The sequence below is a fragment of the Enterococcus sp. C74 genome (assembly GCF_040887125.1).
Lineage (GTDB): Bacteria > Bacillota > Bacilli > Lactobacillales > Enterococcaceae > Enterococcus_B > Enterococcus_B hirae.
Window position 1 is genome coordinate 403,701 of the sequence record NZ_JBFOFA010000001.1, and the last position, 57,671, is coordinate 461,371.

At 37.0% G+C, this 57,671-nt stretch carries 57 protein-coding genes, 1 tRNA gene and 1 other annotated feature (1 of these 59 only partly in view); of the genes, 46 read left to right on the forward strand and 12 right to left on the reverse strand.

The genetic code is table 11. The annotated features are described in order from the left end of the window. Window positions 1-47: 47 nt before the first annotated feature. From AB3H93_RS02000 to AB3H93_RS02010, 3 genes are all read right to left on the reverse strand, one after another. A complete protein-coding gene (locus AB3H93_RS02000; RefSeq protein ID WP_010738287.1) occupies window positions 48-305 on the reverse strand; it encodes a hypothetical protein in 258 nt (85 codons plus the stop codon). Between the two features lie 442 nt (window positions 306-747). Then, window positions 748-852, reverse strand: coding sequence for a putative holin-like toxin (locus AB3H93_RS02005; RefSeq protein ID WP_014834224.1), 105 nt, complete (start codon window positions 850-852; stop codon window positions 748-750). 307 nt (window positions 853-1,159) lie between these two features. Continuing rightward, entirely contained in the window at window positions 1,160-1,264 is a 105-nt protein-coding gene (locus AB3H93_RS02010; RefSeq protein WP_014834224.1) for a putative holin-like toxin, read from the reverse strand. A gap of 369 nt (window positions 1,265-1,633) precedes the next feature. Here AB3H93_RS02010 and AB3H93_RS02015 point away from each other — a divergent pair, with 369 nt between their 5' ends. Beyond that, the gene (locus AB3H93_RS02015) at window positions 1,634-2,266 is read left to right on the forward strand and encodes a MarR family winged helix-turn-helix transcriptional regulator (RefSeq protein WP_207433064.1); all 633 of its coding nucleotides are present in this window, start codon (window positions 1,634-1,636) and stop codon (window positions 2,264-2,266) included. Next, window positions 2,266-4,062: an ABC transporter ATP-binding protein gene (locus AB3H93_RS02020; RefSeq protein ID WP_368020045.1), complete on the forward strand. Its 1,797-nt coding sequence runs from the start codon at window positions 2,266-2,268 to the stop codon at window positions 4,060-4,062. Before AB3H93_RS02015 ends, AB3H93_RS02020 begins: the two co-directional genes overlap by 1 nt. Window positions 4,063-4,437: 375 nt before the next feature. Here the strand turns inward: AB3H93_RS02020 and AB3H93_RS02025 are convergent, their stop codons facing one another. Next, window positions 4,438-5,754 carry a sensor histidine kinase gene (locus tag AB3H93_RS02025; protein WP_368020046.1) on the reverse strand — a complete coding sequence of 439 codons (1,317 nt, stop codon included), beginning with the start codon at window positions 5,752-5,754 and terminating at the stop codon, window positions 4,438-4,440. A gap of 4 nt (window positions 5,755-5,758) precedes the next feature. Beyond that, window positions 5,759-6,433: a response regulator transcription factor gene (locus tag AB3H93_RS02030; protein ID WP_368020047.1), complete on the reverse strand. Its 675-nt coding sequence runs from the start codon at window positions 6,431-6,433 to the stop codon at window positions 5,759-5,761. Window positions 6,434-6,574: 141 nt separating this feature from the next. Between AB3H93_RS02030 and AB3H93_RS02035 the strand changes: the two genes are divergently transcribed. The 3 genes from AB3H93_RS02035 to AB3H93_RS02045 all read left to right on the forward strand — a co-directional run bounded on the left by AB3H93_RS02035 (window position 6,575) and on the right by AB3H93_RS02045 (window position 9,667). After that, window positions 6,575-8,077 carry an ABC transporter permease gene (locus AB3H93_RS02035; RefSeq protein ID WP_368020048.1) on the forward strand — a complete coding sequence of 501 codons (1,503 nt, stop codon included), beginning with the start codon at window positions 6,575-6,577 and terminating at the stop codon, window positions 8,075-8,077. An 18-nt stretch (window positions 8,078-8,095) separates the two neighbouring features. Further along, complete coding sequence (locus AB3H93_RS02040; RefSeq protein WP_010738281.1) at window positions 8,096-8,755, forward strand: ABC transporter ATP-binding protein; 660 nt, start codon at window positions 8,096-8,098, stop codon at window positions 8,753-8,755. A 189-nt stretch (window positions 8,756-8,944) separates the two neighbouring features. Continuing rightward, a complete protein-coding gene (locus AB3H93_RS02045; protein WP_368020049.1) occupies window positions 8,945-9,667 on the forward strand; it encodes a hypothetical protein in 723 nt (240 codons plus the stop codon). Between the two features lie 118 nt (window positions 9,668-9,785). Here AB3H93_RS02045 and AB3H93_RS02050 read toward each other — a convergent pair whose 3' ends face one another. Continuing rightward, a complete protein-coding gene (locus AB3H93_RS02050; RefSeq protein ID WP_368020050.1) occupies window positions 9,786-11,723 on the reverse strand; it encodes an ABC-F family ATP-binding cassette domain-containing protein in 1,938 nt (645 codons plus the stop codon). 222 nt (window positions 11,724-11,945) lie between these two features. Here AB3H93_RS02050 and AB3H93_RS02055 point away from each other — a divergent pair, with 222 nt between their 5' ends. Next, entirely contained in the window at window positions 11,946-12,602 is a 657-nt protein-coding gene (locus AB3H93_RS02055; RefSeq protein WP_010719828.1) for a redox-sensing transcriptional repressor Rex, read from the forward strand. A 195-nt stretch (window positions 12,603-12,797) separates the two neighbouring features. Next, entirely contained in the window at window positions 12,798-13,904 is a 1,107-nt protein-coding gene (gene dinB, locus AB3H93_RS02060; protein WP_010719827.1) for a DNA polymerase IV, read from the forward strand. Between the two features lie 73 nt (window positions 13,905-13,977). Here the strand turns inward: dinB and nrdG are convergent, their stop codons facing one another. Both nrdG and nrdD read right to left on the reverse strand, forming a co-directional pair. Continuing rightward, window positions 13,978-14,580 carry an anaerobic ribonucleoside-triphosphate reductase activating protein gene (gene nrdG, locus AB3H93_RS02065; RefSeq protein WP_010719826.1) on the reverse strand — a complete coding sequence of 201 codons (603 nt, stop codon included), beginning with the start codon at window positions 14,578-14,580 and terminating at the stop codon, window positions 13,978-13,980. A gap of 246 nt (window positions 14,581-14,826) precedes the next feature. Then, the gene (nrdD, locus tag AB3H93_RS02070; protein WP_010719825.1) at window positions 14,827-17,016 is read right to left on the reverse strand and encodes an anaerobic ribonucleoside-triphosphate reductase; all 2,190 of its coding nucleotides are present in this window, start codon (window positions 17,014-17,016) and stop codon (window positions 14,827-14,829) included. Window positions 17,017-17,386: 370 nt separating this feature from the next. Between nrdD and AB3H93_RS02075 the strand changes: the two genes are divergently transcribed. From AB3H93_RS02075 to AB3H93_RS02125, 11 genes are all read left to right on the forward strand, one after another. After that, on the forward strand, window positions 17,387-18,154 hold the full coding sequence (locus AB3H93_RS02075; RefSeq protein ID WP_368020051.1) for an ABC transporter ATP-binding protein: 768 nt from the start codon (window positions 17,387-17,389) through the stop codon (window positions 18,152-18,154). Beyond that, window positions 18,144-20,207, forward strand: a complete 2,064-nt coding sequence (locus AB3H93_RS02080) for an FtsX-like permease family protein (RefSeq protein ID WP_368020052.1) — start codon at window positions 18,144-18,146, stop codon at window positions 20,205-20,207. Before AB3H93_RS02075 ends, AB3H93_RS02080 begins: the two co-directional genes overlap by 11 nt. Window positions 20,208-20,497: 290 nt before the next feature. Continuing rightward, a complete protein-coding gene (locus AB3H93_RS02085; RefSeq protein ID WP_014834217.1) occupies window positions 20,498-20,647 on the forward strand; it encodes a teichoic acid D-Ala incorporation-associated protein DltX in 150 nt (49 codons plus the stop codon). Window positions 20,648-20,657: 10 nt separating this feature from the next. Beyond that, window positions 20,658-22,175 carry a D-alanine--poly(phosphoribitol) ligase subunit DltA gene (gene dltA, locus AB3H93_RS02090; RefSeq protein ID WP_368020053.1) on the forward strand — a complete coding sequence of 506 codons (1,518 nt, stop codon included), beginning with the start codon at window positions 20,658-20,660 and terminating at the stop codon, window positions 22,173-22,175. Continuing rightward, a complete protein-coding gene (gene dltB / locus AB3H93_RS02095; RefSeq protein WP_010719821.1) occupies window positions 22,172-23,377 on the forward strand; it encodes a D-alanyl-lipoteichoic acid biosynthesis protein DltB in 1,206 nt (401 codons plus the stop codon). The genes dltA and dltB overlap by 4 nt, the downstream gene beginning before the upstream one ends. A 69-nt stretch (window positions 23,378-23,446) precedes the next feature. Continuing rightward, window positions 23,447-23,680: a D-alanine--poly(phosphoribitol) ligase subunit DltC gene (gene dltC / locus AB3H93_RS02100; RefSeq protein ID WP_010719820.1), complete on the forward strand. Its 234-nt coding sequence runs from the start codon at window positions 23,447-23,449 to the stop codon at window positions 23,678-23,680. Window positions 23,681-23,682: 2 nt separating this feature from the next. Beyond that, the gene (gene dltD / locus AB3H93_RS02105) at window positions 23,683-24,954 is read left to right on the forward strand and encodes a D-alanyl-lipoteichoic acid biosynthesis protein DltD (protein ID WP_368020054.1); all 1,272 of its coding nucleotides are present in this window, start codon (window positions 23,683-23,685) and stop codon (window positions 24,952-24,954) included. A gap of 238 nt (window positions 24,955-25,192) precedes the next feature. Continuing rightward, window positions 25,193-26,275 (forward strand): M42 family metallopeptidase, encoded by a 1,083-nt coding sequence (locus AB3H93_RS02110; protein ID WP_010719818.1) that lies wholly within the window; start codon window positions 25,193-25,195, stop codon window positions 26,273-26,275. Next, window positions 26,275-27,072 carry a DUF975 family protein gene (locus AB3H93_RS02115; protein WP_010719817.1) on the forward strand — a complete coding sequence of 266 codons (798 nt, stop codon included), beginning with the start codon at window positions 26,275-26,277 and terminating at the stop codon, window positions 27,070-27,072. The genes AB3H93_RS02110 and AB3H93_RS02115 overlap by 1 nt, the downstream gene beginning before the upstream one ends. A 65-nt stretch (window positions 27,073-27,137) precedes the next feature. Next, a complete protein-coding gene (locus tag AB3H93_RS02120) occupies window positions 27,138-27,878 on the forward strand; it encodes an MBL fold metallo-hydrolase (protein WP_010719816.1) in 741 nt (246 codons plus the stop codon). Window positions 27,879-27,888: 10 nt separating this feature from the next. Next, the gene (locus AB3H93_RS02125; protein ID WP_010719815.1) at window positions 27,889-28,893 is read left to right on the forward strand and encodes a lipoate--protein ligase; all 1,005 of its coding nucleotides are present in this window, start codon (window positions 27,889-27,891) and stop codon (window positions 28,891-28,893) included. Between the two features lie 145 nt (window positions 28,894-29,038). Here the strand turns inward: AB3H93_RS02125 and AB3H93_RS02130 are convergent, their stop codons facing one another. Beyond that, the gene (locus AB3H93_RS02130) at window positions 29,039-30,889 is read right to left on the reverse strand and encodes a GHKL domain-containing protein (protein WP_368020055.1); all 1,851 of its coding nucleotides are present in this window, start codon (window positions 30,887-30,889) and stop codon (window positions 29,039-29,041) included. 217 nt (window positions 30,890-31,106) lie between these two features. On the opposite strand from AB3H93_RS02130, the gene AB3H93_RS02135 reads away from it, so the two are divergent. From AB3H93_RS02135 to AB3H93_RS02155, 5 genes are all read left to right on the forward strand, one after another. Beyond that, entirely contained in the window at window positions 31,107-31,646 is a 540-nt protein-coding gene (locus tag AB3H93_RS02135; RefSeq protein ID WP_010719813.1) for a signal peptidase I, read from the forward strand. A gap of 70 nt (window positions 31,647-31,716) precedes the next feature. After that, window positions 31,717-32,403: an O-methyltransferase gene (locus AB3H93_RS02140; RefSeq protein WP_034698785.1), complete on the forward strand. Its 687-nt coding sequence runs from the start codon at window positions 31,717-31,719 to the stop codon at window positions 32,401-32,403. Between the two features lie 159 nt (window positions 32,404-32,562). Continuing rightward, window positions 32,563-32,636: transfer RNA gene (locus AB3H93_RS02145), tRNA-Arg, on the forward strand. A 400-nt stretch (window positions 32,637-33,036) separates the two neighbouring features. Next, entirely contained in the window at window positions 33,037-33,396 is a 360-nt protein-coding gene (locus AB3H93_RS02150) for a DUF1304 domain-containing protein (protein WP_368020056.1), read from the forward strand. 132 nt (window positions 33,397-33,528) lie between these two features. Beyond that, entirely contained in the window at window positions 33,529-35,148 is a 1,620-nt protein-coding gene (locus tag AB3H93_RS02155; protein ID WP_034698791.1) for a SulP family inorganic anion transporter, read from the forward strand. Between the two features lie 145 nt (window positions 35,149-35,293). Here AB3H93_RS02155 and AB3H93_RS02160 read toward each other — a convergent pair whose 3' ends face one another. Then, window positions 35,294-35,947 carry a uracil-DNA glycosylase gene (locus tag AB3H93_RS02160; protein ID WP_368020057.1) on the reverse strand — a complete coding sequence of 218 codons (654 nt, stop codon included), beginning with the start codon at window positions 35,945-35,947 and terminating at the stop codon, window positions 35,294-35,296. A 141-nt stretch (window positions 35,948-36,088) separates the two neighbouring features. Then, window positions 36,089-36,164, forward strand: a sequence feature (ribosomal protein L21 leader region). Window positions 36,165-36,183: 19 nt separating this feature from the next. Here AB3H93_RS02160 and rplU point away from each other — a divergent pair. From rplU to recN, 21 genes are all read left to right on the forward strand, one after another. Beyond that, complete coding sequence (rplU, locus tag AB3H93_RS02165; protein WP_010719808.1) at window positions 36,184-36,492, forward strand: 50S ribosomal protein L21; 309 nt, start codon at window positions 36,184-36,186, stop codon at window positions 36,490-36,492. A gap of 28 nt (window positions 36,493-36,520) precedes the next feature. After that, window positions 36,521-36,865, forward strand: coding sequence for a ribosomal-processing cysteine protease Prp (locus tag AB3H93_RS02170; protein ID WP_010719807.1), 345 nt, complete (start codon window positions 36,521-36,523; stop codon window positions 36,863-36,865). Window positions 36,866-36,877: 12 nt separating this feature from the next. Next, window positions 36,878-37,171, forward strand: a complete 294-nt coding sequence (gene rpmA / locus AB3H93_RS02175) for a 50S ribosomal protein L27 (RefSeq protein WP_010719806.1) — start codon at window positions 36,878-36,880, stop codon at window positions 37,169-37,171. 306 nt (window positions 37,172-37,477) lie between these two features. Continuing rightward, window positions 37,478-38,587, forward strand: coding sequence for an acyltransferase family protein (locus tag AB3H93_RS02180; protein ID WP_063626741.1), 1,110 nt, complete (start codon window positions 37,478-37,480; stop codon window positions 38,585-38,587). Between the two features lie 441 nt (window positions 38,588-39,028). Beyond that, window positions 39,029-41,854: a sigma 54-interacting transcriptional regulator gene (locus AB3H93_RS02185; protein WP_053766119.1), complete on the forward strand. Its 2,826-nt coding sequence runs from the start codon at window positions 39,029-39,031 to the stop codon at window positions 41,852-41,854. 195 nt (window positions 41,855-42,049) lie between these two features. Continuing rightward, entirely contained in the window at window positions 42,050-42,541 is a 492-nt protein-coding gene (locus AB3H93_RS02190) for a mannose/fructose/sorbose PTS transporter subunit IIB (protein ID WP_010719803.1), read from the forward strand. Between the two features lie 98 nt (window positions 42,542-42,639). Next, the gene (locus AB3H93_RS02195; RefSeq protein WP_010719802.1) at window positions 42,640-43,629 is read left to right on the forward strand and encodes a mannose/fructose/sorbose PTS transporter subunit IIA; all 990 of its coding nucleotides are present in this window, start codon (window positions 42,640-42,642) and stop codon (window positions 43,627-43,629) included. A gap of 32 nt (window positions 43,630-43,661) precedes the next feature. Then, window positions 43,662-44,465 carry a PTS mannose/fructose/sorbose transporter subunit IIC gene (locus AB3H93_RS02200; RefSeq protein ID WP_010719801.1) on the forward strand — a complete coding sequence of 268 codons (804 nt, stop codon included), beginning with the start codon at window positions 43,662-43,664 and terminating at the stop codon, window positions 44,463-44,465. 21 nt (window positions 44,466-44,486) lie between these two features. Then, a complete protein-coding gene (locus AB3H93_RS02205) occupies window positions 44,487-45,401 on the forward strand; it encodes a PTS system mannose/fructose/sorbose family transporter subunit IID (protein ID WP_010738207.1) in 915 nt (304 codons plus the stop codon). A 116-nt stretch (window positions 45,402-45,517) separates the two neighbouring features. Continuing rightward, entirely contained in the window at window positions 45,518-45,892 is a 375-nt protein-coding gene (locus tag AB3H93_RS02210) for a DUF956 family protein (protein ID WP_010719799.1), read from the forward strand. A 172-nt stretch (window positions 45,893-46,064) separates the two neighbouring features. Further along, window positions 46,065-46,310 (forward strand): GlsB/YeaQ/YmgE family stress response membrane protein, encoded by a 246-nt coding sequence (locus AB3H93_RS02215; RefSeq protein ID WP_010719798.1) that lies wholly within the window; start codon window positions 46,065-46,067, stop codon window positions 46,308-46,310. A 189-nt stretch (window positions 46,311-46,499) separates the two neighbouring features. Continuing rightward, the gene (locus AB3H93_RS02220; RefSeq protein WP_126344473.1) at window positions 46,500-47,564 is read left to right on the forward strand and encodes a Xaa-Pro peptidase family protein; all 1,065 of its coding nucleotides are present in this window, start codon (window positions 46,500-46,502) and stop codon (window positions 47,562-47,564) included. A gap of 235 nt (window positions 47,565-47,799) precedes the next feature. Beyond that, entirely contained in the window at window positions 47,800-48,225 is a 426-nt protein-coding gene (locus AB3H93_RS02225; RefSeq protein WP_010719796.1) for an Asp23/Gls24 family envelope stress response protein, read from the forward strand. Next, window positions 48,218-48,667, forward strand: coding sequence for a transcription antitermination factor NusB (gene nusB / locus AB3H93_RS02230; protein ID WP_010719795.1), 450 nt, complete (start codon window positions 48,218-48,220; stop codon window positions 48,665-48,667). Before AB3H93_RS02225 ends, nusB begins: the two co-directional genes overlap by 8 nt. A 93-nt stretch (window positions 48,668-48,760) precedes the next feature. Beyond that, window positions 48,761-49,606, forward strand: a complete 846-nt coding sequence (locus tag AB3H93_RS02235) for a bifunctional methylenetetrahydrofolate dehydrogenase/methenyltetrahydrofolate cyclohydrolase (RefSeq protein ID WP_063626747.1) — start codon at window positions 48,761-48,763, stop codon at window positions 49,604-49,606. After that, the gene (xseA, locus tag AB3H93_RS02240; protein WP_368020058.1) at window positions 49,607-50,947 is read left to right on the forward strand and encodes an exodeoxyribonuclease VII large subunit; all 1,341 of its coding nucleotides are present in this window, start codon (window positions 49,607-49,609) and stop codon (window positions 50,945-50,947) included. Window positions 50,948-50,952: 5 nt separating this feature from the next. Continuing rightward, complete coding sequence (locus tag AB3H93_RS02245) at window positions 50,953-51,177, forward strand: exodeoxyribonuclease VII small subunit (RefSeq protein ID WP_010719792.1); 225 nt, start codon at window positions 50,953-50,955, stop codon at window positions 51,175-51,177. Then, entirely contained in the window at window positions 51,177-52,061 is an 885-nt protein-coding gene (locus AB3H93_RS02250; protein ID WP_010719791.1) for a polyprenyl synthetase family protein, read from the forward strand. Before AB3H93_RS02245 ends, AB3H93_RS02250 begins: the two co-directional genes overlap by 1 nt. A gap of 14 nt (window positions 52,062-52,075) precedes the next feature. Next, a complete protein-coding gene (locus tag AB3H93_RS02255) occupies window positions 52,076-52,894 on the forward strand; it encodes a TlyA family RNA methyltransferase (RefSeq protein WP_010738204.1) in 819 nt (272 codons plus the stop codon). A 99-nt stretch (window positions 52,895-52,993) separates the two neighbouring features. Continuing rightward, on the forward strand, window positions 52,994-53,443 hold the full coding sequence (gene argR, locus AB3H93_RS02260) for an arginine repressor (protein WP_010719789.1): 450 nt from the start codon (window positions 52,994-52,996) through the stop codon (window positions 53,441-53,443). Between the two features lie 17 nt (window positions 53,444-53,460). Beyond that, the gene (gene recN / locus AB3H93_RS02265) at window positions 53,461-55,140 is read left to right on the forward strand and encodes a DNA repair protein RecN (protein WP_368020059.1); all 1,680 of its coding nucleotides are present in this window, start codon (window positions 53,461-53,463) and stop codon (window positions 55,138-55,140) included. Window positions 55,141-55,362: 222 nt separating this feature from the next. Here recN and AB3H93_RS02270 read toward each other — a convergent pair whose 3' ends face one another. After that, window positions 55,363-55,479: a DUF4044 domain-containing protein gene (locus AB3H93_RS02270; protein ID WP_010719787.1), complete on the reverse strand. Its 117-nt coding sequence runs from the start codon at window positions 55,477-55,479 to the stop codon at window positions 55,363-55,365. Between the two features lie 69 nt (window positions 55,480-55,548). After that, on the reverse strand, window positions 55,549-56,505 hold the full coding sequence (locus AB3H93_RS02275; RefSeq protein WP_010719786.1) for a magnesium transporter CorA family protein: 957 nt from the start codon (window positions 56,503-56,505) through the stop codon (window positions 55,549-55,551). Window positions 56,506-56,760: 255 nt separating this feature from the next. Between AB3H93_RS02275 and AB3H93_RS02280 the strand changes: the two genes are divergently transcribed. After that, the gene (locus AB3H93_RS02280; protein WP_010719785.1) at window positions 56,761-57,129 is read left to right on the forward strand and encodes a DUF3397 domain-containing protein; all 369 of its coding nucleotides are present in this window, start codon (window positions 56,761-56,763) and stop codon (window positions 57,127-57,129) included. A 171-nt stretch (window positions 57,130-57,300) separates the two neighbouring features. Further along, window positions 57,301-57,671 carry the 5' portion of a division/cell wall cluster transcriptional repressor MraZ gene (mraZ, locus tag AB3H93_RS02285; protein WP_014834189.1) on the forward strand. It continues 61 nt past the right edge of the window, so 371 of the gene's 432 nt are visible here — the first part of the coding sequence; the start codon lies at window positions 57,301-57,303; its stop codon lies beyond the right edge, outside the window.

The window sequence follows — 57,671 nt, forward strand, 5'->3', positions numbered from 1 at the left end:
GCTTTATTATAAATAAAAAACGACTCAAAATGAGTCGTATAAATCAATTATTGTAATAAATCATTAATTTCTTTAAATTCTTTATCAAGTTCTTTTTCATCATATTTCTCATATTTACCAGCTTCATGAAGGATTTTTTTAATTTCATGAATCGCTTTTCGTTCAACTAACCATTTTTTTAGGTTATGTTTTTTTTCTGGATTTTCAGATAACGTATCAAGTTCGTCTAATTCTTTATCCAGTTTATTAACCGTAGCAATAATTTTGTCTAAAGTTTTTTCTTCTTTATGTTCTAAATTTGACATTTATCTTCACGTCCTTTTTATTTGATAATTCAAGTATAAAATGTCAATATATTTTTTTCAAATAAAACTCTTTAGCTATGTTTTATTGCATAAGTAAGTAGAACTAGTTCCCTCTATCACACTATACAATAAATCAATTTAGTTAAAAATATCCTCTTTGACTATCGTACTACTGTGATCAGTTAGGGTTTGCTAGTAAGCTATTTACTTAAAAATGCCTTGATATCAGAATTTTTGGTGTTTATATGAATTGATAGAAGTCAATTTTAATCTTTAATCAAGATGCTAGAAATTAACATTGAACAGAAGAATAGAGGCATGCTATAATAATCGTGCAAAAGGAACTGCGTCAACAGTTCCCTTTTGACAGCACCGCTAAAGACGGTGGCGAATTTAATGGTATTTCAAAAAGAAATAGCCAGTCGTCTCGCTAAAGTGACGGCTATTTCTTTTTGTCATGTTTAAGCATAGATACAACCAAGCCAATCAAAGAAATGGTAAACATACCAAACCCAAGAATGGTTTGAATTGTCTCGTATGCGGACAAAAAGGCATCTCCTTTCTCTAAAGTGTGAGATTATGTGCATAAGCACCACCTCGCTTTCAGAATGGAAAGCCACCGTTGTTAAACTATATTGTCACAAAGGATCGAAGCCTATAGACTTAGTGATCATTGCTTTAAAAAAATAACCGTTCTTTTGTTTTTTATTGAATAGAAGAATAGAGGTATGCTATAATAAACATGAAAAAAGGAACTGCGTCAACAGTTCCCTTTTGACAGCACCGCTAAAGACGGTGGCAATTAAACTAAATATTTCAAAAAGAAATAGCCAGTCTGCTCGCTAAAGTGACGGCTATTTCTTTTTGTCATGTTTAAGCATAGATACAACCAAGCCAATCAAAGAAATGGTAAACATACCAAACCCAAGAATGGTTTGAATTGTCTCGTATGCGGACAAAAAGGCATCTCCTTTCTCTAAAGTGTGAGATTATGTGCATAAGCACCACCTCGCTTTCAGAATGGAAAGCCACCGTCATTAAACTTTACTGTCACAAATGATTATAGCATATAGACTTAGTTATTTTCTTGAAAATTCAAGTAGAACTGAGTCTATTTTTTTGTTTGAAAATAAAAAAATAGAAGGGATAATGTGTATTGAAAAAAACAAACCAACTCACTTATCTAGTGTTAGTCAATTTTAGATTTTTTTGGCTAACTATTTTTTTAACTATTTAATTAGTTTATTTGTTGACAAACAAAATAAATAGTTTATCATTTACTTTGTTGATATCGATATAAACTAAGTAAATATTTTGGAGGTCATCTTATGAATCATCATGAAATCTTAGAAAATCTGTTAGAAATTGCGCACCAACCGTTTTTGATTTTTGCCTATCAAGTGGAAGAAAAGACAGACAATGCTTTTGAAACATTAAAAATATTAGTGGCTGAGGACGATGTGACGGCAGGACGGTTAGCTGAAGTGCTAGATATTAAACCGTCTAGTGTGACACAAATCATCAAAAAATTAGAAGAGGCTGGGACGGTCATGCGGGAAAAATCAGCAACGGATTCCCGAGTGACTTTGGTTAAGATTACTGATAAAGGTCGAGAAAGTCTGCAAGAGCGTGGTTCAATCAGTACAACGTTAAAAGATGTCTTATTTAAAGGTTTTGCAGAAGAAGAGTTAGCACAATTGAATACCTACCTTGAACGAATGAATGAAAATATCAATCGTCCTGAATTTCAAGAAAAATTAGCTGAAGTTTTCGGCGATGATCAACGCTGGGAACGATTCAATAAGATGAGTGCGCATTTTGGCAGAGCACGTGAACAGATGATGGATCGCAGTGGGTTCGGTGGTTTTGGTCGAGGTGGCTTTGATCGAGATGCCTTCGATGGACGATTTGATAGACATTACGGTGGCTTTGAAGGATGGAAGAAAGGACGTAGAAAATAATGGCACAAGGTGGAGGCGGAAGACCCGTTAGTATCTCGATGAAACAAATGAACACAAGATTTTCTTTGAAAGAATTTCTTAGTTTAATCAAACAAACAAAACCGCGCTATCCCTTACTGGCGATGGGCATGATCTTATTAGCAGGTTCATCAGCTGTGCAAGTTTATGTTCCTAAATTGGCGGCTAATTTAGTTAATCATTTTCAAGAGGGGATCGATTATGCTTTATTAGGAAGAGTCGTGGGGATGTTCGTTTTTTCAGCTGTAATTTCAGCGATTGGTGGGACGGTTTTAGGAATTTTTGGCGAAAACGTCATTCAAAATATGCGAAAACGTTTATGGAATAAATTAACGATACTGAAAGTCACCTATTTTGATTCGGTGAAGGCGGGTGAGATGTCCAGCCGAGTAACGAATGATACGACCCAGGTAAAACAACTGTTGGCTGTGACGTTTCCACAAACGATTGCGAGCATCATTACCGTAATCGGGACTGTTTATATGATGATCCGAATGGACTGGCATATGTCGCTAGCCATGGTTATTGCTGTTCCCGTCGTTATCCTATTGATGATTCCTGTGATGACCTTTGGTTCAAAGATCAGTCATATCCGTCAAGATGCTATGAGTCATTTCAATGGAATCGCAACAGAAACGTTGTCTGAAATTCGTTTAGTAAAAACGTCGAATGCCGAACAACAAGCACAAGAACGGGCAGCAAATGAAGTCGATCGTTTGTTTCGCGTTGGTAAAAAAGAAGCAGTCTTTGATGCTGCAATGCAACCAATCATGATGATGGTTTTTATGAGTATGGTCTTTGGTTTGCTAGCTTATGGAATGCATCGTATTGCGATTGGTGCGATGACGATCGGGGTATTGATGAGTTTTCTCATGTATCTCTTCAATCTGATCGGCGCGATGCCAACGATTGCCACGTTGTTTTCTGAAATGGCAAAAGCTGCTGGTTCGACACGCCGTGTACAAGAATTATTGAATGAAGTACCTGAAGATTTTGAATCTGGTGAAGAAGTGGATTTATCGAACAAAACATTGTGTGTTTCTAACGTGGACTTTGCTTATAGTGATGCACCTGAGGAACCGATTTTAACGAATGTGTCTTTTGAAGCTAAACCTAACGAGATCATTGCTTTTGCGGGTCCTTCTGGTGGAGGGAAATCGACTACATTCAGTTTATTAGAACGTTTTTATGAGCCAACAGCAGGTACGATCAAATTTGGCACAACGGAGATCCAAAAGATCAAGTTGTCCAATTATCGTAGTCAAATTGGCTATGTTTCCCAAGATTCTGCTATTATGGCAGGAACGATCCGTTATAATTTAACTTATGGATTAGCGGATACTTACACAGATGAGCAGCTTTGGGAAGTGTTAGAATTAGCCTATGCACGTCAATTTGTGGAAGAGATGCCCAATGGTTTAGATACGGAAGTGGGCGAGCGTGGTACGAAAATTTCTGGAGGCCAACGGCAACGACTGGCAATCGCTCGAGCGTTCTTAAGAGATCCAAAGGTCTTGATGTTGGATGAAGCAACAGCAAGTCTTGATTCTGAATCAGAAGCAAAAGTCCAACAAGCCTTGACAAATCTGATGAAAGGTCGGACAACATTAGTGATCGCACATCGTCTATCAACGATCGTGGATGCTGATAAAATCTACTTTATCGAAAAAGGAAAAGTAACAGGTTCAGGAAAACACGCTGAGCTTGTTCAAAAACACAAAACCTATGCCAAATACGTGGAAGAACAATTTAAAGTTGATAAGGTTCAAATTGCCTAAGTGTTAAAAAGCTGAATCCTTTTATCTTACTGAAAGAATGCGAAGAATCTAGGAGAAAGAAGAAATACTTTTTTCTGTTCTTTTTATTTGGTTAAACAATTTTCCGCGAAATAGATAATCAGGTTTAGAATGTTTAGGATATGTTTGATAAACTGAGTATCAGACATCTTGAATCCTCCTATGAATTGGTTCGTTAAACTAATTCTAAAGGATTTCAAGGTGTTTTTTTTTCACCGTTTATTCGTTTTTAGAGATACTAGAAGAGACTGAGACAAGTTTTGGCTCAGTCACACAAAGTATAGAAATAAAAGAGAAGGAATTATAAACAGGTATAAAAACTCTGTCATCTGATCGCAATTTTAGTCGTTTTGTCATCTATTTCATTGGCAATTGTATTTGAAAAATGACTCCTCTAGGTTCCCAGTCTCTTACGAACAGTTTGCCTTTATGCTGAGTGATGATCTGTTTGGCAATTGCGAGACCAAGACCATAGCCACCAGTTTCTTTAGAACGAGAGCGGTCTTCGCGGTAGAAGCGTTCAAAAATTCGTCTTTTGTCTTCATCGCTGATAGATGGCCCGTTGTTTTTGACTTCAATCAGCCAATTATCGTTGGAGATTTCAGATTGCAGGACGATTTTTTCTTTAGCTTCTGTGTATTTTAGCGCATTGTCCAGCAGAATAACTAGAACTTGGTGGATACGTTTTTCGTCGACTATCACTGGTTGATCGGCAAAGTTTTCCAAGACAAAATATTGATCGTTTATTTCTGCGATTTCCTGGAAGGGCTGGGCTAATTGACGAATAAATTCTTTGGGATTAACTGATTCTTTCTGCAGAAGCAACTGATTGGAATCACTGCGTGCCAAGGTTAGCAGGTCTTCAGTCAGGCTTTTCATTCGCCGTGTTTCATTCAGGGCTTGGGCAATTGGTTCAGACTCTTCCAAGATGGTGTGATTGGGTCGGGTGAACAATTGCTGCAGGCTGTTTTGAATGATTGCTAGTGGCGTGCGTAATTCGTGAGAGGCATTTTCAACAAATTCCTGTTGTTTGCGCCATGAGAGCATGATGGGTTGCATATTCATTTTTGAAATGTAAAAGCTTATTCCAATCGAAATCAGCCAAAAAACGACCATACAGATAATCAGTGTTGTCTTGAAGGTTTTCATGGAGTCTGCGATTTGATTGGTATTGGCTAAAAATTGAATATAGGCGATGTCTCCTCCTTTATCTGCTTTGATTGTATACGAATGAAAGGAAAGTTTTTGGCTAGAATAGCCTGCATTTTTTAAACTTAATGCTTGAACAGAATCGAGATTTTTCTTATCTAAGGTTAAATTTTCTAGTTCAGTGAACCGTCCACCAATCGTGTCTTTGTTGAGAATCGTTCCTTCTTTTGACCATAAAATGATCTGAGTATTGAACTGATTATTGCCTTCTGGTCCATTCTCTCTCAGCTGATCGCCCGGCATTTGTGCCAGAAAGGGATTGCTTTGTTGGTACCGGTTGATTTCCATCTGAATAAGATGTTCATTTTCCGCCATTTGAGTTAGTGACAGGTCTGTTTGGCGGTAGGCCGAGCTTTGCAACAGCTGTAGAGTTATAAATCCTAATAATAGGAAGATACCTGCAAAAGCGGCTACATTTAAGAAGAAAAATTTTAGTCGTTGTTTTCTTGATATTTCGGTATTCATAGCATTAATCCTTTTGTAAGATGTAGCCGACATTTCTCAGTGTTTTAAAGAACTGATCTGCACCTGACGGCTTCAAATGTTTTCTTAAGTGACTCATATATACTTCTACAACTGTAATGGTCGTATCGGAATCAAATCCCCAAATCCGATCGAAGATTTGCTCCTTTGTTAAAATCACGCCCTTATTTTGGATGAAATAAATCAAGAGATCAAATTCTTTTCCTTGAATTGATAGGATCTCATCGTCGATGGTTACTTCTTTCGTCGCAAGGTTGCAGGTAATATTTTTATAGACGATTTGATTCTCAGAAAACAATCCTAACGAACGCTTCAATAACGCTTTTACACGCATAATCAGTTCTTCACGATAAAAAGGTTTCGTCAAATAATCGTCTGCACCTTTTTGAAATCCATTGATTTTGTCTTCTAGGCCATCTTTGGCAGTTAGAATCAGCACAGGGGTTTGGATATTTTTTTTTCGTAATTCTGCTAAGATTTCGTAGCCGTTTTTCCCTGGCAGCATCAGGTCCAGCAATATTAGATCATAAACACCAGTTTCTGCTTCAAATAAGCCTTCTTCCCCATCATAGATCTGTGTGATCTCACCTAAATCCGACAAGATTTCTTTTATATTATCTGAAAGTGTCGCTTCATCTTCTACTATTAAAAGGTTTATCATTGATTTTCTCCTTTATCATCTATTACTTACTCAGTTTACCACGCTTTCCTAAAACAACCTTAAAAACTTTTTTATCTCGTTTAAGCTTCGGTTAAGCCAATTTGCCTATTCTATAAACAGACAAATGAAGGAGGAACCAAAATGAATTATATCAAACGGGCGATTCAAAGCCATTGGGCCAAAAAAGGACGCAGCATCATTATGATCACCGTCTTTTCCGCCATATTAATTTTTGTATTAGCGGGGTTAACAATCCGCAGCGGCGCTGAACTGGCGACCACGAATGCGAAAAAAAGTGTCGGGGCGACCGTCACCTTATCAACGAACCGAGAGGCAATGTTCAAACAGCAGTCAAATTCAGATTCAGATGATGAAAGCAGTCGTCCAGATCCAGGTAGCTTTGAACAGACACCCGTCAACTTGAGTGATGCAAAAAAAATCGCAGAATTAGCGAATGTTAAATCGTATTCATTTGAAGCAAGTACTTCAGCGGATAAAGGCACAGGGATTACACCGATCTCGAGTGATAGTGACAGTGAAGAGGAATCTTCGGATGAACAAGCTGTTGGATTTGGTGGACAGAAAGCACCTGGTGGGATGAGTCAAGGGGATTTCCAAATTAAAGGTGTTTCCGAAAGTAATTCTTACAGTGATTTTTCATCAGGAACAGCTAGCCTAGTTGAAGGCAAGGCAATCACTTCGGATGATGAAGGGACTAATAATGTACTGATCGAGCAAAGTTTAGCGGAAGCGAACGATCTAAGTGTCGGGGACAAATTTAAGATTAAAGATACCGATGATAAAGATGTTGAAGTTACTATTAAAGGTATTTACAAAACAAGTGATTCTGGCAACAGTATGAGTGCTCGCTTCAACTTTATGAATCCAGCAAACACCATTTTTTCTTCTTATACACTGGTTAACACCTTAACTGGATCGAAAGGAAAAACGATCGATTCGGCAGTTTATAACTTAGATGATCCCAAAGACATGGACAGCTTTGTAGAAGCGGCGAATAAATTGATCGATACGGATACATTCAGCTTAGAAACCAATGATCAAATGTATCAGCAAATGCTTCAGCCATTGAATAATGTATCAAGCTTTGCGAAGAATATCGTGATTTTAGTAGCAGTAGCCGGAGTCATTATTTTGACATTGATTATTATGCTGTCGATTCGTGAACGTAAATATGAGATCGGTGTATTACTTTCATTAGGTGAATCACGGGTCAAAGTTATTTCACAATTTTTCGTTGAGATTTTTGTCTGCATGATCTTCGCTTTAGGGATCGCTGTACTTAGCGGGAATGTTGTTGGCAATGCAGTCGGCAATCAGTTGTTGAGTCAGCAAACAACTTCGCAAAATGCAGATGGACAAGAAGCGAATACGGCAGAAAACGGCGGTCCAAATCAAGGTAACCAAGGACAAGCACCTGGTGGCGGAAACGGTAGTCCTAGTGGTGGTCAAATGGGAAGCAATCCATTTACACAATCAAAAGAAATTCAAGAACTAAATATCTCAATGCAGCCAACCGAAATTTTAAGTCTTGCAGGAATTGGGCTGGGGATTAGTTTATTCTCAATTGTCCTTTCATCAGCAGGAATTCTACGACTGAATCCGAAGAAAATATTGATTTCCTAATTAAAGGAGGAATTTTTAATGACACTATCAACAAAAGATTTAGGCTACTGGTATGAAGACAACCGACGATTATTCGAAAACGTTAATTTAACTTTTGAAAAAGGCAAAATGTATGCAATTTTAGGTACGAGCGGTTCAGGGAAAACGACTTTTTTATCCCTGATCGCAGGACTAGATACACCAAAAAGCGGAGAAATTCTCTATGACGACAAATCGTTGAAAAAAATTGGATTGCGGGAATATCGTCGTAAAGATGTATCAATTGTATTCCAAGCCTATAATCTACTGCCGTATTTATCGGCAGTAGACAATGTGGTAACAGCGATGGAGATTGCTCAAAGCCAACAGACAGATAAAAAAGCCTACGCCTTAGCGAACTTGGAAAAAGTCGGAATCACTAAGGATTTAGCAGATAAAAAAGTTACGATGCTATCTGGTGGTCAGCAACAACGAGTAGCAATCACTAGAGCCCTATGCTGTGAACACGATCTAATCGTTGCGGATGAACCGACTGGAAACTTGGATGAAGCAACTTCCAGCGAGATCGTTAAACTTTTCCAAGAGATTGCACATGAGCAAAAGAAATGTATTATTTTAGTCACCCACGAACAGGATGTCGCTAAAGGCTGCGATGTGGTGTATGAACTGAAAAATCAAGAATTCAATCAAGTATCTTAAACAAACAGAATTTCGGTTCAGCTAGTATGAATGAGTAGGAAATGAATAGAGGAGACTGAGAAAATTTTTGCTCAGTCTCTCTTTTAGTAATAGTCGTTTTTTTTAGGTTGAAAGGAATAAAGTGACCTATTAATAAAAAGAATAACAGATATAATTCTTGTAAAAGAGCGATAGATAGGAGTGTTTAGAATGAGATTGACTCAATGGCTTAGAAAAAAATTTTCAAATAATAGAGATGCAAATAATCAAGATAAAGAAGTCAATGAAATGCTACTTAAGCTAAATAAAAAAATTCATGAACCGAAAGAACGTTATTCGCCGGCTGAAGCTATAATCCGCTTGTATGCACTAGAAAAAAAAGCAGAAGAAGTAAATAGTGGTGATACCAGTTATGAATCTCATACTGAAGCCTTTCATAAAGAAATACAAGTCCATAGTCAAGAAAAGATTTATCTAACAGATTATTTAAATATCTGGCTACAAATAAATGAAGCAAAATTACAGGAATATAAGTTGGATACAATGTTCGAGAAAGGAAATTTAAAGGAAATCAAAGAAGAACTAGCGAAGGATATAAAGATAAAAAGTGAAATTTTATCGCGGTGTTTGGGAGGGAAAATTACTAATTATCGGCTAAATCAACAAGCTTATCAAGAAATGTTCGGGCGAATAAATCCTAAAGGCTGTCAAAGAAACAAAGTGGTAATTGATTTTCAAGTAACAAAGAAGATCAATGATTTCTCATTGAATAAGGGGAGGGATCAGATGGAGAGTCAGACAAAACAAAAAAATCAAACGAATGGATGCCAAACGATGGAAAGTATAACTGATAAAATAAAGGAACCCAGTTTAATCGAAACAAAGGCACAATCTAGTGAGACAAAAGTTCAAGAAAATTTAGGTAGAGAATAAACAAGCACTTTGAGATTGCTTTGATAGTGTGCGTTGTGATAAGTGAAACGCCCTCTAAACAGCGGGTACTGTTTTGAGAGCGTTTCTAGTGCAGAAATGAATATTCATTTATCTGTTTTTATTCATTTTCATATTCTTCAAGCTCAATACTCAAATCTTCCCATTCAGAAAGTTTCGTTTCTTGAGATTGGCGAGTTGCTTCGAGTGTTTGATTCAATTCATTTAATTTGAGATGGTCATCCAAATTCTCTGGGGACACCATTTGCTGTTCTAGTGACTCGATCTGTTCATCTAAAATAGCTAATTCTTCTTCAATTTGAGTGATTTTACGTTGTAAACTACGTATCAGCTTTTGTTGCTCTTTACTTTGGAAATAGGTTTTCTTGTTCGTAGAAATATGCTCTTCTTCTGATGTTTTTTCAGCTAACAGCTCTGCTATCTCCGCTTCTTCTTGTTTCTTTTCTAAATAATAATCATAGTCACCTAAATAAACTTTACTACCGTTTTCCGATAATTCGATGACTTTTGTGGCAATCCGATTGATGAAATAACGGTCATGAGAGACAAACAACAAAGTACCATCATAATCAATCAAGGCATTTTCTAATACTTCTTTATTGTCAATGTCTAGATGGTTGGTTGGTTCGTCTAAAATCAAAAAGTTTTCTTGATTCATTGCGAGTTTTGCAAGGGCGACTCGGGCTTTTTCACCACCGCTTAGCAAGGGGATGGTCTTTTCTACATCTTCACCAGAAAATAGAAAGGCACCCAAAACGCTACGAATTTCTTTTTCGGGAGTCGTTGGATGTTCATCCCATAATTCAGCTAAAATTGTTTTGTTGGTGTGTAAGTCTGCTTGACCTTGATCGTAATAGCCGATCGTCACGTTGGTTCCTAAATGTTCTTTTCCACGGATAAAAGGCAACTGATGGATGATCGATTTTAAAAGCGTGGATTTACCAATACCATTGGGGCCGACCAGTGCAATGGCTTCTTGACGCCGAATATCAAGATTGATCGGTTCAGACAAAACTTCATTATGATAACCAATCGCAGCATCTTCAATTTGTAATACAACATTTCCTGATGGCTTTGCTACATTGAAAAGAAAGTGAGCTTGTTTTTCGTCTCCTTGAGGACGGTCAATCCGATCCATTTTCTCAAGGACTTTTCTGCGACTTTGGGCTCTTTTCGTCGTAGAAGCGCGTACCAAGTTGCGTGCGACAAAATCTTCCAATTTATGGATCTCAGTTTGTTGTTTTTCATAAGCTTTCCATTCAGTTGCTAATTGTTCAGCTTTCATGTCAAGATACTTCGAATAATTCCCTTTATAGTGGCGCATTTTTTTTCGACTTAATTCGTAAACTTCTGTTGCGACTTTATCTAAGAAATATCGGTCATGGGAGACGATCAGTAAGGCACCAGTATAACTTTGCAGGTAGCCTTCTAACCAAGAGAGAGTCTCAATATCTAAATGGTTGGTTGGTTCGTCTAAAATCAATATATCTGGATGTTGGAGCAACATTCTTGCTAACGCTAAGCGAGTGCGTTGTCCGCCAGACAATTCATTGATTTTTTGATCATAAAAAGACGGATCAAATTTAAAGCCATGCAAAACAGAGCGTATTTCATTTTCGTAGCCATAACCGTTTCTATCTGAAAAATCGTGTTGTAATTTATCGTATTCTTTCAAAAGTGACTCATAGGAAGGTGTATCAGGTGTTCCTTCACTAATCAAGATTTCAAGTTCGCGCATTCGATTTTCCATTTGACGGATTGTTTCGAATGATTTAAGCATTTCATTCCAGACTGTTTCTGCTGAATCTAACCCAGTATCTTGTGCCAGATAGCCTAAAGTAGCAGCTTTATTTTTAGCAATTGTTCCTTCATCGGGGCGTTCGATTCCAGCAAGGATCTTCAAAAGTGTTGATTTTCCTGCTCCGTTACGGCCGACTAATGCGATCCGAGCCCCTGTGCTGATTTCTAAATGGATATTCTCAAATAAGATCTCTGCACCGAAGTGACGAGCAATTTGATTGGCTTGTAATAATATCATGGAATCCTCTTTTCTACTTTGTGAATTCTCTAAGAATAAATCTCTTTTTCAACTAGTAGTCTACCATAAATTCCTTGATACTGCGAGGTTCAAAGAAATGATAAAAAAATGAATAAAGAATAAAATTTCACAATATCCAAGCAATCAAATTGATTTTTTCCTATATATACTGATATGATGGATAAATCAAAGTAAACTTAAAGTAAAAGTGGAGGTAATTAAGTGAAAGATCATGTTATTCCAAAGGCAACAGCCAAACGGCTACCTTTGTATTACCGTTATTTACGAATCTTAAATAATGCTGGTAAGAAAAAAGTATCATCAACTGAATTAAGTGAGGCTGTTCAAGTTGACAGTGCAACGATTCGCCGTGATTTTTCATATTTTGGAGAATTAGGAAAACGAGGCTATGGCTACGATGTTGAAGACCTCATGCATTTTTTCGCAAAAACATTGAATGATGATCAATTGACTAATGTGGCGTTGATCGGTGTCGGTAATTTGGGAAGTGCCCTTTTAAAATATAAATTCCATCAAAGTAACAGTATCCGTGTAAGTTGTGCATTTGATGTCAACGAAGCAATCGTTGGACGGATCGTGGATGGGATTCCCGTTTACCCTATGGAAGATATGTTTGAGCAAATCAAGATCCAACAAATCGAAGTAGCAATATTGACGATACCAGCTGAGCGAGCACAAGAAGTAGTTAATCGGTTGACTGAAGCGGGCATTAAAGGTATCTTGAATTTTACTTCTGCTCGATTAAATGCGCCAGCAGACGTGTTGATTCAAAATGTTGACTTAACGAATGAATTACAAACGTTGATTTATTTTCTTCATTCTGATGCATCCTTGCAAGCGACTGAAGAAACTGAGTAACGAATGATTCAGATGACCTGGTTGGTTTACTAAACAGTCTCAAGTGATGAATGATCATTTTAGAAGTCGTGATTTCCGAAATTGATGTCTCAGTTTTTGTGAAATTTCGGCTCTTTTTTGTGGTCCGTTCGGTGGGTAACCATCTTCTTGTCACCGAACAAAAGTTCCTATATAATCATGATAGGGGTGAGTGAGATGGAATTACAGTTTCCTTTACATAATGATACATCTAGAAAAATCATTCATATCGATATGGATGCTTTTTTTGCCTCTGTCGAAGAACGGGATCATCCAGAATTTAGAGGGAAACCCTTAGTTATTGCCAGACATCCGAGTGACACTGGTGGTCGAGGAGTGGTTACTACAGCGAATTATGAAGCAAGAAAGTATGGCATCCATTCAGCGATGAGTGCGCAAAAAGCATATGAATTATGTCCGCAAGCCATTTTTAAACCAGGCGATCATCAAAAATATAGTGAGATCTCACAAATTGTTCGTGAGATTTTTTACCGATATACGGATATCGTTGAGCCTGTCAGTATTGATGAAGCCTATCTTGATGTGACGAACAATAAACGCAATTGTAAATCAGCAATCAAAATTGCTCGTTTGATCCAAAGAGACATTTGGGAAGAGGTAAAACTGACCTGCTCGGCAGGTGTGAGCTATAATAAGTTTTTAGCGAAATTAGCCTCAGATTTTCAAAAACCTAAAGGCATTACTATCGTTGCACCTCAAGACGCATTGACGTTCCTAAAGGCACTACCTATTGATAAATTTCATGGGGTAGGAAAAAAAACCGTCCCTAAGATGCATGAACTTGGTATTTTCACTGGAGAAGATCTTTATAATTGTACAGAGATGATGTTGATCCAACAATTTGGAAAGATGGGTTATTCCCTTTATCGAAAAGTAAGAGGTGTCCATGATGCACCAGTCAATGTGACAAGAGAAAGAAAATCTGTAGGAAAAGAGCATACTTATGGTCAACCACTACAAACGGAAGAAGCGGTATTAGCACAATTACGACAATTAGCTGAGAAAGTCGAAGAGTCGTTGAAAAGAGTCCAAAAACATGGAAAAACCGTAGTGCTAAAAGTGAGATATACGGATTATACGACAGTCACTAAAAGAGTCACTTTACCTGAGTATATCTATAAGAAAGAAGCGCTCTTTTATCAAGCAAGTTTGATTTGGGAAGAAATTTTAGGGATTGAACAAGGCATACGTCTCTTGGGGATCACGTTAACGAATTTAGATCCCATGACTTATGAGAATATTGTGTTACCTTTGTGGGAATGAAAAAACAGTAGAAAACGTGTTGGAAATCAACATACGTTTCTACTGTTTTTTATTCAATAAGGAGTGGGAGGACCTAAATGAACTCCTGTTTTTTGATTTGTTCATACGATTCTGTAGCATCGCTGCATTTTTCCCAAATCACTACTCTATTTTCGGCTAGCGATTTTTTGACATCGATGATGCGTTGATTACTACTACCGCGAAACTGTAGTTTTAAATCCTTTTTACTTAGTTCAAAACGTCCATCAACTAAGATATCGATTTTTGCTAAAAGAGCTAACTTGTCTTCGGAGTCTTGAAGTAGTTCGTCAAAAGTATAACCGGTCCACGACCAGATATCTTTGGTCTGACCAAATTCTTGTCGGATACGCTCAACGACTTGGAGACAGACGTCCGTGTTTAGAAAAGGTTCCCCGCCTAAAAGGGTCAGTCCTTGAACGTAATCATGGCGGAGATCGGTGATGATTTGTTCTTCCAGCTCTGGTGTGAAAGGTTTACCATAGCGGAAGTTTTGCGCTGCTTTATTGAAACATCCTTCACAAGCAAATAAGCAGCCACTCACATAAAGACTATTTCTTACGCCTTCGCCATCCACAAAGTTAAATGGTTTGTAATCAGCAATGTAATTTTGGCTGTAATCTTGTGCCAGCCATTCTTTAGGTTTAGGATTTCGCATAAAAAAACTTCTTTCTAACATCAAAGTATGAAAAATTTACTTAAAACTCAAACCAGTTTCACAGCAAGCAGTCTCAGAAAAGATAATGGACTAGCCTCAAAAAAATGCAAATAAATCGAACGGTCACGGTTCACACACCGTTCGATTTATCGTAGTCACGCTGTGAAAGGGGATTGTTTTCTAAGGAATAACTGATCGCTCTATCTTTTTTCTTAGAGTAAATTAGAACGAAATAGTAGAGAAAGATTACTTCATATGTTTGACACGTGAAGAGATCTCTTTGTGACGACCGTGAACCATTGGACGTGCTTGCGGGTTACCTAAATAGCCACAGGTTCTTTTAACGACGTCACAAGTTTTTGGATCATGATTGCCGCATTCGGGACATTCAAAGCCACGTTCGGTTGGTTTGAAGTCACCTTCAAAGCCACATTTGTAGCAATGATCAATTGGTGTATTCGTTCCTAAATAGCCAACTTTATCGTAAGCATAATCCCAAACGGCTTCTAATGCTTTCGGGTTTTGTTGAAGCATTGGGTACTCACAGTAATGGATAAAACCACCAGAACAATACTTCGGATAATCTTTTTCAAAATCTAGTTTTTCAAACGGAGTTGGGTTTTTACGAACGTCATAATGGAAACTATTCGTGTAATATTCTTTATCAGTGATGTTTTCGACTTCGCCAAATTTTTCTGTATCTAAACGGCAGAAACGATCAGTTAGGCTCTCACTAGGTGTAGAGTAAACGCTGAAATGATATCCATATTCGTCACCCCAAGCATCTGCTTTGGCTTTTAATTCCTTCACGATATCAAGGGTAAAATCTTTTGCTTCGGGATTGTTTTCCCATTCCCCACCATAAAAAGCAGAAGCCACTTCGTAAAGACCGATATAACCTAAAGAAACCGTTGCACGACGATTTTTGAATAATTCATCGACAGCATCTGTTTTTGAGAGACGTTTACCGAATGCACCATACATATATAAGATTGGTGCGTTAGCAGGGATCGCTTCTTTACAACGATCGACACGATAAACTAAAGCATCTTTCATGATGGCTAAGCGCTCAGAGAGGATTTGCCAGAATTTTTCCTGATCGCCTTTCGCTTCGATGGCAATACGAGGTAAGTTTAGTGTGACCACACCAAGATTCATTCGACCAACGTTCACTTCTTGGCCATTTTCATCTTTCCAACCTTGTAAAAATGAACGACAACCCATAGGTACTTTGAAACTACCGGTTAATTCAACGATTTTGTCGTAGTTTAAAATATCAGGATACATCCGCTTAGTTGCACATTCCAAAGCTAATTGTTTAATGTCATAATTAGGATCAGTTGGGTTCAAGTTTATGCCATCTTTTAATGTGAAAATCAATTTAGGGAAGATAGCTGTCCGCTTTTCGCTGCCTAAGCCATTGATCCGATTTTGTAAGATTGCTTTTTGAATTTCTCGCTCAAACCAGTTTTTTCCTAAACCAAAGCCAAGAGAAGTAAATGGTGTTTGACCATTTGAAGTAAAAAGAGTATTGATTTCATATTCTAGACTTTGCATCGCATCAAAAATATCTTTTTTGGTTTTTGATTTCGCATACTCTACTCGACGTTCAGGTGTTTCGATCCATTCTTCTGCATCCGCTAAATGTTTTTGATAATTCAGTTCAGCGAAAGGAGCAAGTAATTCATCTGTTCGGTCAGCAGAACAACCACCATATTGACTGGAAGCTACATTTGCAATAATCTGTGAAATTTGAGCAGTAGCAGTTTGAATTGATTTTGGTGATTCCACTTCAGCATTTCCAATTTTGAATCCGTTGTTCAACATTCCTTTGAAATCGATCAAACAACAGTTTGTCATTGGTGTGTATGGATGATAATCTAAATCATGGTAATGGATGTCGCCTTTTTGATGCGCATTTGCGATATGTGGGGGCAACATTTTCAAACCAATGGATTTTCCAACGATACCAGCGGTTAAATCTCTTTGAGTATTGAAGACATTACTATCTTTATTTGCATTCTCATTGACAACTGTTTGGTCTTTATTGATCAATTTTTTGATCGAAAAATTGATATCTGTCGCTTTGCTTCTGGCAAAATCACGTTTTGTGCGGTAATTGATATATTCTTCTGCTAATTCATATTCGTTTTTTTCTAAAAGAATGTGTTCAACGATATTTTGGATCTCATATATTTTAACGTTGTCGGTAAAGCGTCGTTTGATTTCTTGAACGACTAAATCCACGATCGTTTGAATTTTTTCATAAGTAAGTGGAGACAATGAGCCATGAATTTTCTTTTCAGCTTTGACTAAAGCCTCATTGATTTTTGTTTCATCAAATTCGACACGTCGACCATCTCGTTTAATGATTGTTATGTTTGATACTTCTGAATGAAGGGGATCTGTTACTTTTTCTTCAATTTGTACACTCATTTTATTCAACTCCTGCTAAATTCTTCTTGTCTATCATAAAACAAAATCCACGAAGGAGCAACTAAATACTAGCTATATATAGTATGCAAACAGGTGTATAAACGACAACTATACTATATGTTGTATATATTTCTTTGTGAAAAAAAGTGAAAACGTAAGTTTATAGGATTTTTATTTTGAATATACCACTTTCGTGAATAAAATAGATGAATAAAAATTTTTTTAAAAAAAGGTTATGTCTGTGAAATGATAAAAATCTAAAAAGAAATGCTCAAATGCTGTAAAGATCAGAGAAAAAAACCAAAGAATATGCTAATATGCTGGTAAGTGTGTCAGTGTGGCGAGTAAGCAAAACCCAAGGAGGAAAGCCATGGATAAAATGATCGAGGTAAAACATGTAAGTAAAAGCTATGGAAATAAGCTTTCGCCGGTAAAAGTACTTGATAATATCTCTTTTACAGTAGAAAAAGGAGAATTTGTTGGCATCATGGGTCCGAGTGGTGCTGGAAAGACGACTTTGATGAATATTCTTTCGACGATCAATCTACCACCGATGGGAAGTGTGTTGATCCAAGGAAATGAGATCACTAAAATGAAAAATAATGAATTGAGTGACTTCCGTCGCAAAAAATTAGGATTTATTTTTCAAGAATTTAATTTGATCGATACATTGAATGCGAAGGACAATATCTTACTACCATTAGCGGTGGAACGAATCTCGAAAGAAGAGATGGAAAAAAGTGTGTTGCATGTTGCTCAATTATTAGGGATCGAAGAAATCTTAAAACGTTATCCAGATGAATTATCAGTTGGTCAGAGACAACGGATTGCGGCTGCTAGAGCATTAGTTATTCAACCACAAGTCATTTTTGCTGATGAGCCAACCGGGTCTCTGGACTCGAAATCAGCCACCGAGTTACTAAATTATTTAACAACGATGAACCGAGTAGAAAAATCAACTATCTTATTAGTAACACATGATCCGTATACAGCCAGTTATTGTGATCGGATTTTATTTATCAAAGATGGGGTGATTTTCTCTGAAGTAGTTCGCAGAGGTTCAAGAAACGAATTTTTTGAACGGGTGATTGATATGCAGGCGACCATTGGGGGAGGTGGAAAACTCAATGCTTTATAAGTTGGCTGCGAAAAGTTTTCTGCGACAGTCAAGAGGGTATCTCGTTTACTTTTTTAGTCTAACGTTATCAACGATGATCTACTATTCTTTTAGTACGATTTCTTATGATCAATTATTGAACCGAAGGACACAGCAAGATTCTTTATTCAATGTTTTTTTTGGTATTGGTAGTTGGATTATCTTAATCGTATTACTTTTTTTTGTTATTAGTGCAAATCGTTTTTTCTTTAACCGCAGACAAAGAGAGATTGGGATCTATCAGTTGTTTGGTGTGAAGAAAACCCAAATCTCACTGATCTATGTATTGGAAACAATGGCTATTGGATTATTCGCCTGTACAGCAGGGATTATTTTAGGAATCATTTTCTCAAAATTATTTTCTATGATCTTGATTCGCATGATGAACTTGCAAATCACGAGTCTTTTCTTCATTTCCGTGCCATCGATTTTTGAAACCTTTCTGTTGTTTTTTTTGATTTTATCTGTTGTTTCTTTGTATTCATTATGGAAAATCTGGCGCTATCCGACGATTCGAAATTTTGGCGAATACGATCATTTGGAAAGTAGCAAGTTAAGAGTTCGGACACGCCATCGTTTTTTAGGAACACTGGGTTTGTTGTTGATCTCTAGTGGTTATTTCTTTGCGGTCCACTATCGGGAATTTGCTGCTAAACTTTTTATTTTTACGCAAGATCTTCGCTTTCCTTTCTTATTATTTGTTCTGATCCTGCTGTTTTGTGTGATCGGGACATATCTGTTCTTTTGTTTTTCCCTACGTGTGTTAATCGATTTGGTGAGTCGTTCTCGAATTAAGTATCGAGGGATCAACTTCTTGCTGATCGGCAATACGCAGATCCATCTGCTGAAAAGCTGGCGGATCAATTCGTTGATCACACTGATCATGGCTCTAGCTTTAACGATGATTGGCGCAATGATGAGTGCGACTGTCATCATGTCTCGAAATGTGGAGATGGTCTCACCGGTATCTTATCAAATGGATAAGGCAACAGCCGACAAGCTGCGACCGCTTCTTGCAAGTGAAGGGCAAACGATCACAAAAGAAATGATGATCAATTACAAAGTAATTGGAAGTTACTATAATGATAAGTTAGACGGGATTTCTGAGGAAAAAGTATTTCAATTGGTAAATTTGATTCCAGAAAAAGAATATCATGCCTTTCGACAATTCAATCCTAAAATGCCTAAAATTGATTTAACATCGGATAACAGCACTGTGGTATTAGATAGTATGAAAAACATCTTTAGAAATTTTTCAATGTATGATTCAACATTCTACTTGCCCGATCAAACTTTAGATATTCAAGCAACCTTACCTAATTTTTTAGGAGATGGTTCGTTGAGGTATTTCGGTCTGACACTCGTTGTCAGTGATGATTATTTTGCTAAGGCATCTGGACTAAACTATCAAGTGGTCAATTGGAATGTGCAAGGGGGAGATCAGGAAAAAATCATTGAACGTATTTCCAAAGAGATTCCTACAAGTTATGAGAACATCATTTATTATGATTATGAGATCAAAGGAGAGGCCATAACTGGAACGATTCATAAAAATGAATCGCACCAAGAAAAAGCAGCTTCAGATCAATCTTCTGATGAATATAATAATGAAGATTCACGTCTTAACTTTTCTGCACGTTTCCCATTTAAACGGACAGTTGAACAAGGAATTGGTTTAATGTCGTATGTTTCGATCTTTATTGGAATAATTGTTATTGTCACGACTGGAAGCATGCTGATGGTTCGTCAATTAGCAGAAGCAGAAGAAGAACGAGAGAATTATCAATTATTAACGAAATTAGGGATTTCTCGAAAAAAAGTGAAGCGAGTCATCTTTGGGCAAAATGCGATCATGTTTTTCCCACCAATTATTTTGGGGAGTATGCATACCTTTTTTGCCATTGAAGTATTTACTCAATATGTCGATACAGCAAATTATGGGTTAGCATATCTGATTTGTGGCTCACTTGTCTTGATCTATATCTTGTTTTATTACATCACAAGTGTCTTATATTGCAGGATTATTGAGGAATAAATCAAGCTATATTTAAATGATCAAAAGGTTAGTACTCTGTTTTTTTAATTTGAATGAAGAAAGGCTTAAACGATTGGTTACATAGATCGTTTAAGTCTTTTTAGTTTTTTTTAAAAAAATCTTTATTTATTTGAGGTGATGCTTATATTATAATAACCGTCTTTTTGTAGTTAATCTAAATTGTGACAAAATTGTTAGCAGAAAAGCGATTACTGTTAGGAAAACAAATGTTGTTTTTTAAAAAGAATGGGTAAAATTGTTTTGAGATTCGATTAGGAGGGAAATATAAATTGAAAAATTGGTGGAATAATCCTCAATTTAGGTACTGGGGCACGTTTGTGGTACGAACATTATTGTATAGTGCAATTATTTTTATGTTGATTTATTTGTACCATTATAAAAATGTCCAAGGCGGATCTTTTATCTATAATGAATTTTAGGAGGAAGACGATGGATATTCAAACAATCGTTGAATCAATTGATTTTTTTGGTCAAACGGAACCAGATCGGGTCGTTTATCAGACAGAAACCACAGAGCATACCTATGGGGAGCTAAAAAGAAAGTCCGATGCTTTAGCAGCTTATTTAGACAGAAATCTACAGAAACAGGGACCAATCGTGGTTTTTGGAAATCTAGAGTTTGAAATGATCGTTTCTTTTCTGGGTGCCACCAAAGCTGGTCATGCCTATCTTCCGATTGAAGAACATACGCCGAATGAGCGAATTGAATCAATTCTTCGAGTAGCAAAACCAGCTTTGATCATTAGTGTCGGTGACTGGCAGATGGAAACAGATGGTATCCCAGTGATTTCTCGGGAAGAATTAGCAACCATCACGAAAAAAGAGAGTCAATACGAAGCAACACATCCAGTTAAAGGTGACGAAAATTATTACATTATTTTTACCTCTGGTACTACAGGTGAGCCCAAGGGTGTGCAAATCAGTCATGATAACTTATTGAGCTTTGTTCGTTGGACGATCCAGGAATTTCATCTTGAACAGGGTCTACGTTTCTTAGCACAAGCACCATTTTCGTTTGACTTATCTGTTTTTTCGATTTATCCAGCACTTGTGACAGGAGGAATGTTAAAACCCTTAGAAAAAGCGGTTATTCAAGACTTTAGACAATTATTTTCTACTTTAGCAAAGTTGAAATTAGATGTCTGGGTATCAACTCCTTCATTTATCGATATCTGTTTGATGGAACCCACTTTTGATGCGGAACATGTACCAGATCTAGCCACTTTCTTGTTCTGTGGGGAAGAATTAACCAAAAAAACAGCGCAAGAATTATTAAAACGATTCCCTGAAGCCCGTATTTATAATACGTATGGACCAACGGAAGCCACGGTTGCTATTTCAAGTATCCAAATCACTCAAGGTATTTTAGATCGCTATGAACGTTTACCGATTGGTTATATCAAAGAAGATACCGAGGTTCAGATTGTGAATGATCAAAAAGTGCAACCGGTCAATCAAACAGGCGAAATTATTATCTTGGGTCCTAGTGTCTCCAAGGGGTATCTGAATAATCCAGAAAAAACCAAAGCTGCTTTTTTCAAGAAACAGGATCAACAAAGTTATCATACTGGCGATGCTGGGTTTCTTAATGAGGAAGGTCTTTTGTTCTATGAGGGACGAATGGATCAACAGATAAAACTTCATGGGTATCGTATCGAATTAGGAGATATCGAACACGGGCTTTTGTTAGATGAACGGATTAAACAAGCGATAGTTGTTCCAAAATACCAAGGAACTAAAGTTCAACAACTAGTTGCTTTTATTGTATTAGAAGAAAATTCGCCAGAACCAAGTTTTAAACTCTCTAAATCAATTAAGGAAAAATTGGCACATTCGGTCATGGATTACATGATCCCTCAAAAAATCAATTACATTGATCTTTTACCACAAACGGTGAACGGGAAAATCGATCGGAAAAAATTAATAGCTGAGGTGAATCCTCAATGACCTTTCCACATATGATCCCGTACGCAGAACCTTATTATTTTCTGCTGTTAATCATCGGTTTAGTACCGATCGTGCTATCATTGTTGATTCGAGGGAAAAGATTGCCAATTTATCAAACACTCATCACCCTGCTTTTCTTATTCATCAGTTTTGGTGGTGTCTATTGGCAACAAGGTGTAGCCTTGATTGCATATGTTGTTTGGCAGACATTATTAGTTTGGGCTTACTTCGTTTACCGTCAAAAGAAAAATCAAGGTATTTGGTTTTACTTAGCGGTGATCCTAGCGATTTTCCCATTATTTTTAACAAAAGTCACACCGTTTTTTGCTCATGGGAAAGAATCTTTTCTAGCTTTTCTAGGGATCTCCTATCTAACCTTTAAATCTGTTCAGATGATCATGGAAATTAGGGATGGATTGATCAAGAACTATCAGCCTTTTCGTTATATTCAATTTTTACTCTTTTTTCCAACGATTTCATCTGGACCAATCGATCGCTATAGAAGATTTGAAAAGGATCAATGTCAGCCGCCTGCAACTGAGAAATATCTGACATTATTAGAAAAAGGGATCCAAAATATTTTTCTAGGTTTTTTATACAAATTTATTATTGGCTATTATTTGGGTCAAGTGTTGTTACCAATCGTTTCCAAAGCTGCCTTGCAACATGGTGGTTTTTCTTGGTCATTAGTAGGATATACCTATGTGTATAGTTTATATCTGTTTTTTGACTTTGCAGGCTATAGTTTGTTTGCGGTGGGAACGAGTTACTTGATGGGGTACCAAACACCAATCAACTTTAACAAACCATTCTTGTCTTGGAATATCAAAGAATTTTGGAATCGTTGGCACATGACGTTATCATTTTGGTTTCGAGATTATGTTTATATGCGCTTGATGTTTTTCTTGATGAAGAAAAAATGGTTCAAAAGTAAAATTGTAACCTCGAATATTGGTTATTATGCATTATTCCTATTGATGGGAATCTGGCATGGTCTAACTTGGTATTACATCGTGTATGGGTTGTATCATGCTACTTTGATTTGCTTAACCGACGTTTGGCTACGATTCAAGAAAAAACATAAAAAACAACTACCATCCAATTGGTTTACTCACGCTTTTGCTGTCTTTATGACTTTCCAAGCAGTTTGTTTTAGTTTATTGATATTTTCGGGCTTTTTAGACCAACTTTTGTTTAAGTAAAGCAGATGATTATCTAAGACTTAAAAATGATTTATTTTACATTATGATTATTTAAGGAGAGATTATATTATGGAAGAACAAATTTTAACTATTTTAGAAGACATTACAGGAACAGATGAAATAAGAGAAAATCGAGAGCTTGATTTGTTTGGTGAAGGATTGCTGGATTCACTTGCTTCTGTTCAATTATTAGTCGAATTAGATGGACAATTAGATGTTCAAGTCCCTGTTTCTGAATTTGATCGTGAACAGTGGGGCACACCGAATAAAATCATTGCACAAGTACAAGAATTGAAGGGATGAGAATGAAAAAGAAATTATTTGCTATTTTCGGTCCAATCCTTTTAGCCTTTGGATTGATAGCAGTTTTTTTCACTTCTTCGTATCGTGTGGATCTAACCGACCCAACAGTCATAAAAAAAGCTTCTACATCCATGTCCGAAAATGTGTTAAAAGGAGATACCATCAAAAACGAAGCCTTAGCTGAAAAAAAATATGTTCCTTTTTTTGGTTCAAGTGAACTCAGTCGGATCAGTCCGTTTCACCCATCCGTCTTGGCGGAGAAATACCATCGTGATTATCGTCCCTTCTTATTAGGGGCACCTGGGACACAATCATTAAGTCAGTATATGATGATGCGCTCTGCAGGAGATGATTTGAAAAATAAGAAAATCGTTTTTATCATTTCTCCACAATGGTTTGTCAAAGATGGCGTAAAAAAAGATTATTTTGATACGTATTATTCACAGTTACAAACCCTTGACTGGCTGTTCTCATTGAAAAAAATCACTCCTGCTGATCGTTATTTAGCTAGAAGACTTTTACATTTTTCTATCGTTAAAAAAGATGAAAAATTGACGGAAATGTTACAAATGATCAAAAAAGGTCAACTTCCTTCTGTTGAAAAACGAAATCAATTGCGCTTGAACTGGAATATTTTAAAAAGAGAAGATGAAATGTTCAGCAATATTGGTCTGAAAAGTAAACAAGACAAAATTGATCAGGCAATGAAGCCGTTGCCTGCTAATTATCAAGAAAAAGTTCTGGAAAACCTAGCGGAAAATATTGGGAGAAAAAGTACAAGCGACAATTCTTTTGAGTTAAAAAATGATTTTTATAAAGAGCGCATTCGTCACCACTTAAAAGAGCTGAAAAATTCTCAAAAAAATTGGGATTATCGTTTTTCACCTGAATTTTCAGATTTTCAATTAGTCCTACAGCAATTAGCCCAAGAACAGGCAGAAGCATTATTCATCATTCCACCTGTGAATCAAAAATGGAGTGATTATACTGGGTTATCTCAAGAAATGCTTCAAGGATTTGCAAAGAAAATCAAATTTCAATTGCAGAGTCAAGGCTTTGATCGGATCGCAGATTTTACAAAAATGGCTGATCAACCTTATTTCATGGAAGACACCATTCATTTAGGTTGGAAAGGGTGGCTAGCAACAGATCAACGGATTAGACCGTTTTTAGAAAACCAACAACAACCAAGTCACTATCAATTGGATCCATCATTTTATAGTAAAGACTGGCAAAAACATTCACCAAATGATTTAAAAGAAAACCAACAGTAATGGAGTTTCGAACACGAAGTGCATAAAAGAAACGCTCGTTTACTGCTGTCAGTCCATTTAAGAGAAAATAGCGATTGCTATCGTATGCATTATGCAAAAAAGCCAGGATTATTGAAAGTTATTCGGTAAACTTTCGAGGAATCCTGGCTTTTTTCTAACTGAAAAAATCGTTCTGCTGAAAAGCACACCTAATAAATGGTATAATCTAGCTATCAATACGAGAAATGAGGGAGACGTTTTGGATAAAAAAGAAGAACAGTTATTGATTGATCTGACTTCAGCCAAAGGAGTACCAGGCAATGAAGAAGAAGTGAGACAAGTCTATAAAAAGTATGCAAAAGACTTTGCGGAAGATATTTTTTATGATGGTTTAGGTAGTATTATCGCCAAACATGGTTCTGGTGGTGGACCTAAGATTTTTATTTCCGGTCATATGGATGAAGTGGGATTTATGGTGACTAAGATCACTGATAAAGGTTTTTTGGAATTTCAAACATTAGGTGGTTGGTGGGGACAAGTGATGTTAGCCCAACAAGTGGAAATCAAAACGCAAGCTGGGAAAGTGATCCATGGCGTGATTGGTTCGAAACCGCCACATGTTTTAACCCCACAAGTAAGAAATAAACCGTATGATATCAAGGATATGTTTATTGATATTGGAGCGACAAGCGATAAAGAAGCAAAAGAATGGGGTATTCGCCCTGGCGATATGGTAACCCCATATATTGAGTATAAACGGTTGAATGGCGGTAAATTTTTACTAGCTAAGGCTTGGGACAATCGCATCGGTACAGCTGTTTCATTACGAGTTCTTGAGAATTTAGCAAAAGAAGGACATCCCAATGTTTTATTCGCAGGGAGCGATGTGCAAGAAGAAGTTGGCCTTAGAGGGGCACGCACAAGTACACACTTAGTGAATCCAGATATCGCCTTTGCTTTAGATACAGGAACAGCTGGAGATACACCGGGGATGACGCCAAAAGAAGCGGATTCGATTTTGGGGAAAGGTCCACAAATCTTGATTTTTGATGCTTCAATGATTCCACATAAAAAACTGTTGAATTTTGTGATTGATGTGGCGGAAGAAATGGATATACCATTCCAATACACCGTCATTACTGGTGGTGGGACAGACGCAGGACAGATGCATTTGACAAGAGATGGGGTACCGTCTGTGGCGATTACTGTTCCGGTGCGGTATTTGCATTCACATACTTCAGTGATCCATGAAGATGATTATTTGAATACTGTGAAATTAGTGACGGAATTAGTGAAGCGATTAGACCACAAAACAGTTGAAAAGATTAGGAGTTATGATTAATGGAAACAAAGTTATCACTTTCAGATTATCGCAAAAAAGCTCGAGCTAGCCTTGCGCAACAATGGGGAATCAATGCTTGGCTAGTCTTTCTTTCGATGTTTGTTGCGGGTTTGATCCAAATGTTTTTTGAGGGATTTTTTTTCGTAGATAGCACGCAACAACAAATAGTTAGCTTTTTACTAGAGAATTTCCTTTTATTTGCTTTTTCATATGCCTTATATTACATTGCGCTGGTAGTCGTTCGCGGCGGCAGAGCAAAAAGTAATTTATTGTTTGCCGTCTTTCAAAAAAAATATTTTGGACCTATTTTAGTGATTAATTTGATCAATGTTGTGATCAATTGGATCATTAATGCCCTTGTTTTATTACCAGGTTTTTTGATTGGTGGTGTCAATACTTATACACAATTACTATTTAATTCAAACACAATTTCAACAGATGTGTTATCAGGGAATGCTTTGGACATTAGTTACGTTTTGACCACCCTGCTCATGACCTTTGTTTCTCTTTTGTTGATGAGTATTGTAGGCGGATTGTTTCAATTTGCGGCTTGGACTAAATTTGATTACCCAGAACTTTCAATCATCCAGTGTTTGCAATACGCGTGGTATTTATTAAAAGATCGTTTAGGTACTTATATCCTATTACAACTTTCATTTATCGGGTGGTACCTTGTTGGAGCCCTAGCCTTGTTCTTTGGTTTATTGTGGGTTATCGCCTATGTCAATGTGACCATTGCAGGTTTTTACGAGCAAGCAAGACTTGAAAAAGAACCCCCAGCTACTTATTTTTCATAAAACATGAGAGAGGTTTCACAGAAAAAACAGGATTCTATTACATTGATTCTGAAAGGAGAACGATCATGAAATTAACTGTATTAGGTTGCTTAGGCGCCTATCCATATAAAAATCAAGGAACGACTAGCTATTTATTGCAGTCAGCTGGCTTTAACCTACTGATCGATGCTGGTAGCGCCACCTTGATAAAATTACAAGAGCATCTTGAACCGTTAGAACTTGATGCGGTTATCTTGAGCCATTACCATCATGATCACATCGCTGATCTAGGTGTATTGCAATATTATTGGCAACTACATCCTGAAAAAGAACCAGGAGCTATCTTGCCAATCTATGGTCATACTAAAGATACTTTTCATTTTGATGAGTTAACAATGCCGAACGTGTCAGAAGGACGTGGCTATTTTGAGGCAGAAGAATTGAAAGTAGGTCCTTTTTTAATCACGTTTATGGAAACCATCCATCCAGTGGTGTGCTATGCCATGCGGATCGTCGAAGAAGCGACTGGCAAAGTCTTTGTTTTTACAGGTGATTCCGGCTATTTGGAAAGTTTTGTAGAATTTGCTGAAAATGCAGACTTATTTCTAGCAGATACTTATCTGTTTGCTGGTAATGAACGACACAAAGCGCACTTTACGTCAAAAGAAGCGGGGGAACTTGCGAAAGCAGCAAAAGTCAAAAAGCTAGTATTGACCCATTTACCTCAATTTGGGGATCTTACACAATTACAGAACGAAGCGCAACAAGCTGCGGGTGATACAGTAGAAGTAGCACTAGCAAAAGTCGATAAAGTATTTGATATCTAGGAGGAAGACAATGATTTTTGTACCGAATGACAAGCATGATCCACGTATCAATCTAGCAATTGAACAATTTTTACTCCAAGAAATGCCTGTTGATGAACCGATTTTATTGTTTTATATCAATGAACCATCTATCATTATTGGGCGTAATCAAAACACGATCGAAGAAATCAATCGAGATTACGTTGAACAACAGGGCATCCATGTCGTTCGTCGTTTAAGTGGCGGTGGAGCCGTCTATCACGACTTTGGAAATTTAAACTTTAGTTTTATCATGCCTGATGATGGCGATTCTTTCCGTGATTTTGCTAAAGTTACTAAGCCAATTATTCAAGCTCTTCACGAATTAGGGGTATCTGGAGCGGAATTAAAAGGCCGAAATGATTTAGTGATTGATGGTATGAAATTCTCTGGTAATGCAATGTATGCAACGAATGGTCGAATGTTTGCCCATGGAACTATCATGTTTGATTCTGACATCAATGAAGTGGTCAATGCGTTAAAAGTAAAAAAAGATAAAATCGAGTCCAAAGGGATCAAATCGATTCGTTCTCGTGTGACCAATATCAAACCATTTTTACCTAAAGAAAAACAAGAGATGTTAACAGAAGAATTTCGTGATGAAATTCTATTAAAAATATTCGGAGTAGCAACGCTGGCAGAGGTTAATACGTATCAGCTAACAGACAAAGACTGGATCAAAATCAACGAAATCTCTGATCGCTATTATCGTAATTGGGATTGGAATTATGGGAAATCACCTGATTTTAACTTTTCGAGACAAAAGCGGTATCCGATTGGTTCGATCGAAGTCCATCTGAATGTGTCACATGGTTTGATTGATGATGTGAAAATATTTGGTGACTTCTTTGGGTTAGGAGAGATAAAGGACGTCGAAGAAAAACTGATTGGACAAAGATATGATAAATCAGTTTTAAGTGATGTAGTAAAAACGATTGATATCAAAAAGTATTTTGGTGCAATCGAAGCTGAAGATTTTCTTGCTCTTTTATATTGATCGAATGTTAGTCATTAGTCAAAAACAGGGAACACCAATGATTGGTGTTCCCTGTTTTTTATCTTTTTTTGAGAAAGAGAACGAATATTATTTTGTCCGCTCAAACCTTCATTCAATGAATCAATTTTCCAATCTACCAAAGACATTATATGCTTTTCTTGGGATTTGTTTTAGTCAATTGGATGATTAAACGATCTACCTGACTATCTTTTTCCTGAGTCAACGTTCCTGCATAACGTTCCGCCACATCTTGGATTATTTTTAAATCAAACTGTTCTTGTTCAGCAAAGTTTTCTGTAATTCCTTGTGAAAAGAGATTTGTTTCATAGTTTGCGCTATGTTCACAACGAATCAATAGTTGATTTTCTTTTTCCTGCATCGATAAATAAATTTTTCGATGCATTGGATCTTCAATGGCATGTGTTTCTCTAAAAGAATGTTCTAAGACATGAATCAGTATTTGGGTCAAGTCATCATCATTGACGGTCAATACTTCTGGTAGTTCGGCTTGAAACTTCACTTTGATATTTCGCTTTGATGCAATTTCTTGATAACGAGCTAAAATAAGATTAGTGAGTTGGTGAGAGGAGTAAGAGAAAATAAATTCAAAATTTCGAGCATTAGTTAAGATAGTTTGCACATAATTTTGTACTTCATCGGTTTCTTCTTCCTTGACCAAGTGTTCTAAGTTTTCCATAGTTTGGATAAACTCAGTTCTTAATGTACTGATTTCTTGAATGTGATCACGTAGCTGATCATAATGCTGTTCAAGTAAATCCGATTTTGTTTTCAAGAAATTAACAGTTCGCTGATGCTTATCAAAGCTGATGATGTACTCGATAATATTATAACAAATGATAATAATCAGAATAATCATAAATAGAATAGTAGACCAATTAATATTTGCATTATAAATACCTAATGATGGTTGGATATAAAGCATACAATGGAAAATGGCAATCAGCACAATCCACGGTGTACAAGCAATGAAAAAACGATTATTCCGATAGGCTTCCCCAACACAGACAAGCGAAGTAACTAATGTACTGATTACACTAACCGCATTAACAATGGGCATTAGTTCAGTTAATTCTCCTACTGTCATCAATGAATAAATAAGGACACCTATTTGGATGGAGACTTGTAGAAAACAAAAGAGACCATATATTTTTTGATAATGTTTCATTCGGGATAAATAATACAATACCAGAAATACTGAAGTTAAAATAGTAAATGTATCAGATAAAATCGAATGGACGATTGGTTCAAAAAGGATGCCGCTTAATATATCTTCAGAGATTGATTCAAACCCTAAGACTAACGCAAAACAACTGAGAATGATCAGTGAAATATCTAGTGTCTTTTTTTTGTAAAGCTTAAAAATGGCGTACACCAATATCCCAATTCCTAAAAAGATGGCAATGATCATGGTAACTACTTGAGGAACAGATTGGGAAAAAATAAAGCTGATGATTGGTCCCGTATTTCCAACATAAACTTTTGGTGGAATACCCGAATAGTTTTCATATGGTGAAGTAACTTCGATTTTTAAGTGTTCACCAGCATAATGTGTAGGCAGATCAATAACTGCCAAAGATAAACCAGGATGAAGTTGGTCTTGTTCATTTGTTCGATCATATAAAAGTTGATCATTTAAATAAACTTTTATCCATTGGTTGTTTCCACGAATCACTAAGTTCGAATCATCCATCTCTTCTTTTAATATAGTTTCCATCACAAAAGTTTCATTTCTTTCAACTGTTGGAAGGTAACTAATATAATGACTATCAAAACGAAAATCAGGTTCATTTTTTAAGTAAAATTCCCATGAATTTTTTATTTCTTTGACCTTTCCACTATCAGAAGGAGTAAAAATATAATAAAAGAAATATACTGTTATCATTAAAAATAACGTTGATAATAGAATAGTGAAAAACCATTTTATCTTTAATGAGTTCGCTTTTTTAAAATATTTAATGTTATTAAAAAAGTTCATAATGTGTCCTTTCTAAAAGTAACATTTTTTTTAGGGTAAACGTTTTTTGTTTTCTAGTCAATCATAAACCTGCATAAAGTTAGATAACCAGAGTTATTTTTTAGATTTTTTTTAAAATTCTTTCAATTCGTTGTAGAAGAAATAGAGTTAAAATTGATAAAATTAAATCGTTATTATATGATGGGAAATAAGAAATGAGTAAAGGGAGTGGAAACTAGTGCCATTTTATAAAAAAATAACCTATATTAGTTCAATTACACTGATTGTTATTTTAGCGATCATTTTGAGCATTATTTTACTTCCTAAAATAGCTGGTCTATCAACCCATATTATTGAAGATCGTGGTATGAGTCCTTACTATAGCCAAGGAAGTTTGATCTATGTACGTCCGAAGAAACCAGAAGAATTGTTGGTTGGTGACGTGATTACGTATTATGAAAACTCAGGAGAGCAAATAACCACCCGACGAGTGATCGCAGTGGAAAAAGACCATCAAGACTTTTATACTAAAGCAGATAGTTCCACGCAGACCGAATCTGGTGTAGTGGGGAGAAGATACATCATTGGAACGCCCATTTTTCAGATTCCCTATATTGGCATTCTTTTATCAAAATCAGCATTTACTTGGATGCGCTGGCTATTTTTTACCATCGCCTTTTGTTTGACCGGTATTACAGCTTGGAATATGCTAGATGAATTTGAAAAAAAGAAAAGTTTCAATCGGTTTTTTACTCATAGCCAACGAAAAGGAAAGTGAGTGTAAACTTGTTTGCAACTTGTGGATTTGTCAGGTTCTTCGTATAATAATTTGGAAGAGGAGGCAGATTATGCGTAATGAAATGATGCATCGTCCGGTAGTAAAAGAAGAGTTAGTTGATTTTATGCGGACAAAACAGAAAAAATTGTCTGGAGAGCTTGGTTTGATTGAAGAAGAAGCCCATTTAGCGGAAGTACCGATCATTCCCCATGAAACAGTCGTATTCATGCAGTTTTTATTAGGGCAATTAAAACCAAAGAATGTTTTAGAAATTGGTGCAGCTATTGGTTTTTCTTCTAGTTTGATGGCTCAATTAATCAGTGAAAAAGGTCACGTCACGACGATCGATCGTTTTGATGTTATGATCAAAAAGGCCAAGGCAACTTATGAAAGACTTGGCTTAACCGAAAAAGTTACTTTACTAGAAGGACAAGCGGCTGATATTTTACCAGAACTAACTGGGCCTTATGATTTTATTTTTATGGACAGTGCCAAATCGAAATATATTGAGTTTTTACCAGAATGTTTACGTCTGCTAAAAAAAGGTGGCGTATTGATGGTTGATGATATTTTTCAAGGCGGAACGATTTTATTGCCTGATGAAGAGATTCCTAGAGGCAAACGTGCCATTCATCGTAAATTAAATGAATTTTTACAGGTCGTCATGACCCATCCAGACTTGACTTCCACATTAGTGCCGCTAGGTGATGGTGTGATCTTGATAACTAAAGAAAAAGAGCAAATTCATCTACCTTAAGAGTATTTACCTTGTTACGACAAAAAGCTTGCTTTTTGTCGGACACTAGGTAAAAGAGGAACGCTTTCTATTGAGCAATCTTTTTTATTGATAAAATAACTATTTAATATTGACAGAACCAAAATGATTCTATATAATTATTTTTGTTCCGAAAAAGCTGTCATAGTAGCTCAGCTGGATAGAGCATCCGCCTTCTAAGCGGACGGTCGGGGGTTCGAATCCCTCCTGTGACGTAAAAAAAACCAAAACCGGTAGAAACTTTCGTTTCTACCGGTTTTTCTTTGTTCTTGTGCCAAATTTGTGCCAAATGATTACGTAGCAAGTATTCTTATGATACGCAGTCTAATCAGGTAGGATTTTCTACGTCCTAGGTATGTGTTAAAAAAAGAATATTGGATGCTTTTCTAGGTAAAAGGAGTAGGTAAAATTTTTACTCTACAAATTCATACATTCGTGTATTTTAACTTCGTTTAAGCAGAAATCAGTCCATCCTCTATAGGTGGATGATGTTTGGTATCAGGGGATCCAAGGTTCTTATAATATAATCGCTACAAGTGTTTGTTTTTTTATTTTTGAACGGTTCGGCTATACTTATTCTAAGCCGATAGGCAGAAATGAATAGGGGGAGAAAATATGTCGATTATTTCACAAATTATCATTACATTAGTCGCAATTGAATTTTTTTATATCATGTATTTAGAAACCTTTGCTACAACTTCTAAAGCAACTGGCAGAGTATTTAAAATGAGTCAAAAAGAATTAAGTAATTCGTCGGTACAAACGTTATTTAAAAATCAAGGTGTTTATAATGGATTGTTAGGTATTGCTTTATTGTATGCCACTTATATTTCGTCTGCACCAAAAGAAATAGCAAGTTTGTTATTGGTTTATATTGTATTGGTCGCAGCTTACGGTAGTATCACTAGTGACAAACTAATTATTTTGAAACAAGGTGGTCTGGCAATCATTGGATTACTGACTCTTTTGATTTGAGTTAATCTTATTTTATAAAAATTTTCATGAAAACGCCTATAACTTTGTGAAAAAGCTGACATGAGTTAGAAAAATATGCTATTCTAGTAGTTGCGTGTTTCGTAAAATTTTTATAAAAAAGGAGTCTCTAGGTTGTTCAAAAAGTATATTTTTTTACTAAATGAAGAATTTGACGGATATGATCGTCAAAAATTCCAAAAAGATTTATTAGCTGGTATTACTGTAGCTGCAGTAGCTTTACCTTTAGCGTTGGCGTTTGGCGTGTCCAGTGGTGCAAATGCTGCGGCAGGATTAATTACAGCGGTTATTGCTGGACTTATTATTGGTGGCTTGTCAGGTGGTTTTTATCAAATTTCAGGACCAACAGGCGCAATGGCTGCGATCTTGATGTCGATTGCAGCTACTCAAGGGATGTCTGGGGTGTTACTGGCGACATTTTTAGCAGGACTATTATTGCTAGTGGCAGGCATTTTTAGATTAGGAACATTGACCTCTTTTATTCCAGCTCCAGTGATTACTGGATTTACTTCGGGAATTGCTATTATCATTGCCTTGGGTCAAGTGGATAACTTGTTTGGTGTCCATTCAGAAGGTGCAAATGTGATTGAGAAGTTTCTCAGCTATCAGACCTTTGGCTTTTCGATAAATTTTTCCTCCTTTATTATGGGATTATTAGTGATCATCGGAATGATTATCTACCCCAAAAAATGGGCTCAAACTATACCAAGTTCTTTGATGGCAATTATTCTTGCAACGGTTGCGATGTTCTTGTTTCACTTGCCGATAGCAACCGTGGGAAAAATTCCACAGACGTTGATTAGTAGCGATCGCTTAACGTTTGCAGCCTTTCATCTTGATTCTTTAAAAGAAGTGATGGTGCCAGCGATTAGCATTGCCTTGCTTGGCATGGTGGAAAGTTTGCTCTGTGGTGCTTCTGCGGGACGAATGGCAAACAAACCATTGGACAGCAACCAAGAACTTGTTGCGCAAGGAATCGGAAATCTAGTTTTACCATTTTTTGGAGGCATTCCAGCGACAGCTGCGATTGCCCGAACAAGTGTGGCAATTAAATCAGGGGCACAGACTCGTTTAGCTGGTATCATTCATGCTTTGGTTTTGTTTTTATCTATGATTATTTTTGCACCAATTATGTCAAACATTCCTATGCCAGCTTTGGCAGGAGTGTTGATTGTTACTGCTTGGCGCATGAATGAATGGGAAACGATCAACGTCTTGTTCACTAAGAGATATTGGTCTGGCATCTTATTATTTTTGATTACTATGGGATGTACCGTGATTTTTGACTTAAGTATTGCGATCGTCATCGGCATTATCGGTGGCTGTATTTTCTTTGTGATCAAAAGTGCGGCAATCACGATCTCGGTTGAAACAATCGATTGGGAACGAATGGATTTGCCAGAAACGAAAAAATTAGATAATTGGACAGTTGTCTATATTAGCGGACCACTCTTTTTTATGTCTGCTGAAAAATTAAAAAATACATTAGCCGATTTAAATCAAAAAGAGGGGATCATTTTTTCTATGCGTGGTGTTCCAAGTATTGATTTAACTGCCCGGGCTGTTTTTGATGAGTTTCAAGAAAAAGCTGAAATGCGAGAACAAACGATTATTTACACCTCGCTACAACCAGAAGTAGAAAAACAACTACAGCATTTATGGCAAAAAGCTGGCTTTGAGCAACACCAAACAGTAGCGCATGCACTCTCAGCGCTGCATGAACAATATACGTAATCAGTCATGAGCAGGAGAAATGTTTTTGAGAAGCAGGGCAAACAAAGTGTTTTTTTGTAGTGTTTAATTAAAATAAGCTATAAAAATTCAAAAATCCCGAAACAGCTTTTTTCTGTTTCGGGATTTTTTACTATGGAAGCTGTGGCTATTGATTGCTAGGATCTTTCTCGAGATAGTTTGCTAAGGTAAGCCAGTCTTTGCGGATCACGTCAGCTAATGTTCGATTGTAAAAAATAGCTGCAGGATGGAAAAGCGGGAGGATCTGGTAGCTTTTATCACTCCACTCGTAAGCATCTTTTTGTTGATTCAGTTTTAAAATAGGCCCAGTATAAAGCTGACCATGATTTTTAGAGATCGTATAAGCAGAACCTAATAACCGTTGCAAACCGATATTGCCTAATGTAGCAATCAAATGGGGCTCGACATGTTCGATTTCATAATCTAGGATCGGCGCATGAGCGAATACTTCCGCTTTCGTTGGTGTCCGATTCGGATAAACAGTTTCTGCTTGCTGAGTTCGTTTATTGAGTCGTTGGACTGTCCGATAAGGTCGACTTCTGACTGCACTAGTAATATAAACATCTTCTCTTGTCAAACCAGCTAGAGCAAGAGTTTGCATTAGTTCTTTGCCTGCTTGTCCGCTAAAAGGAATATGATTATCGATTTCTGTTTTGCCAGGAGCTTCACCTACCAGCATGAGTTTTGGGTGGAGTGGGCCTTGACCAGCAACGAAACCTTCTACCGCACGACCTTGCATACGAATCGTTGCTTCTTGAACCAATTCATCAGGATAGTTCATTCGTTTACCTCCTTCGTCTTCACTAACATTATAATTAGCAAAAGTGAAAATTGCGATTGATTGACTTAAGAAAAGTTCTAGAATCTAGAGTTGACGAATGCGCTGGTTTCTGGTAATCTAGTACTGTTGTAATTGTGGACTCCACAGCTACAACCGCACAGAACGAGTTTGTAAGTACAGGTAACTGTCACTCTGGATGGCGAGTCTAAGTCTATTATAAGGAGGTGCTTTATAGCATGTACGCAATTATTAAAACTGGTGGTAAACAAGTAAAAGTTGAAGTTGGACAAGCAATCTACGTTGAAAAACTTGACGTTGAAGCAGGTGAAAAAGTTGTTTTTGACGAAGTTATCTTAGTAGGTGGCGAAACTACAAAAGTAGGCGCTCCAATTATTTCTGGTGCAACTGTTGAAGGTACTGTTGAAAAACACGGCAAACAAAAGAAAGTCGTTACTTTCAAATACAAACCTAAAAAACATTCACACCGTAAACAAGGTCACCGTCAACCATACACAAAAGTGGTTATCGACGCGATCAACGCTTAATTAGCGCTTGAGAAAGAAGGCCTGAATAATGATCAAAGGAACATTTAAACGTAATGACGCTGGTCAAATCGTTTCATTTACTTTGACAGGGCATGCTGATGCTGGTCCTTATGGGAGTGATATCGTCTGTGCAGGAGTTTCTGCATTAGCGATCAGTACTGTCAATGGGATTGCCTCATTAGCTGGTTTTGAACCAATTGTCGAAATGAATGAAGAAGAGGGCGGTTATTTATATACCGAAGTCACTTCAGGATTGACACAAGAGCAAAACAATATTGCCGAGATTCTATTAGAAAATCTCTTGTTGGGATTACAATCGATAGAAGCTGAAAATTCAGAATATATCCAAATTAAAACAATTAATGATAAATAGGAGGTGCAGACCATGTTGTTATCAATGAATCTACAATTCTTTGCCCACAAAAAAGGTGGCGGTTCTACATCTAACGGACGCGACTCAGAATCAAAACGTTTAGGTGCTAAACGCGCTGACGGACAAACAGTTACAGGTGGATCAATTCTTTACCGTCAACGCGGTACAAAAATTTATCCAGGTGTGAACGTGGGTATTGGTGGAGACGACACTTTATTTGCTAAAGTTGACGGAGTAGTACGTTTCGAACGTAAAGGCCGCGACAAAAAACAAGTGTCTGTTTATCCAGTAGCTCAAGAAGCTTAATGAACAGTTTGCTCTATCCCTTATTACGTAAAGGATAGAGCTTTTTTTATGACTTTTAATGAAAACGGTTGACAAAAAAGGTGCTTAAACATAAAAATCAATACCATTCTTTATTTTTTTATTCAAAATCCTGTGCTTATCATTAGTTAAAATGGAAATTACATATTAAAAAACGAACGTCATTCTAAATGATCGGTTTGAAAAAAATAAAAAACGTTTCTCATTTGAAGTATAACAACATATGAGTAGAAAAAATCACTACTATTTGTGAATGTTGTATTGTATACTGAGATTTAAAAAGGAGTGATGAATGAAAAAATGAATTTAAATAACGTTTCAAAGCGTTTGTATAAATGGGACAATTTAAAGGCTTTATTAATTTTCCTGGTTGTAGTAGGTCATTTAATTGATCGGGCGAATCAAAAGAGCGACTTGTTAATGAAAATTAACTATTGGATATATATGTTTCATATGCCAGCATTCATCTTTGTTTCTGGTCTATTCAGCAAGAATACAATTCGTAACAAGGATTTCCGTAAAAGTTTTAGATATCTCAAATGGTTTTTCATTTTAAAAATTATATTTTTGATTAGCACTTTTCTCTCTTCAGGTTCTTTAAGCTTTTCCTTTTTAACAGAAAGCGGACTGCCGTGGTATTGTTTTGCTATTTTTGCTTTTCAATTAATCAGCATGGTTATTGATGGATATGACAAATACTGGGTGCTAGGCATAGCTGTTGTAATTGGTTGTTTGGCAGGATATGATGCAAATTTGGGAGATTTTCTATGTTCTTCAAGAATCTTAACTTTCTTTCCATTTTTTTATGCTGGATACTTAATTGATTATCAAAAAATGTCAAATTATCTAAACAATTTTAAGATCAAGTTGTGCGCGTTGTTCCTTTTGTCAGGAAGTTTTTTTGTCGTTTATTTTAAGTTATATGGCACCTCACTGACGATGGGATTTTTGACCGGTAGAAATGCTTATGCGAATGTAAGCGAATTAGTAGGTCTTTATGGTGGTTTTTTCCGATTTATTTACTATATTGCAGTCTTCCTTATAATCAGTAGTTTGGTTGCTTTGATAAGTAATAAACGACTGTTTATTACGAGTTTTGGAGAATTATCCTTGATCATATATATGTTGCATATACCTATCGTCAGAATAGTGAATGATAAACTTCATTTGGATTTGTTTATTAAAAGTTTTGGTGTACCGCAGAGTATTACGATTCTAATAGTAACTATATGTATTTTCTTTTTGTGCAGAATGGAGTGGGTTCATAAGCCGTTAAACAAAATTCTCTATTTTAATGTTCCTGAAAAAACAGATAATTTGGTAAAAGGAAATGGGTATTTTAAAAGCTTTTTTTATGACCGTACTTTGACCATACTTGATAGTAAAAATGAAGAATAATTAGATGGTATGATGAGCGTATTATTATAGAAGACAAGTGTTTCGGTTATACGATCGGAGTTAATAAAAGTTCACTAGAAAATATTGGATTGGAAGTGATTGTTTATCCGAGCGCTCAATAAACAGAATAAATTGAATAAACAATGAACTAAACTCAATGAAAAAAGTTCTCTCTTGTTGATTAAGAGGAGAGCTTTTTTGTCTGTGTTTCATTACAATAGATAAAATGTTTTATCGGCGCAAGCACTTCGATCCGATCATTTTAAAGAAAAGCTTTAAGTTGAAGGGGACGCTTTTGGATTATTCTAATGAGACAAAGAGTAGCTGATCCAGTCAATACTTCTTTTAATAAGAGATATTTACTGTAAATAGTTGACGAAATGGAATTAAATTTATAGTATTATGTTTTGAAGCCAGTTAATGAAAAAGGGGCGAAACCAAATGGCGAAGCGCATTGATCGAATTTATACGTATGTCAAAGAAAAAACGGCTCATCTAAAACCGATTGAATATGATCAAGGGGTCACAACGAAAGAGATAGCTGAGGTTTTAGGAATCCAACGGACCAATAGTAGTAAAGATTTGAATCAGTTGGTACGTGAAGGAAAATTGTTGAAAACCGATGGACGACCTGTACGTTACATATATCAAAAAAATGTTGCCTATGAACAACCGACCGCCAAACATGTCATAAGCTATAAAGAAGAAAGAGTACCAGTAGAAAAAGCAAGGATTCAGATTGATACGAAAGATATTTTTGCTAAGATCATTGGTGCAAATGGGAGTATGAAAAACTCGGTTGAGCAAGCGAAAGCCGCCATTTTATATCCGCCGAGAGGTCTGAATTGTTTGATCACTGGACCAACTGGATCGGGGAAAACCTACTTTGCACATGCGATGTTTCATTTTGCCAAAGCCAATCACGTCATTAGTGAAGACAACGAGTTGATCGTCTTTAACTGTGCCGACTACGCTAATAACCCGGAATTATTGATGAGTCACTTGTTTGGGTATGTCAAAGGTGCTTTTACTGGAGCAGAAGAGGAAAAAACCGGAATCATTGACCAAGCAGATGGAGGAATGTTGTTCCTAGATGAAATTCACCGGTTACCACCTGAAGGGCAAGAAATGATCTTTTACTTCATGGATCATGGTACCTATAGTCGATTAGGAGAAACAACAAAATCTCATGAAGCAAATGTTCGGATCGTGGGTGCAACAACTGAGGACCCTGGTTCTTCTCTATTAGAGACCTTTGTTCGAAGAATACCGATCAATATCAAGTTGCCATCTTTTGAAAAACGCCCTGCAAATGAAAAAATCGACCTGGTTAAAATCATGATCGCCCATGAAGCTAACCGTATCCAGCGGCAAATTTCGCTAACTGAAGATGTTGTTAAAGCGTTGATCGGTAGTGTAACCTATGGGAACATCGGTCAGTTGAAATCGAATATCCAATTGATTTGCGCTCGTGGTTTTTTAAATCATATCAATTCTCCAGAAATCTCGATTACGATCGATGATTTGACGGAAGGGATTAGAAGTGGATTGATCCAATTAGCAAGTAATCGAGTAGCGATGTCCGAACTATCGAAGCTATTGGAGCCTAAAATTACGGTGTACCCTAACGACACAATCATGAAGATTCAATCTGATTCTTATGAACTACCCTATAACCTTTATGACATTATTGGGGACAAAGCAGCACTATTAAAGTCTGACGGATTAGATCAAGAAGCCATCAATCATTTTATTTCAACGGATATCAACATCCATTTGAAATCTTTTTACAAGGATCATGGATTCTCGTTCAATGCTGATAATAAACTAGCTGAGTTTGTTGATCCTAAAATCATCGAAGTCACCAATCAAATATATATAATGGTAAAAAATGCCTTGCCATATGAGTTTCAGCAAAATTTTATCTACGCAATGAGTCTGCATATCAGTTCTTTTTTAAAAAGAATCAATATCGGTGAAGAGCGCCATACGAATGATAATATACGTGAAATGGCAATTGATTTTCCAGTGGAATATGAAGTAGCGAAAGAAGTTAGAAAGTATATTGAGGAGTATTTCCAAGTAACGATTCCAGATAGCGAAGATTACTATCTCACTGTCTTGCTTGTGTCGCTAAGGGCAAATCAAGCAAGCGGTCGTATTGGGGTAGTCGTGGCAGCACATGGTAATAGTACAGCAAGCAGCATGGTTCAAGTGGTCCAACAATTATTAGATGCAGACAATGTACGAGCGGTCGATATGCCATTGGATATGGATCCTAAAACGGCGCTTAGTCGGATCGAACGAATGGTGCAAGAGGTGGATGAAGGCAGTGGAACGATCTTATTAGTGGATATGGGTTCGCTTGCTTCATTTAATTCTCAGATTCAGCGAGATACAGGAATTCCTGTGCGGACAGTTGACATGGTGACGACCTCTTTGGTATTAGAGACGGTTCGCAAAGTTTCTGTGTTAGGTACGGATTTAGATATGTTATACGATTCCTTGAAAAATTTCCGTGGTTATGCAGAAATTTCGATGGAAAAAACACCTGAACCGACCGCACTCAGAAAAAAAGCCATCTTAGCTATTTGTGCATCTGGTGAAGGAACCGCACAACGAATCAAAGAATTGATCGAACGTTCTGTAAGTAAACGGCAAGATGTCGAGTTGACTGTTTTGGCACTCTCTGTTTTAGAATTGGAAAAAGAATTGCCTAAATTAATTGAAAATTACCAAGTCATTGCGACTACTGGAATTACAGATCCGCAGATTGCTGCGCCATTTATTCCATTGGAGCGGTTTATCGATCAAAATATCGAGTTGATTTTAGATCAATTATTACTTGAGGCAGAATTAGATGAAACAGAAGAAGTGCCATTGAGTGAAGAAACTGCAAAACAGACTTGTGTGAAATTTATTGAACAAAATTTTACATTTATCAATGGAACCAAATTGATTGATCCTTTATGGAATTTTAGTGATCAAGTGTCTGAGAAGCTATCGATTGAGAATCATGGATATAGTTTTAAAATCAATTTAGTTTTACACACAGTGGGGATGATTGAACGGATTTTATTAAACGAGCCATTGAATGTTGAATCAGACGAACTGGAAAAAGCGATGGAAGATCCATTGTTTTCGTCTATCCAACAATTGTTATCCCCGTTGGAAAAGACCATCAGATTTGAAACACCTTCATCTGAAGTTTATTATTCATTCAAGCTGATTCGTAATGAATTGGCAAAAAATGAATACACTAAATGAAAAATACACAAAAAAGATACACTGTTATTAGTGTATCTTTTTTGTGTATTGCTTCGAAACGCCTTAAAACCCTTTAGTGTATTAATAAAAAGTTGGCACGGTTCTTGCTTTTATATAAATGTGCCAATAGATGGTTATACACACAGAAAATGAGAGGGGTTTCTGTGAAGTAGTTTAACAAAAGGAGATTTGCTGATGGATATTCGGTTAGCGCGTATAGATGATCGTTTGATCCATGGACAAGTTGCAACGGTCTGGTCAAAATTGACCGGCGTGGAACGCATCATTGTTATTAGTGATTTAGTAGCCCAAGATAAATTGAGAAAGTTTCTTTTAAAAGAAGCTGCTCCACCGGGAATCATCGCAAATGTGATCACGGTGAAAAAAATGATTCAAGTTTATCAAAGCGGTTTACTAGCAACGACGAAAGTGATGCTTTTATTCACTAATCCTCAAGACGTTGAGAAAATTGTCTTAAGTGGTGTACAGCTGGATTCATTGAATATCGGTGGGATGAGTTTTTCTGAGGGGAAGACGATGATTACAAATTTTGTGTCAGTCGACCATAAAGATATTGCATCGTTCCAATTCTTGAATCAGCAAGGTGTAGAATTAGAAATTCGCAAAGTACCCGCAGATAGAAAGATCCTTTTGATGGAATTACTAGCAAAAGCCAAAAAGGCATAATATTGTTGTTGGAAAATGGTCAAATTCATCTGTTGTAATGGTTAGCAATTATTTTAATATTTGATTTGTTACAACAAAAAGAAGTAGGAGGTATAAATATGGTAGGGATTATCCTTGCAAGTCATGGACAATTTGCTGAAGGTATCTTGCAATCAGGTTCAATGATTTTTGGCGAACAAGAAAACGTCAAAGCAGTCATTTTAAAACCAAGCGAAGGTCCAGATGACTTGAGAGCCAAATTAGAAGAGGCTGTTGCTTCTTTTGATAATCAAGACGAAGTATTGTTCTTAGTTGATTTATGGGGCGGAACACCGTTCAATCAATCAAACACATTGTTTGAAGAACACAAAGACAAATGGGCAATTGTTAGTGGTTTGAACTTGCCTATGTTGATCGAAGCTTATGCGTCACGTTTTTCAATGGAATCTGCTCAAGAAATTGCAGCACATATCATTGAAACAGCAAAAGATGGTGTGAAAGTGAAGCCAGAAGAGCTTGAACCACAAGAAGCACCAAAAGCAGAAGTTTCTGATGGACAACCTAAAGGTGCATTACCTGAAGGAACAGTAGTTGGCGACGGTAAGATTAAATATGTTTTAGCACGTGTTGACTCACGTTTATTACATGGTCAAGTTGCTACTGCATGGACAAAAGCTGTTCAACCAAATCGGATCATCGTTGTTTCAGATGCTGTATCAAAAGATGATTTACGTAAGAAATTGATCGAACAAGCTGCTCCTCCAGGGGTTAAAGCAAACGTTATCCCAATTTCTAAAATGATCGAAGTTGCTAAAGATCCAAGATTTGGGAATACAAAAGCTTTGCTATTGTTTGAAAATCCTGAAGACGTGTTGACAGCTGTTGAAGGCGGCGTTGACATCCAAGAATTAAACGTAGGTTCAATGGCCCACTCAGTTGGGAAAGTTGTCGTAAGTAAAGTTTTATCAATGGGCCCTGAAGACGTAGAGGCATTTGAAAAACTAGAAAGCAAAGGAGTTAAATTTGATGTACGTAAAGTACCAAATGACTCTCGCGACAATATGGACGAAATTCTTAAAAAAGCTAAGTCTGAATTATCTAAAGCATAATTCAAAAAACTAATATTTATAGGAGGCTTATCATGTCTATTATTTCAATGATTTTAGTCGTATTCGTTGCCTTTCTAGCAGGGATGGAAGGGATTCTGGATGAATTCCAATTTCATCAACCTCTAGTGGCATGTACATTAATAGGTTTAGTAACAGGTAACCTTGAAGCAGGTATCGTATTAGGTGGTACTCTTCAAATGATCGCTCTTGGCTGGGCAAATATCGGAGCTGCTGTAGCACCAGATGCTGCATTGGCATCAGTTGCATCTGCAATTATTTTAGTATTAGGTGGTCAAGGTGTTCGAGGCGTTCCATCAGCTATTGCTATCGCAGTACCACTTGCTGTTGCTGGTTTGTTCTTAACAATGATCGTACGTACAATCGCTGTTCCTATCGTTCACTTGATGGATGCTGCTGCTGAAGAAGGTAACATCCGCAAAGTTGAAATGTGGCACATCATTGCAGTATGTTTACAAGGTATCCGTATTGCAATTCCTGCTGGAGCATTATTATTCATCCCAGCTCAAACTGTTCAATCTTTCTTAGAATCAATGCCTGCATGGTTAACAGACGGTATGGCTATTGGTGGGGGAATGGTTGTTGCTGTAGGTTACGCATTAGTAATCAACATGATGGCAACTAAAGAAGTATGGCCATTCTTCGTTATCGGTTTTGTTGTAGCTGCAATTACTCAATTAACATTGATTGCCCTAGGTGCTTTAGGTGTTGCTTTAGCTCTTATCTATTTGAACCTTTCTAAAATGGGAGGCTCTTCAAATGGTGGCGGAGGAAGCAACTCAGGTGACCCTCTAGGCGACATTTTGAATGACTATTAATCTTGAAGGAGGAAAATAAAAATGGCAGAAGAAAAAATTACTTTATCTAAAAGAGACCGTTTAGCTGTTGCATGGCGTTCTACCTTCATTCAAGGTTCATGGAACTATGAACGTATGCAAAATGGTGGTTGGGCTTTCTCAATGATCCCAGCAATCAAAAAATTATACAAAACGAAAGAAGAGCGCACAGCAGCTCTTAAACGTCACTTAGAATTTTTCAACACACATCCATATATTGCTTCACCTATCTTGGGTGTTACGCTAGCATTAGAAGAAGAACGCGCAAATGGCGCTCCAGTTGACGATGTAGCGATCCAAGGGGTTAAAGTTGGTATGATGGGACCTCTTGCTGGTGTCGGTGACCCAGTATTCTGGTTTACTGTTCGTCCGATGTTAGGAGCTCTTGGTGCTTCTCTAGCAATGGGTGGTAATATTCTTGGACCAATCATCTTCTTCTTAGGTTGGAACATTATTCGTTGGTCATTCATGTGGTATACACAAGAATTTGGTTACAAAGCTGGTTCTAAAATCACAGATGATTTATCTGGTGGATTATTGCAAGACGTAACAAAAGGTGCATCTATCTTAGGGATGTTCGTATTAGCCGCCTTAGTACAGCGGTGGGTATCGATTAAATTCTTGCCAGTTGTATCAACTGTTAAGTTAGATAAAGGTGCTTACATTGAGTGGGATAAATTACCTGCTGGTGGCGAAGGAATCAAGAGTGCTTTTGAACAAGTAAACAGTGGTCTAGCACTTAGTCCTGAAAAAGTAACAACTTTACAAGATAACTTAGATCAATTGATCCCAGGGTTAGCTGCTTTAGCATTGACATTACTATGCATGTGGTTATTGAAGAAAAAAGTTTCTCCAATTGTCATTATCTTAGGTCTATTCGTTGTCGGTGTAGTTGGCCATGTTGTTGGTCTTTTATAATAAGAATCTAGCTCGGGCGTAGCCCCGAGCTTTTTTTATCAAAAAGTAGATGCTGCTTGAGATTTCAACATTGAAACGATAGTATACTAGATAGATAAAATAATAGGAGTGATTAAATGGTTCAATCAATCAATACAAAAGTTGATTTGGTAATTGATGCCACTGCGTTTACTGGTTTGACTGATTATGGGAAAATCATGATTGGAGACCGAGGATTCGAATTTTATCATGCGAGAGACACTCGGAAATTTGTTCAAATCCCTTGGGAAGAGATTGATTACGTCATCGCATCCGTTATGTTCAAAGGAAAATGGATTCCGCGCTATGCCATTCAAACAAAGAAAAATGGTACATATACATTTTCTTCTAAAGAACCCAAAAAAGTACTTCGCGCTATCAGAAAATACGTAGATCCTAGTCGTATGGTTCAATCCTTGAGCTTTTTTGATGTAGTGAAACGTGGTGTCAAAAGTATCTTCAAACGCAAGTAGAAAAACACGAATGGATGCTCTTCGCAGCATGTCATTCGTGTTTTGTTTTGTGTTTCGCTTTTTCTTTTGTGTGCGGTGTCATTATCTAGGTCAGCTTCAACACTGGTTCAATCATTTGCTCCTAATAATTTTCCTATGCTAGAATGAAACTGTAAAGAAGGAGGTTATTAGTATGGGTTGGATATGGACTTTAATCGTTGGTGCAGTCATCGGAGCCATTGCTGGAGCAATTACCAGTAAAGGAAATTCTATGGGTTGTATCACAAATATCATTGCTGGATTGATTGGTTCAAGTATCGGTCAAGCAATTTTTGGTAACTGGGGACCACATGCAGCTGGTATGGCACTTATTCCATCAATTTTAGGCGCAGTTATTTTAGTGGCAGTTGTTTCATTCTTTTTTGGGAAACGATCATAATCAAATAGATTAACGCTTAGCCAATAGTTTTGCAGATAGAAGTAAATAGTTAAGGCAAATCTGAAACTGATTTGTCTTAACTATTTTTGTTTTACTAAGTTTATTAAGAAAATTTGTTTTATCTGCTGTGTCAGAAAGAAAATTTGCTATAATAGAAAAAAGAGAGCAAAGAAAGAAGGAATTTCATTTATGATGCTACGAGTAGAAAAATTGCGTAAAAAAATGCAAGAAGAAAATTTAGATTCATTTTTGATCACTAGTCCATATAATCTTCGTTATTTGACTAATTTTACTGGTACGACAGGCTTAGCGGTCATCACATTAGAAAAAGCCTTTTTTATTACTGACTTTCGTTATACCGAGCAAGCAGCAGCTCAAGCTCAAGGATTTGAGATCATCAAAAATGTAGGACCGATTTTTGAAGAAGTAGCTGACTTAGTTCAAAAAGAAGGACTACGTGAACTTGGTTTTGAAGAAACAACTGTTTCCTTCTTAGAATATTCGGTATTAGAAGAGATCATTGATGCGCAACTGATTCCTATTTCGGGCATGATTGAAGAACTTCGAGAAATCAAAGACGAAGAAGAAATTGCGATTATTGAAAAAGCTTGTAGTATTGCAGATTTGGCATATGACCATATTCTCAAGATGATTCAACCGGGAATGACAGAGATCGAAGTTGCCAACCAATTAGATTTTTATATGCGTTCACTTGGAGCGTCAGGTGTTTCTTTTGAAACAATCGTTGCTAGTGGTTTACGCTCAGCTATGCCGCATGGAGTTGCTAGCAAAAAAATCATTGAACAAGGCGATTTGATCACAATAGATTTTGGATGCTACTATGAAGGTTATGTTTCTGATATGACACGAACATTTGCGATTGGTGACCCAGGAGAACAATTAAAAGAAATTTATCAAATCGTTCTTGAAGCCCAGCTAGCAGTTCTGGAAGTAGCTAAACCAGGAGTTACCGGTAAGCAACTAGATGCTGTAGCTAGAGATTACATTACGAAACATGGTTATGGCGAAGCTTTTGGACACTCAACAGGACATGGAATTGGCTTAGAGATCCATGAAGGACCCAATGTTTCAGTTCGAGCTGAGAAACAGTTTGTTCCAGGAAATATTATTACCGACGAACCAGGCATTTACTTACCAGGTATCGGTGGCGTTAGAATCGAAGATGATTTATTGATTACTTCTAATGGAAATCGCGTGTTGACGCATTCACCAAAAGAGTTGATCATTTTATAATAAGCGTAGCCTAAAGCATCATTCACTCAGACTTTGTTATAGAAAATCACTTGATTTAATGATACACTATAGAAGACAGCAAGCTTTGAAAACAAAGCGTAATTTGTTTGAGAAAAAGACTCTCAAATAGGCAAGTGAACAGTTTACCTTTATACGTTTCGAATGAAGAATAAGTGAAAGAACGGTTCATTCGTAGGCAACAATCTGTGTAGAGGCAAAAGGAGGAATAGATAAAATGGCAGAGGACAAAAATTTAGTTTTGAATGCGACTCAAGAGCTTGGTGAAATTGTCATTGCGCCAGAAGTCATTGAAGTGATTATTGGTATCGCTGCTTCAAAAGTAGAAGGCGTTTATGGAATGCGTGGAACATTTGCCAGCAACGTAACGGAATTATTAGGGCGTGCAGCGCATGGTAAAGGTGTCTATTTAGTAAATGATGAAGATGGGTTAAAAGTAGATCTTTATTGCTATTTAGAATATGGGGTTTCTGTTCCCAGAGTAGCGATGGAAATGCAAGAACGCGTGAATCAGCAAGTTCTTTTCATGACAGACATTGCTTTAGCAGAAGTCAATGTTCATGTGGTAGCAGTCGTACCGGAAAAACTAGAACAACCAGCAATTGAAGAACTTTTTGAAGACGAAGAGGAAGAAAATGAATAAAGAATTATCAAGACACGAAATTCGTGAAATGGCTTTACAAGCATTATTTCCATTAGATTTTAATGCTGATTTGACCAAAGAAGACGCAATTTTCCATGCAATTGAGTTGGATCACAAAGAAATGATCAATGAAGAGGAGTCAGAGTTTGTTCCTGTTTATTTAGATACATTGGTTGGCGGTGTGTGTGCGAAAAAAGGCGAATTAGACCAAACCATTGAGAAGCACCTCAAAGGAAACTGGCGCATCAATCGTATCTCTAAGATGGATTTGATCATCTTGCGTATCGCCATCTTTGAAATGAAGTACATTGAAGATGTACCATCCGCAGTCGCATTGAATGAAGCCATTGAATTAGCCAAAACTTTTAGTGATGATCAATCACGTAAGTTTGTCAACGGTGTATTATCTAATGTTTTAAAAGAGATTGAAGCTGGGGCATAGTCCCAGCTTTTTTCTATGAAAACAAGGAAACGGGTTCTAAAAGCTTGTTTATCTATGGTAGAATGAAAGCACAAAAAATCTGGGAGTGATCGTATGGCAGAATTGATTAATGGAAAAGAACTAGCTGAAAAAATGCAAGCAGAGATTGCGATAAAAGTGAGCGAATTAAAAACAAAATCGATCTCCCCCGGATTGGTCGTTTTATTAGTAGGAGAAAATCCAGCCAGTCAGGTTTATGTACGTAATAAAGAGCGTTCCGCAAAATCAATCGGGATCCATTCAAAAGTTGAACGTTACCCAAGCACGATCTCTGAAGAAACGTTGTTAGCTGAAATCGAAAAATATAATCAAGACCCAAATTTTCACGGGATTCTTGTTCAGTTGCCATTGCCAAAACACATTGATGAAGAAAAAGTCTTATTAGCAATTGATCCTAAAAAAGATGTAGATGGTTTTCATCCAATGAATTTAGGACGATTATTAGCTGGTAACCCGGATAAGATTCCTTGTACGCCATATGGCATCATGAAAATGTTCGCAGCTTATGATATCGATTTGGCAGGGAAGCGGGCACTGGTAATCGGACGTAGCAATATTGTAGGGAAACCAATGGCACAATTATTATTGATGGCAGATGCTACAGTAACGATTGCTCATTCAAAAACGGCTAACCTTGCTGAACTTGCAAAAGAAGCTGATATTTTAGTCGTAGCGATTGGGCGAGGCCATTTTGTTACTAAGGAATTTATCAAACCAGGCGCAGTGGTGATCGATGTTGGTATGAATCGTGATGAGCATGGGAAATTGATCGGTGATGTAAAATTTGATGAAGTAGAACCTTTAGCAAGCTATATCACTCCAGTCCCTAAAGGAGTAGGACCTATGACGATTACGATGCTGATGTATCAAACCGTGCTGGCTGCTGAAGCAGGTGAGTAGATGACACAAGAATATTTAACAGTAACCACATTAACCAAGTATTTAAAAAGGAAATTTGATGTAGACCCTTATCTTGAAAGGGTCTATTTAACAGGTGAAATCTCGAATTTTCGTTTGAGAGCAAATGCACATCAATATTTTAGTTTAAAAGATGACCATGCGAAAATCTCAGCAATCATGTTCAAAGGTGCATTTCAAAAATTACGTTTTCAACCTAAAGAAGGGATGAAAGTATTAGTTGTCGGACGGATTTCTCTTTATGAAGCTTCTGGTTCTTATCAGATTTACGTTGAACACATGGAACCTGATGGTGTAGGAGCGCTATATCAAGAATTAGAAGAACGAAAAGAAAAATTGCGAAAAGAAGGTCTTTTTAAGCCGGAACATAAGCAAGCTCTTCCACGTTTTCCAAAAAGAATTGCAGTTTTGACCAGTCCAAGTGGTGCAGTTATCCGAGATATCATCACAACTGTCAAAAGACGTTACCCCATCGCCCAACTCGTCCTATTCCCAACGGTGGTGCAAGGAAATCAAGCAGCTGACAATATCGTTGAAAATATCCGTCGTGTTGAAGAACTGGGAGATTTCGACACGATGATCATTGGACGTGGCGGCGGATCGATTGAAGACTTGTGGCCATTTAATGAAGAAAGAGTAGCACGTGCCATTTTTGAGGCACGAACACCTGTGATTTCTTCAGTTGGACATGAGACGGATACTACTATTGCTGATTTAGCAGCAGATGTACGAGCAGCCACACCAACGGCGGCAGCTGAATTAGCTGTTCCTGTTTTATCTGAAGTATTGTTGAAGCTGAAAGAACGGCAAGCAAGGCTTGAACAGGCCTTTTTGCGTCAAATTCAACGCAAACAAGAACGTTTTGAACGAGCAAAACAATCATATGTTCTCCGTCAACCGGAACGTCTGTATGAAGGACAAACAATTAAGCTTGATCAGTTCAAACAGCGCTTGTTCCAAGCGACACAACAAATTTATCATTTGAAAGAAAAACAAACGGTTCGCTTGAACCATCAGTTGGCACAAGTTGCACCGACTTATCGAGTGAAATCTGCCAAGCAAGAAACAGACTACTTAGAGAAGCGGTTAGCTGAAAAAATGGAGCAATATATGCAGAGCCAGCAGCAACGTTTCCAACAAGCGATTCAATCATTAGATTTGCTTAGTCCGTTGAAAATCATGGGGCGAGGATACAATTACACAACAATCGAAGGGCGTGTCGTGAAAAGTGTGACAGAGATGAAGCCTGAGGATACGATCACGATCCATTACCAAGACGGACAAGTGAATGCTACGGTACAAGAAGTAGAAGAAGGAGAATGATCAATATGGAAAATCCGACATTTGAGGAATCATTACAAGAATTAGAAAAAATTGTCATGGAATTAGAACAAGGTGATGTACCTTTAGAATCTGCTTTAGATGCTTTTAAACGAGGAATGGAATTAAGTAAGCATTGCCAAGATACTTTAACTAAAGCTGAAAAAACCTTGACGAAAATGATGTCAGAGGCAAATGAAGAAGTTACTTTTGAAGGAAATGAGGAAGCATAATGAAGTTGGCTGATTTTTCAACGATCCATCTATCTTCTGTAGAAGAAGAAATTGTTTCTTTTCTAAATGACTACACTTCTGATGAACAGTTGAAAGAAAGTATGCTTTATTCCGTTCGCGCTGGAGGCAAACGGATTCGTCCTTTGCTTTTACTTAGTACAGTAGCTGCGTTTGGCGAATCGATCAATACAACAACTTATCAAGTAGCAGCTGCTTTGGAAATGATCCACACGTATTCGTTGATTCACGATGATCTTCCGGCAATGGACAATGATGATCTACGCCGCGGGAAACCAACAAACCATAAAGTCTACGGGGAAGCACTGGCTATTTTAGCAGGAGATGGGTTATTGACAGGTGCCTTTCAACTCATCAGTATGGCTCATTTAGCGAACTCACCAAAACTTTTACTGCTGCAACAATTAGCAATCAATGCTGGTACCCAAGGGATGGTTGCTGGTCAAGCAGCGGATATCGAGGGAGAAACAAAACAATTAACATTAGAGGAATTAATGTTTATCCACGAAAGAAAAACTGGTCGCTTGATGCACTACGCTTTATTAGCGGGAGGAGTATTAGCAAACCAACCGGAGGAAGTTTTAGCTAGCCTACAAAAATTAGCCAGTCATCTAGGCCTTGCTTTTCAAATTCGTGATGATCTGCTCGATGTGGTTAGCACGACTGAAGTATTAGGTAAAACAGCTGGTAAAGATGCTAAAATGGAAAAAACGACCTATCCAGGTTTATTAGGTATCGAAGAAACAAAAAGCGCACTTGAAAATGAGATTGATGCGGCGAATCGAATGATTGATCAGTTAGAACAAACGGTGTGTTCATTTGATGGGCAACTTTTACGTCAATTAGTTCAGCAATTCAGTGTATAGAAATGGAGAAAAAAATGGAAAAAGAACGCGTAGACGTTTTAGCAGTCAAACAAGGCTTGTTTGAAACGAGAGAGCAAGCCAAACGTTCAGTTATGGCTGGTTTGATCTATAACGAAAAAAATGAACGTTTCGATAAGCCAGGGGAAAAAATCCCTGTAAGTAGTGAATTACAGATCAAAGGCAAAAAATTACCTTATGTTTCTCGTGGAGGATTGAAATTAGAAAAGGCACTAAAGGTCTTTGATTTATCTGTAGAAGGTAAAATATTATTGGATATTGGAGCATCAACGGGTGGTTTTACCGATGCGGCTTTACAAAATGGTGCAAAAATGAGTTATGCTCTGGATGTTGGGTATAATCAATTAGCTTGGAAAATCAGACAAGATGAACGAGTTGTAGTAATGGAAAGAGCGAATTTTCGTTATGCCAAACCAGAAGATTTTCAAGAAGGAACCCCAGAGATTGCCGTCATCGATGTATCATTCATTTCTTTACGTTTGATGTTAGTGCCATTACACGAAATTTTAGTTGACGGTGGCGAAGTGATTGCTTTGATCAAACCACAATTTGAAGCGGGGAAAGAAGCAGTTGGCAAGAATGGGATCGTTCGTGACCCTCAAACACATGTACAAGTGATTGAGGATATTTTACACTTTGCTGCGATGCATGGGTATGATGTATTAGATTTAAGTTATTCGCCAATAACCGGTGGAGAGGGGAACATTGAATTTTTAGCCCATTTGAAAAAAGTTTCTGATCAAGGAACGTTATCTCCAGATGTGGCGCCCGAAAAGATCGTCCAAGAAGCCCACAACCAGTTTAACCACAAATAATGACGGGCAAGCAATAAAGAAGACAGCGGATTCTTCTTTATTAAGCGTTTGAAATAAGCTATCATAGTAAGGAAGAATACGTAAAGGAGCGAAGAACGTATGCGAAAAAAAGATCGGCATCGTTTGATTACCCGGCTACTAAATGAAAATGATATCAGAAAACAAGAAGAATTTGTGGAGATCCTGAAAAACAAAGGGATTTCAGTGACGCAGGCAACGATTTCCAGAGATATCAAAGAACTCAAACTCATCAAAGTTCCTGCAGCTGATGGAGGTTATCGCTATAGTCTTCCTGCAGAAACTACTGAAGACGTTAGTACGAAATTAGAAAAGTTATTGAAAGATGCATTTGTGGCTGTTGATCAAATGGAAAAATTTGTCATTTTAAAAACTTTACCAGGCAACGCTTCTGCTGCGGCTAATTTAATTGATAAACGATATAAAAAAGAATTGTTTTCCATCATTAATGATGACGATAATGTGTTGATGATCACACGAACAGAAGAAGATGCAGTTGCATTGAAAATGGATTTTTTACATTACCTTTGAGTTGAGGAGTGGTTGCCTTGTTACAAGAGATCAGTATTACTAATTTTGCGATTATTCCGGAATTGCATTTGTCTTTCCATAAAGGAATGACAGCTCTAACTGGCGAGACCGGGGCAGGTAAATCGATTATCATTGATGCCCTTGGATTACTGGCTGGTGGTAGAGGCTCCAGTGATTATATTCGCCAAGGAGCCGATAAGTGTATCTTAGAAGGGTTGTTTGAATGGCCAAGTCAAGAAGGATTTACTGAATTGATGGAAGAACTTGGCATCGAATCAGATGGTGATAACTTGATTGTTCGTCGTGATATGGCATTAACGGGTAAAAATGTCTGCCGAGTCAATGGACATATTGTTACGCTGGCAAACCTTAGAAGGATCGGAAGTTATCTAGTTGATATTCAAGGACAAAATGAACACCAGGAGCTATTACAACCAGAAGCCCATTTAAATTTATTGGATCGTTTTGGTGATCGTACTTTTCAACAACAAAAGAAAAAATATCAAAAAGAGTATGCTATCTATCGTGAGCTCGAACGAAAAATGCGGAAAGTCCAACAAAATGAAAAATCATTTGTTCAACGGATCGACATGCTTCATTTTCAACAAGAAGAAATCGCAGCAGCTGATTTACAAGTTGGCGAAGAGGAACAGTTAAGCGAGGAAAGAGAAAAATTAAGCAATTATCAAAAGATCGTGGATAGTTTTGCTAGTGGTTATAGTGCATTGAGTGCGGGAGAACCCAGTAGTGTGGATAACGTTGGTTTAGCTGTTTCTGAACTACAAAGCATTGCTCATCTAGATAATGAATATGAAGCAATCGTTGAGAATGTTCAAAGTGCTTATTATTTACTTCAAGATGCCATTGGTGACATGAGTCGCCAAATCGATCTGCTGGAATTGGATGAAAACCGATTAGAAGAAGTCAATCAACGGCTTGAATTGATTCGTCAGTTGAAACGCAAATATGGGGAGTCAGTGGAAGCAATCCTTGATTATTACGAAGAAATCACTAAAGAACTGGATTCTTCTGATTTCTCAGAAGGTCAACTAGAAAAAATGCAACTGGAATTAACTAAAAAAGAAACGTTCTTGCAAGAACAAGCATTAGCACTGCATAAAACAAGAAAAAAAATCGCTAAAGAACTAGAAAAATCAATCTTAACGGAATTAAAAAGTCTATATATGGAAAACACGGAGTTTGAAGTCCGTTTTTCATCTGAAAAAAATGGACAATTAGATGCTAATGGATTGGACCAAGTGGAATTTTACATAACCACAAATCCTGGAGAACCATTGAAGCCATTAGTAAAAGTTGCCTCAGGTGGGGAACTATCACGTATGTTGTTGGCGTTAAAAACTATTTTTTCTTCAGAACAAGGTGTGACTAGTATCATTTTTGATGAAGTGGATACAGGAGTAAGCGGTCGAGTTGCCCAAGCGATTGCGGATAAGATCTCACAGATCTCATGTCACTCACAAGTTTTGTGTATCACCCATCTACCGCAAGTCGCTGCAGTTGCCGATTTTCAATACTATATTCAAAAAGAAGTCATTAATGGGCGTACCCAAACATCGGTTACCGAACTACAACCCACACAACGAGAGACCGAAATTGCCCGAATGTTAGCTGGAAGCGAAATTACCCCACTAACAGTCGAGCATGCCAAAGAATTATTACGCTTAGCAAGTAAATAGAAAAATAGGTAGAAGCCTGAGCAGTCTAAGAGAAGAGGATATCTTAGAATGAACAGTTATTTGACTCAGAGATGCTACTTGTATGGCAGCAACTAAAACGACACTTGGCTTTCTTATAAAAAACGAACCATTAGCAAGCGAACATTCTTTCCTAGCAAGGTAAAAAACAAGTCCCGCACTTCTTTTTGGGAAGTGCGGGACTTGTTGGTTTTTAAGCCATTCTTACATGACACTCATAACTGCAGTCAAGACAACTGAACCAATCGTTAAGATCAACATGGTCCAAACAACGAATTTAGTGATTTTTGAAAAAGTACTTGTTTGTTTATTCTCGCGCATAATTTTTACCTCGAAATTTTTTAGTTGTCTTTAGTTTAACTCCTTTTACTTTTCTTCACAAGGGGACGGTTACAAAAACTTTCCCTTTTTTAAATAATAAGCAGTAGCGATACTGATAAAAATCATCAGTAGAATAATCCATAAAAACGCATCGTCCCTTCCTGCAATAGGAAGCTTGATATTCATTCCATATAGACTACCAATGATGGTCGGGATCGTTAAGATGATCGTTAGAGAAGTTAAAATTTTCATAATATTGTTTAGATTATTAGAAACAATCGCTGAAAAGGTTTGATTCATTTGTTCAACTAGTTTTAATTGAATTCGAGCGGTAGTGCGTGATTGTTCTGTTTCAATAATCACATCATGGAGATGGTTTTTTAAAGCGTGGTTTTCTTGAATCGTTTTGTTTTTTACTAAGGTTTTTAAAGTGGTCAAGTTAGCCGTGGTTGCTTCTTTGAAATAAACCAAGCTTTTTTGGATATCCATGATTTGATACAGTTGACTATTTTCTGTTGAGACACGCAATTGTTTTTCCAAGACATCGCATTGTGATTGTAAGGTGCTGAGATAAGTATTGTAGGAAAAAGTAATTTGCCACAATAATTGCATGAAGATATTTAAGTTGGCTGGTAAATCATTTTCAGTAAAAGCTTGACTAAATACTTTTTTCAAAAAGAGTGGTTCATGATTCGTAATTGTGATAAGCTTTTTTTTAGGTGTCACAATAATAGAAAAAGGGTAAGTATCTACTTGAAAATAGCCACTTGGGCTTGTTTTTGGAAACGGGTATTGCAATAATAATAACGCTGGTTTTGTTAATTTGGTCTGATTAAATTCTTCTTCTCGTGAATTTTCAGCATCGTCTAAAATAGAAGTAATGTAATCAGACGGAATTTGAAATTGGTGTGTGATTTGCTGGATTTCATCTTCACTTGGACGTTCGACGCAATACCAAATCGTATCTGCTGTTTCTTTTTGAGTATTGACCAATTGTCGATCCTCGATAGAAAAATACTTGATCATTTTTGAACCTCCTAATACGCTCTTTCATCTATTATAACGAATATCAGAATAGAACACAGTGAAAGAGCTTGGAAAATGGGATTGGCTAGGAACAGGAAAAAGGTAGTATTAAAGGAGTGGACTCATACAATTTGGATTAGATTTTTATCTAAGAAGTAAAAATAGTAGAAAACTTTATAAATTTAAAATAAATGAAATAGTTGTGTAAAATACATCAGGTATACTTGAACCAACTATGAAAGGGAGTTTTGTTAGATGGGCACTTTTACGCCACTTGTTTTATTTTGGTATATCTTTCCAGCCATCGTGTTGTTTGGCTGTAATTTTTTAGTGAAAATTTTTTCATTAGATCGTCGTTTTAAAATCAAAGCGCCTGATCTTGCCGTGCCTTTTTTATGGGGAGGGATGCATGCATTGTCACGCAATTCTGCGACAGTTTCCTTCCTGCCTTTCTTTATGATTTCACTTTTGTTGATGGCGATTTGTATCGCTGTATTCCAGGCATATTACTATGATGAAATTATCTATTCACGTTATCTTAAAATGACTTGGCGTTTAGCTTTCTTGTTAACAAGTGGTTTTTATGTCGTTTTAATCGTCTTAAATCTTCTCTCGTATCTTTGATAAAAAGCCAATCAAGCTGTAAAAAGACTTTTTAAAGACTTTTTACAGCTTGATTCTTAAAATTTTTTTTACTAATAAAAAAGTTATTCTCTGATTTCCCATAAAAGGTGGTAGAAAGTGGGGGATTGTGGTAGACTAATTTTAGTTAGTGGAGAGATGGGGGTAGTTTCAATGTTCATGGGCGAATTTCGGCATAATATTGATACAAAAGGTCGTATGATCGTACCTTCAAAACTTCGTGAAGAGTTAGGTGAACAATTCGTTCTCACTCGTGGATTAGATGGCTGTCTTTTTGGCTATCCAATGAAAGAATGGGCGAATTTAGAAACAAAACTGAACGACATGCCTTTAGCGAAAAAAGATGCTCGAACTTTTGTGCGTTTTTTTTACTCGGCGGCCACTGAATGTGAATTAGACAAACAAGGACGGATCAACATTCCCAGTACATTAAGAAACTACGCTGCTTTAACGAAAGAATGTGTTGTCATTGGTGTATCCAATCGAATCGAGATTTGGGATGAGGCACGATGGCAAGAATTTTC

What these genes read in the sequence shown, in the direction of transcription:
- AB3H93_RS02000 (WP_010738287.1), bottom strand. Translation starts at nt 305, where the DNA reads ATGTCAAATTTAGAACATAAAGAAGAAAAAACTTTAGACAAAATTATT.
- AB3H93_RS02015 (WP_207433064.1), top strand. Translation starts at nt 1,634, where the DNA reads ATGAATCATCATGAAATCTTAGAAAATCTGTTAGAAATTGCGCACCAA.
- AB3H93_RS02020 (WP_368020045.1), top strand. Translation starts at nt 2,266, where the DNA reads ATGGCACAAGGTGGAGGCGGAAGACCCGTTAGTATCTCGATGAAACAA.
- AB3H93_RS02025 (WP_368020046.1), bottom strand. Translation starts at nt 5,754, where the DNA reads ATGAATACCGAAATATCAAGAAAACAACGACTAAAATTTTTCTTCTTA.
- AB3H93_RS02030 (WP_368020047.1), bottom strand. Translation starts at nt 6,433, where the DNA reads ATGATAAACCTTTTAATAGTAGAAGATGAAGCGACACTTTCAGATAAT.
- AB3H93_RS02035 (WP_368020048.1), top strand. Translation starts at nt 6,575, where the DNA reads ATGAATTATATCAAACGGGCGATTCAAAGCCATTGGGCCAAAAAAGGA.
- AB3H93_RS02040 (WP_010738281.1), top strand. Translation starts at nt 8,096, where the DNA reads ATGACACTATCAACAAAAGATTTAGGCTACTGGTATGAAGACAACCGA.
- AB3H93_RS02045 (WP_368020049.1), top strand. Translation starts at nt 8,945, where the DNA reads ATGAGATTGACTCAATGGCTTAGAAAAAAATTTTCAAATAATAGAGAT.
- AB3H93_RS02050 (WP_368020050.1), bottom strand. Translation starts at nt 11,723, where the DNA reads ATGATATTATTACAAGCCAATCAAATTGCTCGTCACTTCGGTGCAGAG.
- dinB (WP_010719827.1), top strand. Translation starts at nt 12,798, where the DNA reads ATGGAATTACAGTTTCCTTTACATAATGATACATCTAGAAAAATCATT.
- nrdG (WP_010719826.1), bottom strand. Translation starts at nt 14,580, where the DNA reads ATGCGAAATCCTAAACCTAAAGAATGGCTGGCACAAGATTACAGCCAA.
- nrdD (WP_010719825.1), bottom strand. Translation starts at nt 17,016, where the DNA reads ATGAGTGTACAAATTGAAGAAAAAGTAACAGATCCCCTTCATTCAGAA.
- AB3H93_RS02075 (WP_368020051.1), top strand. Translation starts at nt 17,387, where the DNA reads ATGGATAAAATGATCGAGGTAAAACATGTAAGTAAAAGCTATGGAAAT.
- AB3H93_RS02080 (WP_368020052.1), top strand. Translation starts at nt 18,144, where the DNA reads ATGCTTTATAAGTTGGCTGCGAAAAGTTTTCTGCGACAGTCAAGAGGG.
- dltA (WP_368020053.1), top strand. Translation starts at nt 20,658, where the DNA reads ATGGATATTCAAACAATCGTTGAATCAATTGATTTTTTTGGTCAAACG.
- dltB (WP_010719821.1), top strand. Translation starts at nt 22,172, where the DNA reads ATGACCTTTCCACATATGATCCCGTACGCAGAACCTTATTATTTTCTG.
- dltC (WP_010719820.1), top strand. Translation starts at nt 23,447, where the DNA reads ATGGAAGAACAAATTTTAACTATTTTAGAAGACATTACAGGAACAGAT.
- dltD (WP_368020054.1), top strand. Translation starts at nt 23,683, where the DNA reads ATGAAAAAGAAATTATTTGCTATTTTCGGTCCAATCCTTTTAGCCTTT.
- AB3H93_RS02115 (WP_010719817.1), top strand. Translation starts at nt 26,275, where the DNA reads ATGGAAACAAAGTTATCACTTTCAGATTATCGCAAAAAAGCTCGAGCT.
- AB3H93_RS02120 (WP_010719816.1), top strand. Translation starts at nt 27,138, where the DNA reads ATGAAATTAACTGTATTAGGTTGCTTAGGCGCCTATCCATATAAAAAT.
- AB3H93_RS02125 (WP_010719815.1), top strand. Translation starts at nt 27,889, where the DNA reads ATGATTTTTGTACCGAATGACAAGCATGATCCACGTATCAATCTAGCA.
- AB3H93_RS02130 (WP_368020055.1), bottom strand. Translation starts at nt 30,889, where the DNA reads ATGAACTTTTTTAATAACATTAAATATTTTAAAAAAGCGAACTCATTA.
- AB3H93_RS02140 (WP_034698785.1), top strand. Translation starts at nt 31,717, where the DNA reads ATGCGTAATGAAATGATGCATCGTCCGGTAGTAAAAGAAGAGTTAGTT.
- AB3H93_RS02150 (WP_368020056.1), top strand. Translation starts at nt 33,037, where the DNA reads ATGTCGATTATTTCACAAATTATCATTACATTAGTCGCAATTGAATTT.
- AB3H93_RS02160 (WP_368020057.1), bottom strand. Translation starts at nt 35,947, where the DNA reads ATGAACTATCCTGATGAATTGGTTCAAGAAGCAACGATTCGTATGCAA.
- rplU (WP_010719808.1), top strand. Translation starts at nt 36,184, where the DNA reads ATGTACGCAATTATTAAAACTGGTGGTAAACAAGTAAAAGTTGAAGTT.
- AB3H93_RS02170 (WP_010719807.1), top strand. Translation starts at nt 36,521, where the DNA reads ATGATCAAAGGAACATTTAAACGTAATGACGCTGGTCAAATCGTTTCA.
- rpmA (WP_010719806.1), top strand. Translation starts at nt 36,878, where the DNA reads ATGTTGTTATCAATGAATCTACAATTCTTTGCCCACAAAAAAGGTGGC.
- AB3H93_RS02180 (WP_063626741.1), top strand. Translation starts at nt 37,478, where the DNA reads ATGAATGAAAAAATGAATTTAAATAACGTTTCAAAGCGTTTGTATAAA.
- AB3H93_RS02185 (WP_053766119.1), top strand. Translation starts at nt 39,029, where the DNA reads ATGGCGAAGCGCATTGATCGAATTTATACGTATGTCAAAGAAAAAACG.
- AB3H93_RS02190 (WP_010719803.1), top strand. Translation starts at nt 42,050, where the DNA reads ATGGATATTCGGTTAGCGCGTATAGATGATCGTTTGATCCATGGACAA.
- AB3H93_RS02195 (WP_010719802.1), top strand. Translation starts at nt 42,640, where the DNA reads ATGGTAGGGATTATCCTTGCAAGTCATGGACAATTTGCTGAAGGTATC.
- AB3H93_RS02200 (WP_010719801.1), top strand. Translation starts at nt 43,662, where the DNA reads ATGTCTATTATTTCAATGATTTTAGTCGTATTCGTTGCCTTTCTAGCA.
- AB3H93_RS02205 (WP_010738207.1), top strand. Translation starts at nt 44,487, where the DNA reads ATGGCAGAAGAAAAAATTACTTTATCTAAAAGAGACCGTTTAGCTGTT.
- AB3H93_RS02210 (WP_010719799.1), top strand. Translation starts at nt 45,518, where the DNA reads ATGGTTCAATCAATCAATACAAAAGTTGATTTGGTAATTGATGCCACT.
- AB3H93_RS02215 (WP_010719798.1), top strand. Translation starts at nt 46,065, where the DNA reads ATGGGTTGGATATGGACTTTAATCGTTGGTGCAGTCATCGGAGCCATT.
- AB3H93_RS02220 (WP_126344473.1), top strand. Translation starts at nt 46,500, where the DNA reads ATGATGCTACGAGTAGAAAAATTGCGTAAAAAAATGCAAGAAGAAAAT.
- AB3H93_RS02225 (WP_010719796.1), top strand. Translation starts at nt 47,800, where the DNA reads ATGGCAGAGGACAAAAATTTAGTTTTGAATGCGACTCAAGAGCTTGGT.
- nusB (WP_010719795.1), top strand. Translation starts at nt 48,218, where the DNA reads ATGAATAAAGAATTATCAAGACACGAAATTCGTGAAATGGCTTTACAA.
- AB3H93_RS02235 (WP_063626747.1), top strand. Translation starts at nt 48,761, where the DNA reads ATGGCAGAATTGATTAATGGAAAAGAACTAGCTGAAAAAATGCAAGCA.
- xseA (WP_368020058.1), top strand. Translation starts at nt 49,607, where the DNA reads ATGACACAAGAATATTTAACAGTAACCACATTAACCAAGTATTTAAAA.
- AB3H93_RS02245 (WP_010719792.1), top strand. Translation starts at nt 50,953, where the DNA reads ATGGAAAATCCGACATTTGAGGAATCATTACAAGAATTAGAAAAAATT.
- AB3H93_RS02250 (WP_010719791.1), top strand. Translation starts at nt 51,177, where the DNA reads ATGAAGTTGGCTGATTTTTCAACGATCCATCTATCTTCTGTAGAAGAA.
- AB3H93_RS02255 (WP_010738204.1), top strand. Translation starts at nt 52,076, where the DNA reads ATGGAAAAAGAACGCGTAGACGTTTTAGCAGTCAAACAAGGCTTGTTT.
- argR (WP_010719789.1), top strand. Translation starts at nt 52,994, where the DNA reads ATGCGAAAAAAAGATCGGCATCGTTTGATTACCCGGCTACTAAATGAA.
- AB3H93_RS02270 (WP_010719787.1), bottom strand. Translation starts at nt 55,479, where the DNA reads ATGCGCGAGAATAAACAAACAAGTACTTTTTCAAAAATCACTAAATTC.
- AB3H93_RS02275 (WP_010719786.1), bottom strand. Translation starts at nt 56,505, where the DNA reads ATGATCAAGTATTTTTCTATCGAGGATCGACAATTGGTCAATACTCAA.
- AB3H93_RS02280 (WP_010719785.1), top strand. Translation starts at nt 56,761, where the DNA reads ATGGGCACTTTTACGCCACTTGTTTTATTTTGGTATATCTTTCCAGCC.